This window comes from Maricaulis sp. (genome assembly GCF_017643475.1).
Lineage (GTDB): Bacteria > Pseudomonadota > Alphaproteobacteria > Caulobacterales > Maricaulaceae > Maricaulis.
In genome coordinates this window covers 1-57,671 of the sequence record NZ_JAEPNI010000005.1, presented here as the reverse complement: position 1 = coordinate 57,671, position 57,671 = coordinate 1, and the positions used below count along the sequence as shown (strand labels likewise).

The following is a 57,671-nucleotide window of genomic DNA, read 5'->3' as shown; positions in this document are numbered from 1 at the left end:
AAGGAAAGCACTTCTGATAACGCTATCATTGTCCCAATTGTCATGATAACGTTATCATCCAGACGATGCCGAAATATGGCTCGGGGAAACATAAATGATGTGCGTCTAGGGGAGACCATTGTGAGCAAAATGAACAATCCAGACCGGTGGCGGTCTACTCGCTACGCTTTGCTGGGAACGTCAGCACTCGTGGCGGCGCTGGGTGCTCAGCCTGCATTCGCCCAGGAAGCGGAAGATGCAGACGAGAGCGGTCCGACCGAAGTAATCGTGGTCGAAGGTGTGCGCGGCGCCCTTCTGAACGCGCGAAACATCAAGCGGGAAGCCGACACTTTCGTCGACTCCATTACCGCGACCGATGTCTCGCAGCTGCCGGATCTATCCGTTGCCGAAGCCCTGGCGCGTGTGCCGGGCGTTGTGACCCAGCGTTTCGAGCTTGGCGGCAGCGACGGCGACTTCCCGTCCCCGGAAGGCTCGGGCAACATTGTTCGTGGTCTCCAGTACGTACGTTCGGAGTTCAACGGCCGTGACGCATTCTCCGCGAACGGTGGTCGTGCTCTGGAATGGGCCAGCATCCCGCCGGAACTCATCGGCGGTGTTGACGTTTACAAAAACCAGACAGCCAGCATGATCGAGGGCGGTATCGCCGGTACCGTTAATCTGCGCACGCTCGAGCCGTTCGATCGCGATGGTCGTGTCGCGGTTGTTGTAGCTGACACCATCTACACCGACCAGGCAGAGGAATGGAGCCCGGGCTTCAGCGTCATCCTCGGTGACCGCTGGGAGAATGACGCAGGCGAATTCGGCCTGATGGGCTCTTTCTCGACGTCTGACCTCGAGTCCTCGATTAACGGTTTCCAGTACGGCCCGCTTCTGGCGGTTCCGAATCCGGATGCTCCGGGTACGACCATGGCACTGCCGGGCGGCTGGCAGGCGCGTGATGCGGAAATCGGTCGTGAACGTGACAGCTTCTACGTCGCAGGCCAGTGGCGCTCGAACGATGGCGACATGGAACTGACGCTGAAGGCGACGCGCGTCGAAAACTTTACCCGTACCGACGAGCGTACGATCGAGTTCTTCACCGACGCTGAGTCCTGGGCAGCCTGGTCTATCCTTGAAGGCCCTGACTCGCGCAGCATCGTGCCGTTCACCTCTGCGGGCATTCCGCGTTGTAACGGTGCTGGTGAAGCGGCGAACGGTGGCCTCGGTATCTGTGAAAACCTCATTGGTGTCGACGGAGGGCTGATGGAATCCGGTGTGGTTTCCAACAACCTGCGTGACTGGCTGGGTCAGACCGGCAATCTGCAAACGCCGTTGCAGTCGTTGGCAATCGCTCAGACCAATGAATCGATGACGCAGGACATCAGCGCGAACTTCAAATGGCGCGTGAATGATCGCCTGTACATCGAACTGGACGGTCACTACACGGATGCCGAAGCGTCCATGAATCGCCTCTGGGCGGGTGGTAACCACTTCGCTGATTACCGTTTCGATTTCTCCGACACCGAAAATCCGGAAATCGACCTCTTCCTGTCTGATGACGTTCGTCTTGCCGACTGGGGTGGGACCTTCCGAGGCGACGATCCGGGTGTGCTGGGTGACCTGGCGGATCCGCGTTACGCCTTCCTGCTGTACGCAGCCGACCAGTTCGAGGACAATGCCGGTGATCTCTACGCATTCCGTGCGGACGCCGAGTATGAGTTTGATGGTGACGGCTGGTTTGACTCCGTTGAGTTCGGTGCTCGCTTCTCACAGCGTGAGCAGACAAACCGCAATGCGGGCCTGAACTGGGCTGCGATTGCACCGCCATGGGCAGGTGGTTACCTGCCGTACGCCAACCGCGTCGATGCCGGTGCCTATGACGTTGCCGACTTCTCTGACTTCATGGGTGGTGGTGTCTTCACCGGCATGTCGTCCATTGTCTTCCCGAGCCGCATGCAGATGCAGGACTATGATGCATTTGTGAATTCTCTGGCTGGAGAGACGCTGATCGGTGTCGGCGTGAACGGTGACGGAAATCTTCAGGTTGGCGACTGGGTGCCGCTGCGCCAGAACGGTTCTGTCGACTATGTCGGTCGCGGCTCCGAGGGCACGGTCCGCGAGGAAACGACCAATTTCTACGTCCAGTTCAACTACGGCCAGGAATTCTCCAACGGCCAGTCGGTCACTGGTAATTTCGGTCTGCGCTATGTCAGCACCGAAACCACGGGCGGCGGCATTGCAGCGTTTGCGGAGTTTGCCGAGGACGATCCGGCCAACACCACGCAGGAGCGTGACTTCCTGCCGGAGCTGGCGGCTTATCTCGATCAGGCCAACATCGCCAATTCGATCGACGACAGCTACGAGTACATCCTGCCGTCCTTCAACCTGCGCTGGGACCTGAACGACGAGATGATCATTCGTTTCGCCGCCAGCCAGGCTATCACGCCGGCAGATATCGCGGCGCTGAATTCCAACCAGACGACAGTCGCCGAGCTTGGATACGTGGTTGACGATTCGGTCACTCCGTCGGTAGTTACCGACATCATTCCGGGACAGCTGAATGTGTTCGGCGGAAACCCGAACCTGGAGCCGATCGAGGCAACGAATTTCGATCTCTCTTACGAATGGTATTTCGGCTCCGACGGCCTGTTCTCCGCATCCCTGTTCTACAAGGATCTGAAGAACATCATCGTCTACGGTGAGGAAACGATCGATACGATCACCGTGGATGGTTACACCATTCCGATCGTCTTCAACGGCAATACCAATCTGAATGATGGTACGGTTGAAGGTATCGAGTTCTCCTACCAGCAATTCTTCACCGAATGGCCGGGCCTGTTCGGAAACCTCGGTGTTCAGGCAAACCTGACGCTGCTGGACTCCGAAGCAACCGCTCTGCCGTCTGTTCGTGACACGGAAGGTGATGGTGTTGAGGGCTTCCTGACAGTTTATCGCTGGGGTGTGGACGATCTGCTCGGTCTTTCCGACACGTCCTACAACCTGATTGGTATCTACCAGGATGACCGCTTCGAAGTCCGTCTCGCCTATAACTGGCGTTCGGAGTATGTGAGCTCCTACCGTGACTACGTCACCGGTAACCCGATCTCGCAGGATGATATCGGTTTCCTGGATGCGTCCTTCCGCTGGGATGTGACGGACAATCTCGAATTCCGTGTTCAGGCGGCGAACCTGCTCGACACGCAAGCAACGGCGTCTCAGCAAGTTGATGCTGCCGGGCAGACTTATGCCCGCTCGGTCTTCGACAATGACCGTCGCTTTGAATTCGGCCTTCGTTACGAATTCTAGGCATGTTGAAACCGAACGGTTTCAAGCCCTGAAAATTGGGGGCAGGTTTAACGACCTGCCCCTTTTTTGGATTGTGCCGGCTATTGTTCCGGCAATCAGCGGATACGGCCTGGCTTTCACCCAAGATCAGCAATGCCGCGTCGTGAATTCCCATTCTTGTTACACTGAGTGCGAGCGGATTTGTCTGTCCCCAGGACACTGACGCTCTTAATGACGGCCTGATGGAGACCCGGATGACCCATACGAAGATGAAGCCCGCAGCGTGGACACTGGGCGTTTCGCTCGCCGCAATCTCGTTGGCGGCGTGCCAGCCTGCACCGGAGACGACGACCGAGCCGGCATCTGAAGCGCCGGTGGATGCCGCCGCGGCCATGGCCTCCGCAATCACGGTATCAAATGGAACCAGCTCCCTTGTTGTCGATCCGGCGAACTGGCCCGAGGGACAGTCAGGAATTGCGCGTGACGCGGACGTCGAGGCTTTTGTTGCTGATCTCGTTTCGCGTATGAGCGTTGAGGAAAAGGTCGGCCAGGTCCTGCAGGCCGATATTTCCACCGTTACGCCCGAGCTGGCCGCGCAATATCACCTTGGCTCCGTGCTCAATGGCGGCAACTCCGGTCCCGGTGACGATAATTTCGCGCCTCCGCAAGCGTGGCTGGATCTCGCAGACGCCTATTATGCTGCGACTACGGACACTTCAGACGGTGGTGTCGGCATTCCCATTATCTGGGGCACTGACGCGGTACACGGCCACTCCAACATCGTTGGCGCCACGCTCTTTCCCCACAATATCGGATTGGGCGCTGCCAATAATGCTGACCTGATCCGACGGATTGGCGAAGCAACCGCACTGGAAATCCGGGCCACCGGCCAGGACTGGACCTTTGCGCCCACCCTGGCGGTTGTGCAGAATGACACCTGGGGACGGACCTATGAAGGGTATTCCGAGCGCCCGGAAATCGTCGCCAATCTGAGCGGGCCCATGGTCGAGGGGCTGCAAGGCGCAGCGGACAGCGATGACCTGCTCGGTGCTGATCATATTGTTGCCACCGCCAAGCACTGGGTAGGCGATGGCGGTACCGATCGCGGTATCGACCAGGGAGACAACCGCGCCAGCGAAGCCGACATGCGCGACATTCACGCGGCCGGATATCCGCCGGCCATTGCGGCTGGTGTGCAGACCGTCATGGCGTCCTTCAATTCCTGGCATGGCGTCAAGATGCACGGCAATGGCGCCATGCTGACCGATGTTCTTGTCGATCGCATGGGTTTTGACGGCTTTGTCATCGGTGACTGGGAGGGGCATGGACAGATTGCGGGCTGTGATCCGGAGAACTGTCCCCAGGCCCTGCTCGCCGGTGTGGACATGTATATGGCGTCAGGAAGCTGGCAGGGTTTGTATGAGAGCCTGCTGACCCAGGTGCAGGACGGGACCATTCCGATGCAGCGCCTGGATGAGGCTGTCACGCGCATCCTGCGGGTCAAGGCACGCGCCGGCATGTTCGACGGGCTGGCGCCGTCAGAGCGGACACATGCGGGCAATTTCGAGCTCATTGGTGGCGAGGCGAATCGGGCGCTGGCGCGACAGGCCGTGCGCGAGTCGCTCGTGCTCTTGAAGAACGACTCCGGTCTGCTTCCGCTCGATCCGACCGCCAATATCCTTCTCGCCGGCGACGGCGCCGACAATATTGGCAAGCAGTCCGGTGGCTGGACCATCAACTGGCAAGGTGATGGGCATGACAATGACGACTTCCCGGGCGGACAGTCGGTCTATGACGGTTTTAATGAGGTCGTTTCTGCCGCTGGTGGCACGGTCACGGTCAGTGAAGATGGCAGCTATACCGATCGGCCTGATGTTGCAGTCGTTGTGTTTGGCGAGGACCCCTATGCCGAGTTCCTTGGGGACCAGGACTATGTGAATTTCTCTGACGAACGGGGTCTGGAATTGCTGCGTCAGTTCCAGGTCGAAGGCATTCCGACCGTTGCCGTTTTCATTTCCGGTCGACCGTTATGGATGAACCGCGAACTCAATGCGTCCGATGCCTTTGTCGCGGCCTGGTTGCCGGGGTCGGAAGGTGGCGGCATTGCCGACGTTCTGATTTCCGATGAGACAGGCGAGCCCCGCCATGATTTTTCCGGTCGCCTGTCATATTCGTGGCCGCGTTCAGCCGATCAGACCGTGCTCAATCCCCATGATGAGAATTATGAGCCGTTGTTCGCATATGGTTACGGCCTGAGTTACGCCGAGCCCGGTGAGGCTGTTGGCGTATTGAGCGAGGCGAGCGGTCTGGCCGACCTGGTCGGCGCCGGGTCTGTGGCATTGCTGGCTAACGGTCGTGCGGCTGCCGGTCATGAAGTCGCGCTGGTCAGTGGTGCAGAGCGGGTCGCGGTGGCCTTGCCGGACGCCGCGACTGCAGACGGGGCGCTTAGCGTGACGCTGGACGACCGCGATGTGCAGGATGACAGCCTTCGCGCCACGTGGTCGGCAGTGGCAGGATTACGCGTTGAGAATTCTTCCGCGACACTCGATGCCAACAGCCTGCTGCAGATCTCGTATCAGGTTACCGCGCGCGGTGAGGGCCCCGTACATTTGGGCATGTCCTGCGGAGAAGCTTGCGAGGGCCGCCTCGACATCACCGCCGGTATCCGCTGGGCAGAGAGCAAGGGGTGGCAGAGCGCTGTCCTGCCGCTGTCCTGTTTCGCGGACGCTGGCGTTGACTTGTCATCCGTGGACGCATCCTTTGTCGTGGAAGGTGCGCCGGGGCTGGAGCTGTGGATCGATGACATCCGGATCGCGGGTGAGGCATCGAGTGACATGGCGTGTGAGCTCTAGAAACTTCGCATGTCGAGCAGATGGCCTGTTCCCGCAGCTTGGTCATCTGTGAGATAGCGGCCGCTGCTGCGTCGGTCTCCGTGCTGGTCACGTCTCCATTATTGGGGAAGTGACCGCGCGCGAGCAAAGAACTGGCGCGCTATAGTTACGACCAGGCTGGTGTCGAAAAGCATCGGTAAGGCGATGCGTTTGCTCGACCTCACCCGCGTTTGCTATCTTGCAACGCGTTCGGCACTAAATTATCTCAACATCAACGAAACCCTGGGCCTTCGTGCTGCGCCGGATGGCGTGCGCCCTCAGGGGAAAACACGCTTTAGACGGGGTCTCGATGAGCGCTTATTCTGACTATCTCTCCGAAATTGAGACGCGCAAGGGCGAGGGCCTGGGCGCAAAACCGATTGATGCTGCGGGCCTGACGCTCGAAATCATTGCACACATCAAGGATGCCGACAGTCCTCATCGGGCCCAGGCACTGGACTTCCTGATCTACAATACGCTTCCGGGCACAACGCCGGCCGCAGCCGAGAAAGCGCGTTTTCTCAAGGCAGTCGCCTCCGGTGAGATCGCGATTGACGAGATTTCCCAGGCGTTTGCCTTCGAACAATTATCTCACATGAAAGGCGGACCGTCCGTCGAGGTTCTGCTTGACCTGGCGCTCGGCGATGACGCCGAAATCTCCCAGCAGGCGGCAAGCGTGCTGAAGACGCAGGTCTTCCTCTACGAGGCTGACACGGATCGCCTGGCGGCAGCCCTTGAGGCTGGCAATGCCGTTGCCCGCGACATCCTCGAAAGTTACGCACGCGCCGATTTCTTCACCGCGCTTCCCGAGATCGATGAAGAGATCAAGGTCGTCACATACATCACCGCCGAAGGTGACGTATCAACCGACCTGCTTTCGCCCGGCAATCAGGCGCACTCCCGTTCGGACCGCGAGCTGCACGGCAAGTGCATGATTTCCAAGGAGGCGCAGGCCGAGATCGAGGCGCTGCAGGCCCAGCATCCGGACAAGCAGGTCATGCTTGTCGCGGAAAAGGGCACGATGGGTGTCGGCTCTTCGCGCATGTCCGGCGTCAATAATGTCGCGCTGTGGACGGGTAAACAGGCCAGTCCCTACGTGCCGTTCGTGAACATCGCCCCGATTGTTGGTGGCACGAACGGGATTTCCCCGATCTTCCTTACGACTGTTGGTGTGACCGGCGGTATCGGCATTGATCTGAAAAACTGGGTCAAGAAATCGGGCGGAAACGTCGGCGATCCGGAGCTGGAACAGGTCTATTCCGTCGACAATGGCACGGTGCTGACGATCAACACCAAGGCCAAGAAACTCTATGACGAGACCGGTCAGAAGGAACTGGCTGATATCGCCGATTCACTGACGCCTCAGAAAGTCGAATTCATCCGCGCAGGCGGTTCCTATGCGATCGTTTTCGGCAAGAAACTCCAGAGCTTCGCTGCCAGCGCCCTCGGCATTGAAAAGCCAGCCGTCTTTGCAGCGCCGAAGGAAGTGACCAATCCGGATGAGGGCCTGACAGCCGTCGAGAAAATCTTCAACAAGAACGCTGTCGGCGTTGAGGGTGACAAGGCGCTTCACGCCGGCTCTGACGTGCGCGTTCGCGTCAATATCGTTGGCTCCCAGGACACCACCGGTCTGATGACCTCGCAGGAGCTCGAGGCGATGGCGGCAACGGTGATCTCGCCCTCCGTGGACGGCGCGTACCAGTCTGGCTGTCACACGGCTTCGGTCTGGGACATCAAGGCCCAGCGCAATATCCCGAAACTGATGGAGTTCATGAACCGGTTCGGCCTGATCACGGCGCGTGATCCCAAGGGCGAATATCATGCGATGACGGACGTCATCCACAAGGTGCTCAATGACATCACGGTGGATGACTGGTCGGTCATCATCGGTGGCGATTCCCACACGCGCATGTCCAAGGGCGTCGCCTTTGGTGCGGATTCGGGAACGGTGGCCCTGGCCCTGGCGACCGGTGAGGCGACCATGCCGATCCCGCAATCGGTGAAGGTGACCTTCAAGGGCAGCCTGCAGGACCATGTGGATTTCCGTGACGTGGTTCATGCGACCCAGGCCCAGATGTTGCGCAAGTTCGGTGAGAACGTCTTCCAGGGCCGGGTGATCGAGGTGCATATCGGCACCTTGCTGGCCGACCAGGCCTTCACCTTCACCGACTGGACGGCAGAGATGAAGGCCAAGGCGGCGATCTGTATCTCCGAGGACGAGACGCTGATCGAATCCCTGGAAATCGCCAAGAGCCGCATCCAGATCATGATCGACAAGGGCATGGACAATGCCGCCCAGACCCTGGCGGGCCTGGTCAAGATTGCTGATGACCGTATCGCCGAGATCCGTTCCGGCGAGCGCCCGGCGTTGCAGCCCGATGCCGATGCCAGCTATTTCGCCGAGTTTGTTGTGGATCTGGACGAGATCAACGAACCGATGATCGCTGATCCCGACGTGAACAATAACGATGTCTCCAAGCGTTATACCCACGACACCATTCGCCCGATTTCCTATTACGGCGCCGAAAAGCACGTGGATCTCGGTTTTGTGGGGTCTTGCATGGTGCACAAGGGTGACATGAAGATCGTCGCCCAGATGCTCAAGAACCTCGAAAAGCACCATGGTCGTGTCGAGTTCAATGCGCCGCTGGTGGTGGCCGCGCCGACCTACAACATAATCGACGAGCTGAAGGAAGAGGGCGACTGGGCCATCCTCCAGAAGTATTCCGGCTTCGAATTCGACGATGATGCGCCCAAGAGCGCAGCGCGGACCGAGTACGAGAATATTCTCTACCTTGAACGTCCAGGCTGTAACCTGTGCATGGGTAACCAGGAAAAGGCCGCCAAGGGTGACACCGTCCTGGCCACGTCGACACGCCTCTTCCAGGGGCGCGTGGTCGAGGATGCTGCCGACAAGAAGGGTGAGTCCCTGCTGGCATCCACTCCGGTCGTGGTGCTCTCCGCGATCCTGGGCCGCACTCCGAGCCTGGACGAATACACAGCTGCAGTCGACGGCATTGACCTGACCAAGTTCGCGCCGCCGAACCAGGCGCCGCTCGATCCGCGCTCGGTACACTACTGATCCACAGATAGGGCTGGCCGCTCGCCGGTCCTGCCTGACGTTATGAGCCTGCCGCGCCGGACAGACCCGGCGCGGCAGTTTCATTTCTGTACCTTGCCCGGCATTCCGGCAGCATCGGAGTGCGCATCGAGGCTGGATCTGGCCACGTAAACGGGCGATACGATTTTCCTCCTGAATTCATCCCCACCCAAACACGTGTTGTGAGACCCATGGACAGAGCCGGCATTGTTGAGACGAATTTTCGTCAGCGCGTAGCGGCGGCCGATTGGCCCGAAGGCGAGCCGCCTCGGGGCCCGTTGACGGCCAGTGACGCGATGTCGGTGTTTCGGGCCCAGTGCCTGAGCCGTGCCCTCGATCTGGAAAGCCGCCGCCTGCAGCAGGTCGGCGAGGGTTACTACACCATTGGCTCCTCGGGACATGAAGGCCTGGCCGCCGTCGCGCACGCCCTTCGGCCGACTGATCCGGCCTTCCTTCATTATCGGGATGCAGCGTTCCAGATCGCCCGGAGCGCCCAGGTAGCCGGGCAGACGATTGCCTGGGACATGTTGCTGAGTTTTTCCTGTTCCTCCGAAGACCCGATTTCCGGCGGGCGTCACAAGGTTCTCGGTTCGAAGGCGCTCAGCATTCCGCCGCAGACCTCGACGATCGCCAGCCACCTGCCCAAGGCGATCGGTGCTGCCTATTCGGTGGCTTCCGCCGCGCGACATGACCCGGAACATCGCGAATTCCCTGAAGATGCGATTGTGGCCTGTTCCTTCGGTGATGCCTCGGCCAACCACTCGACGGCGCAGGGAGCCTTCAACACCGCCCAGTGGACCTGTTTCCAGTCCATCCCCCTGCCGCTTCTTTTTGTCTGCGAAGACAATGGCATCGGCATCTCGACCAAGACCCCGACAGGCTGGATCCGCCAGACGTTCGAACACCGGCCGGGACTGAAGTACTTCTTCTGTGATGGTCTCGATATCTTTGACACCTATCGGGTTGCGCTCGAGGCGGCGGAGTATGTGCGTACACGCCGGCGTCCCGCCTTCCTGCATGTTCGCACCGTGCGGCTCTACGGGCATGCCGGAGCGGATGTCGCCACGACCTATCTGTCCAAGGCAGAGGTTGAGGCCGATGAGGCAAATGATCCGCTTCTGCATTCCGCGCGCCTGCTGGCGCAAAGTGGCGCATCGACGCCTTCCCAGACGCTGGATGTCTACGAACAGACGCGGGCGCGTGTTGCCCGTGTCGCCGGTGAGACCGTGACGCGTCCACGCCTGTCTACAGCCGACGACGTCATGGCCAGCATTGTCCCGCCGAAACGGGAGTGCGCGCCGACCAACGGCCCGTCGGCCGAAGCCCGCGCGGAAATGTTCCGCGGCGAACTGAAAGCCCAGAAAGATCCCCAGCCCATGAGCCGGATCATTAACTGGGCGCTCGCCGACCTGATGCTGGAACACCCGGAAATCGTCATGATGGGCGAGGATGTCGGCCGCAAGGGCGGCGTTTATGGCGTCACCCAGAAACTCCAGACCCGCTTCGGTCAGGACCGGGTGATCGATACTTTGCTCGACGAGCAGTCCATTCTCGGTTTCGGTATCGGCATGGCCCACAACGGCTTTGTCCCGATGCCCGAGATCCAGTTCCTCGCCTACCTGCACAATGCCGAGGACCAGTTGCGGGGCGAGGCGGCGACCCTGCCATTCTTCTCGAACGGCCAGTTCACCAATCCCATGGTGGTCCGCATTGCCGGGCTGGGATACCAGAAGGGTTTCGGCGGGCATTTCCACAATGACAATTCCGTCGCCGTCCTGCGCGATATTCCCGGTCTGATCCTGGCGTGCCCGTCGAATGGCGCTGACGCTGCGCGCATGCTCCGCGAATGTGTCCGTCTGGCGCGAGAGGAACAGCGCCTGGTGGTCTTCCTGGAACCGATCGCGCTCTACCCGATGCGTGACCTCCTGGAAGACAAGGATGGCGGCTGGATGACCGAGTATCCGCCCCAGAACGAGCGCATCGCGATGGGTGAAATCGGTCAGTCCGGCTCCGGCAAAAAGCTGGCGATCGTCAGTTATGCCAACGGGTATTACCTGTCCCGCCGGGTTCAGAAACGCCTCGAGGACGAGGGTGTGTCCGCACGGGTCATTGACCTGCGCTGGCTCAATCCTCTGCCGCAAGAGGCTCTGGTCGACGCGGTCAGGGACTGCGAACGTGTCCTCATTGTCGACGAGACCCGGCGCACAGGCGGGATGTCAGAGGCGCTGATGGCGATGCTGGCGGAGGAAGTGGATGTGCCGCTTTCGCGCCTGGCTGCTGAAGACAGTTTCATTGCGACAGGCCCCGCATACGGCGCCACGCTGCCCTCGGAAGAAAGCATCTACGCAGCTGCCAAATCGGCCCTGGGAGGCGAGTGATGAGCAAGACAGCGGTACTGATCTGCCCGGGGCGCGGCACCTACAACAAGTCAGAGCTCGGTGTGCTGGGGCGATCGTTTCCGAACTCGGCGCTCCTGTCGGAATTTGATGCCCGGCGTGCGGGTCTGGGGCAGGAAACGCTGACTGCGCTGGACAGTGCTCAGCGCTATTCGGTTGCCAAGCATACGCGCGGCGACAATGCGTCTGCGCTGATCTATGCGGCGACTTATGGTGACTTCCTGTCCATCGATGCGCGCGAGATCGACATCGTGGCGGTCACTGGCAATTCCATGGGCTGGTATTCGGCCCTGGCATGTGGTGGTGCCCTCTCTGCCCAGGACGGTTTTGACGTCGTCAACACGATGGGGCGCCTGATGCAGGAGAGCCTCATCGGAGGACAGCTTGTCTATCCGCATCTGGCGGAAAACTGGACACCGGACCCCGAACGACGGGCCGCACTGCTGGCGCTGGTTGATGAGATCAATGATCGAGCAGGCCACGTCCTGACCCTGTCGATCGACCTCGGGGGCATGCTTGTGCTGGCGGGTGATGAAGCGGGGCTTTCGGCTTTCGAGGCGGCGGTGCCGGTGCAGGACAATTTTCCGATGCGCCTGTCCAATCACGCGGCTTTCCATTCCCGCCTGCAAGACCCGGTCGCGGCCGAGGGGCGTGCCCTGCTGGCGGCAGAGCGGTTTCGACAGCCAGCAACCCCGCTGATTGACGGGCGGGGTGCAATCTGGTGGCCCGGCGCGTGCGATCTGCAGGCCTTGTGGTCCTATACGCTCGATCACCAGGTCGTTGAGACTTACGACTTCACCCGCGCCATCGAAGTTGCAGCCCGTGAATTTGCGCCGGACTACTTCATCGTTGCCGGACCGGGCACGACGCTCGGTGGCGCCGTGGCGCAGTCCCTAATCCTCGCCGACTGGCGCGGAATGAATGACAAGACCGCGTTCCAGACCTTGCAATCAGCTTCGCCATTTCTCGTTTCTATGGGGCGTGATGATCAGCGCCACCTGGTTGCCCACCCGGGATAGCCCTGTGCCTTCAGGCGCGACGTTTGGGTGATCGCGCGTCTTTTTATTCCCTGAGAGCTGTATTTCGGTTGCAAGCGCCGTATTGTGCTCCCGGGACAGAGGAAAGAGACAGGGATTTTCCATGGCATTCTGGCGTGTTTTTACCGTGATGGGACTGGCGGCAGGTCTGCTGGCTGCGTGTTCTCCGGCCAGTGATGTGGAGACGGCCCCCGGGCCGGAGTTCGAGACCCGGCCTGCAGATGCACCGCGTGCGGCGCCTGAACAGGCCAGCCAGTTTGCCTTCCTGCGATATCGCGTCGATTTCAGCGCTGATGCGCCCGGCATCTGTCTCGGCTTTACCCACCCGCTCGACCCGGCCGCCGATTACCAATCCTATATCGCGCTGGAGAGCGGTGAGAGCCTGGCTGTTTCTGCCGAGGGACAGACTCTCTGTCTGGGCGGGATGAGTTTTGGCGAGAGCATGCAGCTGACCCTGCGGGCCGGGTTCCCGGCCGCGGATGGCCTGGCCCTGCGCCAGGACGAGACCATCGAGATCGATTTTGGCGATCGACCGGCCTATGTCGGCATTGCCGGGGATGGGGTGATCCTGCCGCGGTTGGATGCGGACGGGTTGGCGATCGAGACGGTCAATGTCGAAGCGGTCAGCATTCGCCTGTGGCGGATCACCGATCGCGCCCTGGCCTTCCGGTCCATTTCTTCCGGCTTCAATGCGGCCGAGGGCGAATATAGCTGGCTTGGCGGTGATGAGGATCCGTTCTCTGTGGCCGAGCGGATCTGGGATGGGGAGATGGATACGGCCGGTGCGCTCAACACGCCGGTTACCACGGTTTTCCCGATCGCCGATGCCATCGGAACGCTGCAGCCGGGTGCCTATTTCATCGAGGTCGATGACGCGGCCGAACAGGAAGGCAGTTATCGCAATCCGGCGCGGGCACGTCGCTGGCTGGTGATTACGGACCTGGCGCTGACCGCCTATCGCGGTGAGGGCGGGATCGACTATGTCGTGCGCTCCCTGCAGACCGCGCGGCCGGTGCCGGGCGTCGAGGTCGAGCTGGTCGCCCGCAACAATGAGATCCTGGCAAGCGCGACAACCGACCAGGGCGGTCGCGCCCGGTTTGATGCGCCGTTGACACGTGGCGACGGGGTCATGGCTCCGCGTCTGCTGACCGCTTATGGCCCGGATAATGATTTTGCCGTGCTGGACCTGCAAAGGGCCCCGGTTGACCTGTCCGGTCAGGACGTCGGCGGGCGTCAGCGTCCCGATGGCGCGGACGGCTATCTGTATCTTGACCGCGGCATCTATCGGCCGGGCGAGCATGTTTATGCCAATGCGCTTTTCCGGGATGTCGAGGCGCGGGCGGTGACGGACCGTCCCGGCACGCTGATCCTCTATGGCCCGAACGGTCTGGAGGCCGATCGCCGTCGGTTCGAGACGGCCGAGGCCGCCGGGGCGGTATTCTGGGAGTTCGATCTTCCCGCGCAAGCTGCGCGCGGCCAGTGGCGGATCGACGCCGAGCTGGACGGGCATGGCCGTGTCGCGCAGACGCGTTTCTCGGTCGAGGATTTTGTTCCACAGCGCATCGCGCTGGATCTGGAGGCAGACAGCGAGACGCCGGTGCTGGCCGGCGAGACGCGGGATGTCTCGGCGGATGTGCGCTTTCTCTATGGTGCGCCCGGTGCCGGGCTGACAGTGGAGAGCCGGATCCGGGTAGAGACCGACCCCAATCCCTTCCCGGACTATTCGGGCTTTCGTTTCGGGCGCCATGATCAGGCTTTCCGCGAAATCAGCCGGGACCTGCCGGATACGGTGGCTGACGGCGCAGGGCGGGCAAATATCGTGGTCACGCCTGCCAATTCCGGTCTTGATGCCTCAGTGCCCTTGCGCATTCGCGCGGTGATCAGTGCCATCGAACCCGGAGGCCGCGCGGTAGCGGATGATGTTCGTCTGCCCTATCGCCCGCAACCGGTCTATTTGGGTGTTGAACCCCAGTTCGAGGGACGGGCGCGGCGCCAGCAGGCAATCGGTTTCAACCTTGTCGCCCTGGATGCGCAGGGCCAGCTTGAGGCCGGCAGCGCAAGCTGGCAATTGCTGCGTATCGACTGGGAATATGACTGGTACCGCACCTCTGGTGGCCGCTGGCAATGGCGCCGGTCGCGCAATGTTGTCCTGGTTGAGGAAGGTGTGGCCGGTCTGGCGAATGACGCCCCGACCGAGTTGCAATTGCCGCCAATGGATTGGGGCGATTACCAGCTTGTGCTGACGCATGACACGACGGGCGTGACCTCATCGACGGGTTTCTGGGTTGGCTGGGGTGCGCGGGCATCCTCGGGCAACCAGGCGCCGGACCGGGTGCGCCTGGCCGGACCGGATGAAGCGCTGGCTGTTGGCGGCGAAGCCGTGATCAATATCCTGCCGCCCTATGCCGGTGAAGCCGAGATTGTCATCGCGACGGACCGGGTCCTGGAAACCCGGGCGATTACCGTGCCGGAAGATGGCGCCGAGATTTCGCTGCGTGTCGATGAGGACTGGGGGGCTGGCGCCTACGTCATGGTGTCCGTCCTGACCCCACGCGATCCGGTCGCCGAGCCGAGACCTCGCCGTGCTGTCGGGGTGATGCACCTGCCGGTCGATGTCTCCGATCGCACATTCGAGATTGCACTGAATGCTCCGGATCTGGTCCGGCCGCGCCAGACGCTAGCGCTCGAGGTCGAGGCTGACGGGCCGGTGCGCGATGGCGCCTGGATCACCGTGGCGGCGGTTGATGAAGGCATTCTGGCGCTGACCCGTTTCCAGTCCCCTGATCCGGCGGAATGGTATTTCGGCAAAACCACGCTGGATGTGGATCTTCTGGATGATTATGGCCGTCTGCTCGACCCCAACCAGGGGGCTGCTGCTGCCATTCGCTCCGGGGGTGACCAGATCGGTGGAGCCGGGCTGAGCGTGGTGCCGACGCGCACGGTGGCGCTTTATTCCGGACCGGTTCCGCTGGATCGCAACGGACGCGCGACGGTCGAGCTGGACATTCCCGACTTCAATGGCGAGTTGCGACTGATGGCTGTGGCCTGGTCTGGCAATGGCGTCGGGTCTGCAGCCCAGCCGCTCACGGTACGGGATCAGGTGCCGGCGGAACTCATCCTGCCGCGCTTCCTGGCGCCGGGCGATTCGTCGATGACGACGCTGACGCTGGACAATGTCGAAGGTGCTGCCGGTCAGTACGCGGCCCGTATCGGCGCCGAGCTGCCGGTGAATGCCGATATCGAGACGCGTTACGAGCTGGCCTCCGGCGAGCGCGTCGATCCGCGCCATCCGATCGCTGCGAGCGATACCGGTATTGGCGAGCTTTCGCTCAGCGTCACAGGCCCGGACGGGTTTGCCGTCGAGCGATCCTATCCGCTTGAGGTTCGTTCGGCCTGGTTGCCCTATTCCAGCATTGACCGTGGCCGGTTGAGTCCGGGAGACAGCTGGACGGTGAGCGCGGATGCGCTCGGCAGCTTCATGCCAGGTACGGGCGTGCTCAGTGTGAGCTTCTCTCCGACACCGCTGGACGAGGCAGCGCTGCTGCGCTCGCTCAGCCGCTATCCCTATGGCTGCTCGGAACAGATCACCAGCCGGGCCATGCCGCTGCTCTATGCCGACCAGCTGGCGCAGCTGTCTGGCGCGGACGGGGTGAACGAGGCGCGGGCACGCGTGCAGGAATCCATCGGCACCCTGTTGTCAAGGCAGGCTGCGGACGGGACGTTCGGGCTATGGCGTGTCGGTGACCGCGGTTCAACGCCCTGGCTGGGTGTTTATGCAGTCGACTTCCTCGCGCGTGCTGCGGAGGCGGGATACACGGTTCCGGATGCTGCGCTGGAGCGGGCCTATCAATCGCTTGTCCATATCGGCAATCAGGAGCTCTGGCGGGTCAATGGCTATGACCGCACGATCAGCATGTGGCGTGGCCAGACGGATACGGACCAGCGCCTGACCGACCGCAGTGCGGCCTATGCGCTTTATGTGCTGGCGCGAGACGGCCGGGCGGACCGGTCGCGTCTTCGCTACATGCATGATGAACGCCTGCAACAGATCGCCAGCCCGCTGGCACGGGCCCAGCTGGCCGTGGCGCTGTACCTGATCGGTGACCGGGCGCGCTCGCAGAGCGCGTTCGATGCCGCAGAATCTGCACTGGGATATGCCAATACGGGTGACTGGTACCAGTCCTCCCGCCGGGACCTGGCCGGTGTGCTGGCGTTGGCCGCTGAGGCTGGCGAAACAGAGCGGGTCGAACGTCTGGCGGAACGTGTGGCTGCCGAGCTTCCCGAGCCCAGCCGTCTGACGACCCAGGAGAAGGCCTTCCTGCTGCTCGCCGCGCGGGCAATGGGCGGTGAGGCCATCACCATCAATATTTCGGCGGGCGAGCTGGCGGCCAATCCGGGGCAGTCGGAATTCGAGTTGATGGCGGGTGACCTGCAAGCCCAGTTCGGCTTCGACAATGCTGGTTCCGGACCGGTCTGGGTGACCCAGATCGCGCATGGTGATCCGGTCAGCGCGCCACCCGTCGCGATGCAAGGCGTCGTTGTCCAGAAACGTCTCAGCACGATGGATGGCCAGCCGGTTGCGCTCGACGCCATCACCCAGGGTGACCGCATGATCATCGACATCATCGTGGCTCCCAGCGAAATGCGGACCATCCCGGCGATCGTGGTTGATCTCCTGCCGGCCGGATTCGAGATCGAGGCGGTTGTTGATCCTGGCGATGCGGGCGCAAACGGTGCCTATTCCTGGCTTCGCCAGCTGAATTCACCGCGGATTGCCGAGGCGCGGGATGACCGGTTTGTGGCCGCCATCGATCTGCGGGAGCGCCGCCCGATCCGCCTGGCCTATATCGTTCGAGCCGTTACCCCGGGTACGTACACCTTCCCGGGCGCGGTGATGGAGGACATGTATCGTCCCGATGTGTTCGGCCGGTCCGAATCCCGATCGGTCAGTATTGCACCGCGCGAGGGCTAGGACGGGACCATGCCCGCACTGAGGCGCCGATATCGCTTGCTGCTGGGAGTGCTCGGCCTTGTGCTGGGCCTGTTTGTGCTCGACCGGATCTTCCCGCCGCCGCTGTCACAGGTCGCGGAGGTGTCGCATGTGGTGCGGGACCGCAATGGCATCGTCCTGCGCGCCTTTCCGGTCGAGGAGGGGCGCTGGCGTCTGCCCGCAGACCTCGACACGCTTGATCCGGATTTTGTCGAAGCGCTGCTGGCCTATGAGGATGAGCGTTTCTTCAGCCATGCCGGGGTCGACCTGCTGGCCGTCCTGCGTGCGTCCCGCGACAGCCTGGCGGCAGGGCGGGTTGTCTCCGGGGCCTCGACGCTGAGCATGCAGCTGGCGCGCCTGCTTGAGCCGCGGGAACGCACTCTGGGCGCCAAATTCCTGCAGATGATCCGCGCCGTTCAGATCGAGATGCGCCTGTCCAAGGACGAGATCCTGGAGGCCTATCTGACCCTGGCCCCCTATGGCGGTAATCTTGAAGGTGTGCGTGCGGCCAGCTGGGCGTATTTCGGGCGGGAGCCGGACGTGCTGACGATCGAGCAGATCGCCATGCTGATCGCCCTGCCACAATCACCGGAAGCCCGACGCCCGGACCGTCGACCGGAGCAGGCCGTTATTGCCCGGGGGCGGGTCCTGGACCGGCTGGCCGCGGTCGGACTGGCTTCAAGAGAAGCCGCGCGAGATGCCGCGCTCGATCCCGCGCCACAGCGCCGGGCCTTTCCGGCCCTGGCCTGGCATGCCAGCGAGAGCCTGGTCCGCGAGCGGGGTGGAGTGCAGGGCGGTGTTGATCTTGTCTCCACACTTGATTTCGCCCTCCAGTCCGCCCTGGAAACAGCGATCATCGACGAATTGCCGACGGGTGATGACACCAGCCAGCTGGCGGTGCTTGTGGTCGAGAACGAGACCCGCGCGGTTCGTGCGGCGCTGGGGTCTGCGTCCCGATCGCGTCCAGGTGGCTGGATTGATCTGACAGATCGCGCGCGCTCGCCGGGATCGACGCTGAAGCCCTTTATCTACGGCATGGCCTTTGATGACGGGTTGGCGGCTGCGCACACACGGATCGCTGACCTGCCCACACGTTTTGCCGGTTATCGACCGGACAATTTTGACCGGACTTTCCGCGGTGATGTGACGATTGCCGAAGCGCTCCAGCATTCCCTGAACGTGCCCGCTGTCGCGACGCTGGACGGTGTTGGCGCGCGGCGTTTCAGTGCGGTTTTAGGGTTTGCCGGTGCTGCGCCCGAACGGCGGCGGACAGCTGGGCAGGATGACGGACTGGCGGTGGCGCTTGGCGGGGCTGGGCTGAGTGTGCGGGAACTGGCGGTGCTCTATTCCGCTCTGGCCGATGAGGGCGTTGCCCAGCCCTTGCGCTGGAGCGAGGCGGCGCCTGTGTCCGAGGGCGGGTTTTCCGTGTTGAGCGCAGAGTCCGCGGGCGAGATTGTCGACATCCTGCGCCGGGCTCCGCATCCCGGCGGGCGCATGCCGGCCAGCCTGACACGTTCGGCGCCGGACATCGCCTTCAAGACCGGCACGTCCTACGGTTTCCGTGACGCCTGGGCTGCCGGGATATCGGGACGATACACGATCATTGTCTGGAGTGGGCGGGCGGACGGGGCAGCACGCAACGGGCTGACCGGTCGCGAGGCCGCCTTGCCCGTCCTGTTCCGCATGTTCGACCTGGTTGAACAGTTCGACCCGTCACCGGCATTTGTCCGCACGCGCGAGCCAGAGGCCCTCGAGACACCGCCCACACTGGAACGCTTCACCGCCGATGTCGCGCCACACATCCTCTTTCCACCGGATGGAGCCGAGGTCTGGGCCGACCGCGCAGGACGCGGCTTTGTGCTGGCCGCCCAGTCCAGCCAGTCGGTGAGCTGGTATGCAGACGGCGAAGAAGTCGCTCGCAACGCCGCCGGGGATGCTGTCTGGGTGCCGGGCGGTCCCGGCTTCTACGAGATCGAGGCGGTGGACGACCAGGGCCGCACAACACGCGCCCGCGTACGGATCCGGGGTGGCAGCGGATAGGGTGTGTTTGCTCCTGTGAGCTGACCTGTAACGGTCTCGCGGCTAGCTGATTTCCAGCCTCCCGGCGCGGATGTCATAGATGATTGCGCCGTCGCTGTTGGAGAACTGGTCTGACAGGGTTTTGTCCAGTGATATCCGGGGTTCCAACGAGGCCGGCAGGGCGAGCGGATTCATGAAGACGCGTTCGCAGAAGCGCGCGCCGGGTCGGGCGGTTTTCAGCACGCCGTCCCAGCACGCCGCATAGGCTTGGGGCGTACAGTAGGACCCGAAATCGGACAGCGAAAAGGCCGTAAAGCTTCCGTGCTGATCAGGCTCCAGCGCGGCAAGGTCGGTATCGGCGATCTCAATCCGATCCAGGCGGTCGCGCACACGCGCGAGATTGGCGCGCTGCAGGTGCAGGGGCAGAGCGCTGCTGGATGTGTGCTGGCCCAGAAAGATCAGGGTCGCGAAATCGGACTGGCCGAAGAGGAATTGTTTGCTGGCATTGTGGAAGGCTGCGGTCAGGCGACGGGTGGTTTCTGTGCGGTCGGGAAGGAATTGTCCGCCTGGTTCGCCGATGACATGGGTCCAGAAGAAACGGCTGGACAGCAGGTGAATACTGGATTTCCAGAAGGCATCCTCGAAATGCTCCAGCCAGATCTGATGTTGCTCCTCGACCGTCCGGGCCGCAAAAAGCTGATCGAGCCGTCGGCCCCTGACCAGGCGTAGTATGCGCGCCAGGAAGCGCAGCACCCGTTCCCAGCGCCCGGTATTCCAGACGCCCTTGCGGACAAGACCCGTTCTCGTGCTCCAGAACCGGCGCGCGTCCTCTGACAATACGGTTTCGACCCGGGCATGCAGGGCCAGCCGGTCTGGCGTCTGCTGAAGCCCCAGATAGGCATATAATTCGTCATCGGCCAGGGTCTTGAACGCCGCGATTTTGAGCCTCAGCAGGTGGTTCTGGGCCGGGTTGATGTCGATGGCGAGGATGTCGCCGGGATCTCCCAACAGGAGATCAAGCGGCCGGGTGCCACTGGCCGTGAGGCAGAGCACGCGGTCCTCCGGTGACAGGTCGAGCGCGGCCAGCTCGGTGCGGCCATCTTCATTCGACGAGGTGAAGTTCAGGCTCGTGGCAAATGACATCGCGGTCTCACACGTAGATCGGCGGGATGTGGTCGGGCCGCGCTGGCGCCTCACCGCGCAGGATGGCGTCGATGCCCGCACGCAGGAAGTCCTGTGGAGCGATGAGACCGGGGCGACGCCCAAAGCGTTCAGCATTGTCGGTCACCAGCCCCAGAATGTCCTCGTCCTCGGAGACCACCCGGCGCAGCATGGCCCGGACTATGGAGACTTTCAGCTGGGACAACAGCGATGTGCCGCGAATGGAGAGTCTGGAAAAGATCCGGGTTTCGTTTTCGCTGGCAGGGGACAGGTAAAAGCGCGAGGCGAATTCGATCCGGCCGTTGCGCCGGTATTCGACCTCGGCAATGCCGGGCGCGCGAAACCGGTCGGTGATCTCGTAACACTCCGTTCCGAACAGGCGGGAGACAAGGCCGCTGGGCGTGGCGCTTTCCGGATAGACCACCTCGATCCAGTCCGCCCCGCAGCGTACGCCGGGCTGGACGAGTTGCCGCCGGTTGGCCTGGCGCAGATAGCCGGCGTGCACGACAGAGGTATGGGTCGTATCCAGGATATTCTCCGCCATGTCGGCCAGCGAGGCGCGAATGGTGACGTCATCCGCGCGGGTGGCGGACGCGATGTCCTGTTGCGGAGGGGGCGGTGTGAAACCGTGTCCCGAGCCTTCCATCCGGACGAAGACCAGCCCGTCATGTTCCGCGGTCGCAAAGGCCTGGGCACGGATGCGGGGGGGTGTTTCCGCCAGGGCCGGCATCGCCACGCACTGTCCTTCAGTATCAAAGCGCCATCCATGATAGGGGCAGGCGATCGCGCCCTTGTTCACACACCCTTCCGACAGCGGCGCGCCCCGGTGCGGGCAGATGTCGGCGAGGGCGCCGTAACCGTCCTCGCCTCGCCAGATGACAAGCGGCGTTCCCAGCAGCTGAGCCTTTGCGGGACCGGTGCGCAGGTCGCGTGTCGCAGCGACAGGATACCAGGCGGCGCGGTTCATGCCGGTCCCTGCCATTCGCGAACAACCCGACGAAGCTTGCGGGTCTGCGGGCTGACCAGCGGGGCGGTCTGTGCGGTGATGTCGGCGTTTGCCCCCAGCCGGGCGAATAATGTGTTCAGCGCCTGTGCCGCATCACCTGTCAAATCCGAACAGGCCTCGGGTAGCGCGAGGGCGATCTCGGCCTCGCCGGTCTGGGTGACCCGGAAATCCTCGATGCGCGGACTGGTGCGAATGATCGCATTGCGGATTATATCCGGGGTGACCGGGATGCGGGCTGCTGTGCCCGGCAGGTCGAAAATGTCATCACGCCGCCCGACGATCTCGTCGACCGCCTGCAGGGCTGATCCGCAGGGGCAGGGTGTGTCGGACAGGCGCAGGAGGTCATTCATCTGATAGCGCACCATCATCTGGGAGGTGCGCGAGTAGTCCGTGATCACCGGGGCAAGCAGGCCGGGCAGGTCCGGCTGGCTGTCCCATTCGAACGCCATCACATCCTCGGTGAGGTGTAGGCGGCCATGGGAACAGGCGACTGCGAACAGGCCCTCGGTCGCCATGTAGATTTCGCGCACGGTGCGCTGGAAACGGGTTTCGATCTTCTTGCGATCCGTGGGGTCGAGAACCTCTGCGCCGGAAAAGATCACTTCGGGGTTCAGCGCGATATCCATGTCGGCCAGCAAGGTGAGCACGTGAGGTGTGGCGACCAGCACCGTCGGGTCGAAGCTGGACAGCGCCTCCGCGTGAGCGGCAACCCCCTCATTGAGATCAAAGAAGACCAGCTGGAGCCGCCCGCTTTCATTGGCAGTTTCATAGAGCTGGCTGTTGGTGGGCAGAAGGATGGCGACACGCTGTCGGGTGCGAAGGATATCGATACCGGTCTTGGCCAGCATCACGCCCAGCCAGCGTGCCCGCTCCATCGGATTGACCAGGTAGAGGCCGCGATTGCCGCTCGTGCCTGTGCTGGCGCCGACATGGCAGCCGTGCAGCGTGTCGCCGCGCTCCATGGCCGCCCAGGCATCCTCGGCACTGATCCCGTAGCGGTTATAACGATGAAACCCGGCCATCAGCCTGGCCTTGTCCATGCGCGGGAAGTCGTCCAGCAGCTTTCCCGCCAGATCGCGGAAGGCCTCGGCCCGTGGCGCGACCTCTTTGAGGAAGCGACGGAGTTGTCGGACCCGATGCTGCTCGATCGCTTCGCGGGTTGCAAGGCGTGATGCACGCCAGCGGGTTTGCAGCCAGGTGCGGGCGGTCTCCAGCAGGATTTTAGCCGACGTCCGTGCCATTACACGGTCTCCGGATCGTGGCAGTAAATGACCCGGCCGCCCTGGCGTGCGAAGTCGGCGATGCGCGCAGACGTGGCAAGCGCCGCCTTTGGATCATGCAGGATCCAGCGGGCTGGCGGCGGTGGCAGAGTGCCCTCGACCGCCGCCTGGTGGAGCCATTGCGCATCGGCGGCATAGAGAATGGGCGTGTCCGGCACCGGCCAGCAAAAGCCCATATGGCCGAGCATGTGCCCGGGCAGTGGCACGGCCAGCACGCTTTGATCACCGAAGATGTCGTAGGCGAGGCCAAGACCCAGCGGGGCCGAGACGATCGGCAGGTCCTCGAACCGGATTATCCGGTCTGCGAGATCATCCGGGAGCAGTTCGGCAAAGACCCCGTGGGTCGCGCGATGCAGCCAGCTGGCCTGGGTGAAATGGTCAACGCTGCCGCCATGGGCATAGATTTTCGCGTCTGGATAATCGCGCAGTCCGGACACATGGTCGGCATGCAGGTGGCTGAGCAGAATGGTGTCGACCTTTGGCCAGGCTGCAGGCAGGGCATCGGCGGACAGTTCGGGCTTGAGCAACGCATTGTAAAAACGCAGGGCGAAGGAACGCCGGCCCTCGGTCACACGCGAGGTGTAGCCCGTATCGATCAGGCAAGTACCCGCCTCGGGATGTTCGAAACGCCCGTAACGCACGGTCAGCTCGAGGCTTGTCCAGCGACCGCCGTGAAGCACCAGCCGCTCCGGTGCGCGCACCGTGGCGCTGTCTGGGAAGCTGGGCATCATTGGGCGGTGTCCTCGCAAAAAGTGCGATCCAGGCCCTCTTGAATGCTGATTTTGGGTGTCCATCCCATCACCTCCCGCGCCGCAGAAATGTCGAGCGTCTGGCTGTAGGCGAACAGGCCGACTCCATAGGCGGTGATCCGCGGTTCCGGGTAGCCGGGGCGAAGGCGCGCAATCGTCTCAAGGCCGCGTGCATAGGCCAGGGCGACCCAGCTGGGGACGGGGCGCCAGCGCACCTGGACACCGGCGCGGCGGGCTGCGTCTTCGGTGACGGATTTCAGTGTCAGAGCTTCACCACCCGAGATGTTGAACAGGCGCTGCGTCGGGGCAGGCGCGAGATTGAGCGCTGCACGAACTGCTGAGACAACATCGTCGACATGGGTCAGATCGGTAACCGTCTTGCCCTTGTTCATCAGGGGCAGTGGACGTTCCCGGGCTGCCGCCAGGAGGCGCGGGAGCAGGGCGGTGTCGCCGCGTCCGTAAAGCCCGCGCGGGCGCAGGATGACCGGGTCGAGCGCCTCCTGCGCCAGCACCTCTTGTTCGGCCCGGGCCTTGGTGGCGGCATAGGCATTGACCGGTGATGGCAGGGGCTGTGTTTCGCGGACGTTGAACTGGTCGCGAAAACGAAAATAGACGCTGGGGGTGGAGATGTGGACGAAGCGTTTTGCGCTCGCCTGCCGGGCCAGCTTCAGCGCGGATCGAGTGCCAAGGACATTGGCAAGGTGAAAGTCCGCATAACGGCCCCAGGGGCTGGACAGCGCGGCGCAGTGCACAACCGCGTCCACCGCCGGCAGGTCAGGCGGGGTCGGGTCGGCAAGGTCGAAGGCGAGTGTTCGGGCGCCCTTCTGCTGAAACCGCTCGAGGACATGGGCCTGGCGACCGCTGGCGATGACCGTATGGCCGCTCTCCAGCAGGTCCTCGACCACCCGGCCGCCCAGAAACCCGGTCGCGCCGGTGACCCAGATCGTCTGCATCGTCACGTCGTCACTGCCATGGCGCCCAGCGAGATACCCGCGGATGTGCCGGCCATCAGGATTTTCATGCCCGACTGGATACGTCCTGCCAGACGCGCCTGGTGCAGGGCGATGGGCAGGGAGGCCGCAACCTGGTTGCCCATGGTCCTGGCGACATCAAAGATCTGTTCGGGTCTAATGCCACAGCGTTTGACCATCAGGGAGATGGCGTGCGGGCTGGCCTGGTGGGGCACCACAAGATCGACCTCGCCCAGCGACCAGCCGGTCTTGTCCAGCACCTGTTCGAGGAAACGCGGGAAGGTTTTCGATGAGAGCCTGAACACGCCCTTGCCGTCCATGGAGAAGACGGCATTGTCCTCAAAGGCCGCTGCCTCTGTGACCGGGTTGTAGCGCGTACCTCCGGAGCCGACCTGGCAGTATTCGTAACCGTCGGCATGGGTTTCCATCAGCAACGGGCCGAGGCGCATATCGCCTGTTGAACCGGCCTGGACCACAAGGGCCGCGGCCCCGTCGCCGAACAGTCCGGCTGTGGCGGGGTCCTGTTTCCACGGTATGGCCTGTGAGGGCATTTCCGACACCACAACAAGCACGGTCCTGGCGCGCCCGGTGGCGATCGCCATCGCGGCATGGTCAAGGCCGAGCAGCGTGCCCAGGCACGTCGCGTTGACGTCATAGGCCGGGAAAGCATGGGCTGACAGTCCGAGTTCCCGTTTGATCAGCGGCGCGGTCGCGGGCACGGGCTGTCGGCCGACAGCGCCGCAAAAGATCAGCAGGTCCAGCTCACCCGGTTCAATTCCGGCATCCGTAAGGGCCGCATGCGCCGCAGCCACGCCCATGCTTTCCTGGCTGTCGGCTTCGGTCGCATAATGGCGGGTCTGAACGCCGCATTTTTCCTCGAGCCAGCCGCGCGGCATGCCGAGACGCTGATCCAGCTCGTCCGATCTGACCGGCGCGCCAGGCAGGAATATTCCGGTGCCTGTAATCGCCGCGGATCCATGGCCCGCTGTCCTGTGCTGCATGTCATTGCCTTCTGCCGGGATGCGGGAATCCTAAAACCTGGGTTTTTGCTTGGCTATGAAATTTCGATTCACATGCAGTCGGCGTGTGGGATCAGCCTGATTGGTGGACATCGTTGATGGTTGTGTCCCGGTTCGACCATCCGTCCTAGTATTTGCCCTCACAGATAGTCAGTGACAGCTTTCGTCGTGTTTTCTTAGCGAGTGGCACCCTGCGGCGCTCGAAATCTTGAGTTACAAGGGCGATCAGCTAGACTGTCGGTACGTTTCCCGTCTGTACCACAGCCGTTTTCGACAAGTCGCAAGGAGAGAATATGAGCCGTCTGTTCGTCTGGTCCTTGTGTCTCGTGATCTTGTTGGCGGCGTGCCAACCTGCCAGTGAACCGCAGCGATCATTGCCCCGGTTCGAGCCGGTGGCGGCGGGTGAGGATTTTCCGGTTCAAGTGCCATCGTCCTTCGCCTCGACCCGCGGCTGGCTGGTGGTCGCGGAGGATCGCACAGATCCGCAGTCCCCGGAGATCAGACTGCCTGTTGCCGTCGTACACAATCGCTCTGGACGGGGAGGCGAACCGGTCCTTTATCTCGCCGGTGGACCTGGCGCATCAGGACTTCCGGCGGCGGCCTATCCGGGCGCCTACCCCTGGCTTGAAGACCGGGATTTCATCGTTTTCGGTCAGCGCGGAACTGCCAGTGCACAGCCGGCCTTGATGTGCCCAGAGTATCGGGATGCGGTGAGTTCCGGCAGCGATCTCGCCGATGCCGTGCGCCAGTGCCGCGACCGCCTCACCGCAGCGGGAATAGGCGTGGAGCACTACCACAGCCCGGCCAGCGTTGCCGATCTCGAGGATCTGCGCCAGGTGCTGGAGATCGAGACCTGGAATTTCTATGCGGTGTCGTACGGGACCCGGCTGGCGCTGTCATATGCGCGAGATCACAGCGCGAGCCTGCGGGCCATGGTGCTTGATTCACCCCTGCCGCCCAATGCCATTTATGACGATGAAAGCGCGGGCAATTTCGAGGCGGCGCTGCGCGCAATCGCAACAGATTGTGCCGCGCAACCGGCGTGCGCGGCGGCCTATCCGGACCTGGAAGCGCGCTTTTTCAATCGGATCGAAGCGTCCACACGTGCCCCGTTCCGCATGGAAGGTCTTGCCGAACCTGCGACGGGGGCCGACCTGGCCGCGCTGATTGTCCTGTCTTCGGGACGCGATGTCATCGCAGCTCCGGGCAGGATGGATGCCGTTGCAAATCTCGACCCAGGCATAGCCGGTGTGATGTCCAGACCGAGAGCGGCCAGCAATCTTGCCTGGGGCATGCGCCTGTCGGTCTGGTGCCGTGAGGCCTTGCCCTTCAGTGACCGGAGCCGGCGTTCGCAAGCCGGGCCGGCACTGGGCGGATATGAAAGCGCCGCGATCCGGCCAGAGCTTTGCGCCGCCTGGGATGTGCCGCCGCTGGGCGCCGAGTTCATTGCGCCGGTGGTTTCCGAAGTGCCGACCCTGATCGTCGCGGGAGAGTTCGATCCCCTGACGCCTCCAGCCTGGGGGCTGCGCGCCGCCGAGACCCTCGCGAACAGCCGCGTGGTCAGCGTGAGGGGGGAAGCGCATGGTCCAACCCAGCAATGGGGTGGGGATGGATGTGCCATGTTGATGGTCGGACGCTTTATGGAAACCCCTGAGGCAATGCTGTCGGTCGCGGAATCCGAGCTGTGTGTCTTCGCACGCCCGGCGCCTCAATACGCTGTGCCAGGCGCAGCCGAGTGATTGGGGGCCACAGCGGTCACGCTCGCCAGACGGGTGGCTGACGGTGCGCCCGGGGTCGACATAAAAAGGGCCTGGTGAAGCGGATCACATTGAACGAGGTTTGTGATGCATCTCACGCATGATCCCGATGCGCCGGCAGCGGAGGAAATCGGGTTTGATAACTTTCTGAAAGTCGACATTCGACTCGGGAGCATCGTCGAGGCCGAGCCCTTCCCGGAGGCCCGCAATCCGTCCTTCAAACTGCGCATCGATTTTGGTCCGGGTGTTGGTGTGCGACGCAGCGCTGCGCAGATCACAACTCTCTATACCACGTCGGAGCTGGCGGGGAGCCGGGTGATGGCGGTGGTCAATTTCCCGCCGCGCTAGATTGGACCGGTCAGATCGGAAGTGCTGGTGCTGGGTTTTCCGGATGCCGATGGCGCCATTGTCCTGGCGTGACCCGATCAGGATGCGCCGAATGGCGCCCGCCTGGCTTAGTCGAGTTGCTCCGAGACTATGTCCCCGGCTTCTGCCGAGAAATGGCTGATTTGTAATCTTTGAACGCAAAACACCGGGGTCGATATACGAGCCCGGCCATAACATTACATCTCTGTAATAAATTGATACATTTTTGTCGCAACTGTGACCGGAGAGCTGCCATTAAGGCGATGTCAGTTGACCCTAGGATTCACATGGCTTTCGGTGGCCGAGTTCGTGACTATTCATTCTAAAGGTTTTAGGCGATGAAATCATTTTCTCTTTCCAAAGCCCTGCTTTCGAGCTCGGCGCTGATCGCAATCGGCATCAGCCCGGCACTCGCGCAGGACGGCGGTGTCGATCAGACACCGGCGGCGGCTGAGGATCAGCAACCGGCTGAACGCATTGTCGTTACCGGTACGCGTATCCGTCAGTCGACCATCACTAGCCCGGTTTCCATGGACGTTCTCTCGGTGGACGACGCCCGTTCCGCTGGTGTAGCTGACGTTTCCGGCCTGCTGCAGAGCTCCTCTGCTGCTGCTGGTTCCAACCAGATCACCAATGCTGTTTCCGTCGCATACGTCTCTGATGGCGGTGTTGGCGCGGAAACCGTTGGTCTGCGTGGCCTTGGCGCTGGCCGTACGCTCGACCTCATCAACGGTCGCCGTGCAGGTCCGTCCGGTACGCGTGGTTCTATCAACGCATTCGACCTCGGTTCCATTCCGCTGGTTGGTATCGAGCGTGTTGACGTCCTCAAGGACGGCGCGTCCTCGATCTACGGTTCTGATGCCATCGCGGGCGTTGTGAACTACATCACCGATCGTAGCGACGGCAGCGAGATCGATTTTTACACAGAGGCACCGTTCGAGTCCGGTGGTGAAGTCTTCCGCGCAAGCGTGACGCACGGTGACAGCTTCGAGCGCGGTCGTTTCCGCGTCACGGCTGACTACTATATGCGCAATGAGCTCGCACGTCGCGACCGCGACTATCTCGATTGCCGCGAGAGCTACACCTTTACGGATGCCACAATGGGCACCCGTGCAGACGTTATCGATCCGCGTTTCGGCACCAATCAGTGTTCCGGTACGATCTGGGGTCACGTCTGGGCTTACAACTACAGCGGCCTCGCCAATCCGGACAACGTCGCCTGGAACCCGCGTAACCGTATCTTCCAGTACGACTACACCAACACCATGGCGGGTCTGGTCCCGGGCATTCCGGCATCACTGGACGGCACCGGTATCTCGGCTCCGGCCAACTGGTACCAGGTTGAGTACACCCCGGATCACATCGCTGGCCTGCCGGCGTTTGCGGGTATCGACGTCAGCAACCGCAACCCGGACCGCGTCACCGACCTGTATCCGGAAATGCAGCGCAATGACTCTGTCGCCGGTGAACTCGAGCGTGTCACTGTCATGGGTGACGTCGAGTACGACCTGACGGACAACATCACTGCTTACGGTGAGTTCCTGTTCAACCGTCGTTCCACCTACGTGAACAGCCACGACCAGTACTGGTCCTACCGTTATGGTGCGACCGACTATGCTGGTAACCCGAACCTGTCCGGTGACGGCGGTGAGAACTGGCTGATGCCGGGCCTCAACATCGAATTCAGCCCGACGCCAGTCGTCGAGTGGGGTGATGAAGAGGTAACTGTCGAGTACATGCGTCTTCTCGGTGGCCTGCGTGGCGACCTCGGTGATGTCGGCATGTTCTCCAACGTGTCCTGGGATATGTATGTCCAGCACTCAGACAGTGCCGGTGAGTACACCGAACAGTTCGTTCGTAACGACTCGATCCGTTCGACCAACTACCAGATGGCGTCCTGTGTGGGCCAGAACTCCGGTGGTGCGTCTGCTACGACGAACACCGGTGAAACCGTCACGGTTGCTGGCGTCTCCTGTGTCGACGTTCGCTGGTTCGATCCGGGCTTCCTTGCTGGTAACCTGACCGATGGTGAGCGTGACTTCCTGCTCGGCACCGATACGGGCACCACGGACTTCACCCAGACGACCTTCGATGGTTACATCACGGGTGATGTTTGGGAACTGCCGCAAGGTCCGATGAGTGCTGCTCTCGGCATCTTCTATCAGCGCGACGAGATCATGGACCGTCCGTCTGACACGACCCTGACCGGTAACGAGTTCTTCGGCTCCAGCGCTGGTATCACCACCGGTGAGCAGGAAACCCAGTCCATCTATGGTGAGGTTTCCATCCCGCTCTTTGGCGACATGCCGCTGGTTCAGAGCCTGAACGTCATCGCATCCGGTCGTTACAACGAGATCACGTCGTCTCACCGTGACGGTCGTTCCCTGACGGTTGATGGTTCCAACTACCGCTTCACGCTGGATTGGGCTGTTAACGATGCACTGCGTTTCCGTGGTTCCATCGGTACGTCCTTCCGTGCCCCGGCGCTGTACGAGCAGTTCCTGGCAGCTGAATCGCGTTCGCGTCGTCAGTCTGACCTCGACCCGTGTATCGGTTGGGGCGTCGCACTGGGCAATGGTGACATTTCCCAGACGGTCGCAGACAACTGTGCAGCTGACGGTATTCCGGACACCTATTCGGGTGCGCCGATCTCTGCTCAGGAATTCCGCGGTGGTGGCTTCGGCTTCCTGAAGCCGGAAGAATCCGACAACATGACCGTCGGTTTCATCCTGACGCCGGACTTCGAGTTCGCGAACGTCAGCTTCGCGATGGACTACTTCGAAATCGAGATCAACGATCAGATTTCGACCCTGTCTGGCCCGCAGATCGTCAACGGTTGTTACTCGTCCCAGAACTTCGCTTCCGAGCCGCTCTGTGACCTGTTCTCTCGCGGCAACATCATCGGTGGTGAGTACCGGATCCAGACCGTATCCGCGACCTTCATCAATATCGACACCCAGACCAACCGCGGTATCGATATCACGATGAATGCCAACCGTGACACGCCGTGGGGCTTCCTGGACATGAACCTTCAGCTGTCCAAACAGCTTGAAGACAACATCCAGCTGCTCGGCGCGTCCGCAACGCGTCACCTGAACGGCGCTGTTGGTGAGCCCGAGTGGGTTGCACTGATGAACATGACGCTGTCGCCGACCGAAGACCTGTCCCTGCGCTGGGGCATGAACTATGTCGGTGAAGCCAGCACGCTCCAGTCTGTTTTCGCCAGCGTTCCGCTGTCGGAGCAGCCTGCTGGTGGCGGTGCGTACACGATCACCCAGCTGGGTGAGACGGTAAACACCAAGACCGAAGCTGAAGCCATGTTCTACCACCACGTTTCTGGCGAGCTGCTGCTTGACGGTGGCTGGACGATCCGTGCGGGTATCAACAACGTCTTTGACGAGCATCCGCCGGCACTGACGAACATCAATGACAGCCCAGATCTGGTCTTTGCAGGCAATTCTCCGATTGTCTCGCAGTACGACCTGCTCGGCCGTCGCGCATTCCTCAACATCTCCAAGACGTTCTAATCTCAGAGAAGTTGTAGTATCTGGAGAAGGCGGGCCCTGGTGGCCCGCCTTTTTCACAACATGGACATGAAACATGCCAATCGTACTCGCCGACCCGGACAATCTTGATGAGAAGAATGCCGACTTCGCCCAGGTGCCGCTGAAAAAGCATTTCTTCCTGAACAGCGTCCCGAAGAGCGGCAGTCATCTGATGAAGAACATCGTGCGGATGTTCGTTCCGGTCGAGCAGCAGTACAGCGCAGATTTCATCCAGTACCCCAACCTGAACCAGCATGCCAAAGCCTTGCAGGGCGATCCCACGCTCTCATGGGGGCATTTGCTGTTCGGTGAAGGCCCGGCAATCCTGTTGAAGGATGTCAATCACCTGCTCTTGGTGCGCGATCCCTATAGTTGGGTTCTGGCGCGTGCGCGCTTTTTCCTGTCGGACAATTTCCAGGCCAATATCGACCACCTCAAGGGAGGCCGTGTCGAGATCCATGACTATCTGAACATGATGATCTTCGGAGCCCACAACCGCTTTCCGACGATGCAGGAAATCTACCACAATAACGTCGTGGCGTGGTTGGGAACGAGCGCCCGTATCGTGAAGTACGAAGACGTCGTTCACCATCTCAAGAATATCGACAAGCCGGAGGCCGAGGCATTTTTTGGCGAGTTGCTGGCCTTCGGTGGCATTGATATGCCGTCCGACTGGAAGGAACGCATCGCGGTCGGGTCAGATCGCAAGCAAAGCGGCACCGCGCGTGAAAATCTCAAGCTGCAAGGCCAGGAAGTTCCTTCGGAACTCCCGGAAACGCAAAAGATACTGGTTGATCACACCAATCCCGGCCTGCGCGAGCTTCTCGGCTACAGGTGAGGGTGATCCACCCAGCCGGCCGGCCGCGGTCCTGTCGGCCAGGCCTTCATGCCCAGATTATGATGCAGCCACGCGTGGTGCGGCGCCAGCCGGGACGGCGCTGCGCGCAGCACGTTTGCTACGATTTCAAGCATCTGCGAGCGCGGTCTGTTCGTGCCGAGATTCTCGAATTCCGGTCCACGGAAGTCCATGCCGAACAGGATGGCTTCGTAACTTGAATGGTCCCACAAACTTCCGGTGTCGACGGGCGGGCGCGGATCGATTTCCGGGTCGTCCGTCACGGTTTGACCGTAGGTGAAGCCCGAGAATGCCTGGTCCTGAAAATCGGACATTGAAGGCGGTTTCATCCGCCAGTGTTCCAGCTTTGCTTTCAGGCGGTCAGTGATGTGCTCCGGACGCTGCACCGCTCTCCAGAACTCGGTGTCGGTGCGGCGGGTCAGGCAATAGTGCATGTTGATGAAGTCGAGCACTTCATAATATCTGTTCGAAACCACACGATTGAAGCGGAAGGCCAGCGGTTCCAGATCCTCATCGCGATAGGGGAAATGTTCGGCCAGCAACACGGCTGCCAGCTCCGCGAGGTAAATGCCGGTTGATTCAAGTGGTTCGATGAAGCCGCTCGCGAGACCCGCGGCGATGCAATTTCCCGCCCAGGCTTTCTGGCGTTTGCCCACCTTGAACTTGACGATTCGCGTGTCGGCCTTGTTCTCGTCGACGCCCTGATAGGCGAGGAGCTCGCGGGCTGCATCATCGGCGCTGATGAAGTCGGTCGCGTGTACATAGCCGATTGCGCGACGGGTCTGTGTGGGCGTGTCCCAGATCCAGCCCGCCGACATGGCGGTTGCCGTGGTATAGGGGCGAACGACGCCGGGGAAATGGTCCTCATAACCAAACTGGGCAACGACAGCCTGATTGCAGAAGAGCCATTGGGAAAAGTCCTCGAAGGGCACGCCCATGGTCTTTTCGATGAGCAGGGCCTTGAAGCCTGTACAGTCGACAAACAGATCGCCTTCGAGCTGGTTGTCTGTGTCGAGGTCGAGTGTCTTGATCAGCCCATCCTCGCCGGTATTCACCTTGACCACATTGGCTCGGACATGGGTAACGCCGGCCGCTGTCGCGATCTTGGTCAGATAGTCGGCGAAAAGCTGGGCATCGAAATGGTATGCGTATTTGATTGGAGCCACGAAGGGGCGGCCATCACCGGTTTTCGGGCCGCGGCATGCTTCGGCGATCAGGGTCTGGGCGCTGACCGTTTCCATGAACGGGATGTCGCGCCGCGAGACCATCCAATTGGCACCACTATTGTCGATAGGCCCGAGCGTCGCGCGGTTGAAGGGGTGGTGATATCCGGATCCGTTATTCTCCAGCCAGTTCACGTATTTGATCGACTGTTTGAAGCTGGCATCCGTTTCGCGCATGAATTCCTTTTCGTCGATACCGATCACTTCCAGCACGTGATGGATTGAAGGAACGGTGGCCTCGCCGACCGAGATGCGTGGCACATCTGGAGATTCGACAAGCGTTATGTCGATTTTCTTGTCGCGACCGCGCGCATTGATCGCGCCATTCAGATAGGCCGCCATGATCCAACCGGCGGAGCCGCCACCAACAATCACTACACGTCTCATAAGCGCTTGTTCCCAATCAGAAATGGTTCAGTGGCATGTTACCTGCGCCCGAGGAGGCTGTCATGGGCGTGGTGTGCAGAAAACCCCTTACCGGTTGCCGTGTTCGTCTGGCTCGATTTCACCGGTCTCCAGGATGGGTGAAGCGTCGAGGTCTTCGGCATCCATCATTTCGGCGATCCGCTGGAGAGATGCGATGAGCATCCCGCGCTCCCAGTCCTGCAGTTTGCGAAACTCACGGAGGAAACCAGCCTGTAACAATTCCGGAGCCGCTGCGGCAGCATTCAGTCCCTCGTCGGTGAGACAGGCCAGCACGACGCGCTTGTCAGAGGCGGAGCGATCCCGGCGTACCAGTTCCTGGATGTCCCTGCACGTTATGGCGATGGGGGTGGCGCTGGCGGCATATGCAAACTGGATCGCGTTGATCTCGGTGACCTATGCGCTGACCTATGCCTTTCTGGCGATCTACTGGCATGACACTTCGGAGCATCCGGTTTTTTCCCAGGCTGTGCTGGTGTGGACCAGCTGCGCCTTTGCCTGGATCATGTCTGTGACCTTTTCCATGCGGGCCCGGCGGCGTTTCTATCTGACCGAGCTTTACGAGAAAGCCCGTATCGCGGCCGAGAAGGCGCAGGAATTCTCGACCTTCCTCCTGGCTGCAACAGGTCATGATATCCGTCAGCCTGTCTACGCGCTCGACCTCAATGCCAGCTTGCTCGAGGATTTGCTGGAAGCCGAGAACTGGGAGAAGGCCAAGGAAGTGGCCGGCCGTCAGCGCGAGGTGGTTCGGAATGTCTCCTCGCTGCTCTCTTCGGTTCTTGAACTTTCCTATCTTGACACGGACCGGCGACCGGTCGATCGGGAGCGGGTGGCGATCGGCGACCTTGTCCGCGAGGTCGTGACCCCGCTGGAGGAAGTCGGGCGCAGCAAGGGGATCGAGGTCCGCTGGATTGGCAGCAGCCAGACCATCGAGATCGATCGCGGCATCGTCGAACATATCCTGACCAATCTTGTCTCCAACGCGATCACTCATTCCGGTGGCAAGCGTGTGCTGATCGGGGCCATACGAAACGCCGGCGGCATTGATTTGCTGGTTGTGGATGACGGCAATGGTATTGGCCGTGAAGTCATGATGCTGGACAGCATGTTGATGGTGGAGGAGAGCCGGAAAACCGGCCATCGCCGCGCGGGTCTTGGCCTGGAGATCATCTTCAGACTGGCAGAAAAAGGACGGATGCGTATGCAGATCCATTCCCGTCCCGGCCACGGCACGCTGGCGCGGCTTGGGCAGGGATTGACCTGATGTACACGTGATCACATTTGTCCACGGTCACGAGGGGTCGACCCGGTCGGGAATCGGATTAGCACCGGGATATGGGCAAACTCTATTTTACATACAGCGCAATGAATGCTGGCAAGTCCGCCATTCTTCTCCAGGCCGCTCACAACTATGGTGAGCAGGGCATGAAGGTCATGTTGTGGACCTCGCAGCATGGCGCCGCTGACGACAGCGATGCCGGTGAAATCGAGTCGCGTATCGGCCTCAACGCGCCCGCGCATCTCTATCGTGACGGTACGGACATGTATTCGCAGATCCTTGCGTTCCGGGAGGCGGACGGGCTGGATGCGGTTTTTGTCGACGAGGCGCAATTCCTCTCCCGCGACCAGGTCTGGCAATTGGCCCGGGTTGGAGACGAGTTGGGCCTTCCGGTCCTGTGTTACGGACTGCGTACGGATTTCCAGGGCAAGCTGTTTGAGGGGGCCGCCGAGCTTTTGGCCATCGCTGATGATCTGCGAGAAGCACGCACGATCTGTCACTGTGGTCGCAAGGCGACAATGAATCTGCGTTTCGACGCGTCGGGTGATGCGGTCACTGAAGGTGTCCAGGTCGGCGTGGCCAAGGCGAATTATCTCTCGCTCTGTCGCAAGCACTGGCTAGAGCGTATGCAGGCAGCAGCCAGCGAAGAGGCGCGTGTTGAAGGCGCGCTCGATACTGTTGACGCCTGATCTGCTGGACCCGTTGGCCGGGCCGGATGCGAGCCGAGATGTGAATCCGTGCTTTCACCGCGTGCGCTCGCGTGGCAGAACAATTTCTGAAGTTCCGTTTCCAGGCGAGCCAGTAGTGGGGGCAGCCGCATGAGTGCCAATATGTTAGCGGGTGTCGGAGCGCTTACGCTTCTGGTCATCGCCTTTGTATTCTCGACCAATCGTCGCAAAATTCGCCTGCGCACGGTGCTCAGCGCCTTGCTGTTACAGGCAGCGATTGGCGGCTTTGTGCTCTATCTGCCAGCAGGGCGTGAAATGCTTTCCGGCCTGTCTGCCGGTGTGACCCAGCTGCTCGCATTCTCTGCCGCCGGTATTGAAATGGTTTTCGGACCGCTTGTGTCTGAGTCCGTTGGATTCAGTTTCGCGCTCAACGTCCTGCCGGTCGTGATCTTCTTCTCCGCGCTGATGTCCGTGCTCTATCATATCGGCATCATGCAGTGGATCGTTCGTGTCGTCGGCATGGTTCTCAATGTTCTGCTGGGGACCGGACGGGTTGAATCGCTCAATGCGGCCGCGAATATTTTTGTCGGCCAGACAGAGGCGCCGCTGGTCATCCGCCCGTATCTGGATGGCATCACCAAGCCGCAATTGTTTGCGATCATGACCTCCGGTCTCGCATCTGTGGCCGGTACTGTCCTGGCGGCCTACGCCCAGATTGGCATCAGCATTGAATACCTGCTCGCCGCCAGTTTCATGGCGGCTCCGGGTGGTCTGCTGATGGCCAGCATCATCATGCCGGCGGACGATGAAAAGGATGAGGAACAGGACATCGTCAACGCCCCGCCGGCGCGTGAACCGCACGCCAATGTGGTGATGGCCGCTGCTGTTGGCGCCAAGGACGGCCTGAGCCTGGCTTTGAATATCGGAGCGATGCTGATCGCTTTCGTCTCGCTGATTGCCCTGGTTAACGGGCTGATTGCGATGGTCGGTGGCCTGTTCGGTATTGAGGGTGTGACCATTCAGAGCCTGCTGGGCATGCTGTTTGCCCCTCTGATGATGGTGCTCAGCATTCCGCCTGCCGAGGCCCAGGCCGCAGGCGCCATTGTCGGCGAAAAACTGGTGATCAACGAGTTCGTCGCCTACCTGACCCTGTCCGGCAGCCTGGAAGATTTCTCACCGCGCAGCCAGGCGATCCTGACTATTGCTTTGTGCGGTTTTGCCAATCTGAGTTCTGTCGGCATTCTGCTCGGCGGGCTGGGCAGCCTGATCCCGGAGCGCATGGGCCAGATCGCCAAATTCGGTTTCCGCGCCGTTCTTGCCGGTTCCCTGTCAAATCTGATGAGTGCGGCGATAGCGGGTATGCTGTTCGTGGGGTGACGAGGTGACGCGATCCATCATCATCGATTGTGACCCCGGTGTTGATGATTGCATCGCGCTGCTCGCCGCTCTGGGTGCGCCGGATCGTTTCGATCTGAAGGCTATCACGGTCGTTGCCGGCAATGTTCCGGTGGAAACTTGTGCCCGCAATGCCCGCGGGGTGCTGGCGCTGGCCGGGCGCGAGGACATACCGGTCTATGCCGGCTGTGATCGTCCGATGCGGGTCGACCCCGAATTCGCCGAACATATCCATGGGGCTTCGGGGCTGGGTGATGCTCGCCTGCCCGAAGCGAGCGTACCGGTCAGCACGACCCACGCGGTTGATTATCTGTGCGATACGCTCTCTGCGGCCGAGCCGGGCTCGATTACCCTGGTGATCACGGGGCCGATGACCAATTTCGCGACCGCGTTGAAGCGCGACGCCTCGATCATGCGCGGTGTCCGCGAGCTGGTGATCATGGGCGGCGCCGCGATCGAGGGCGGCAATATCACTGCCCATGCCGAGTTCAATATCTATGCAGACCCCGACGCAGCCAAGATCGTGCTGGAAAGCGGCTGTGCCACGACGCTGATCGGTCTCGACGCCACCTTGCAGATCCGTTGCACACCACCGCGCATGCAACGACTTGAAGCCTCCGGGCATCCGGCCTGTCATGCATCAGCAGCGATGATCTCCCACGTCAACCGGATCTATGGCGAGGTCTATGGCGCGGATGGTGCCGCGCTGCACGATCCCTGCACGATTGGCTACCTGCTCGACCCGGGCCTGTTCTCCAGCAAGTCGGTTTCTGTGACGGTGACCACATCCGACGACGAAAAACGCGGCAATACCGCGCTCGGAGCTGAATGCGCCAATGGTGTTAACTGGGTCACCGGGCTGGATGATGATGCTCTGTTCGACCTTCTTGTCACCTCGATGGAGCGCCTTTGATGAGCCAGGTAATCACGGTTCTGGGGTCAATCAATCTGGATCTGGTCGTGCGCTGCGATCAGTTGCCGAAGGCCGGAGAGACCGTGCTGGGCGATGGTTTCGCGAAATTTCCAGGCGGCAAGGGTGCCAACCAGGCTCTGGCTGCATCGCGCCTTGGGGCAGCTGTGAGCATGATTGGCTGTGTAGGCGCGGATGATGAGGCGGAAGCGGCGCTCGCTCTGTTGCGTGAAAATGGTGTGGATCTTGACCGTTGCCGCGTGAGCGAAGCGGCGCCCACCGGCGTGGCGATGATCGCCGTGGCGCCCGACGGCGACAACCAGATTGTCGTGGCTTCCGGGGCGAACGGTGGTTTGACCATAGCGGACTTGCCGGATCGGATTGAGGGGGCTCTGATTGGTCAGCTGGAAACGCCAGTCGAGGTCCTATCCGAAGCGGCCAGGCGTTGCGAGGGACTGGTCGTGCTCAATCTCGCGCCGGCCGCCGAGGTGCCGAACGAATTGCTTGAACGCGCCGATGTGTTGATCGTCAATGAAGCAGAGGGCGAGCATTACGGTCTGGGTCGACTGTTTGCGGCCGGAGGTCTGACAGCGCTGACGCTGGGAGTTCGGGGCGCTGCCCTGTTCCGCGACGGCCAGGAGATTGCCCGGTGCGCACCGCCCCAGGTCGAGGCGATTGATGCAACCGGTGCCGGAGATACATTCGTCGCGGCATTGAGCCTGGCTCTACTTGAACAGATGACGCCTTCCGACGCGCTGGCCTTTGCCTGTGCCGCCGGAGCCGCCTCCACCCTGAAAGCGGGCGCCCAGCCATCATTGCCGCTGCGCGCAGATGTTGAGGGTCTGATGATTGGCGCCGTCTGATCCGCGTTTACGCCGGTGATGTGCGGTCTTATCCTTTGGTTGCACTAACGAACTCTTATCCACAATCAGGTATTGTTTGAGTGATGCCAGTCATCACCATCGATGTTGTTGTTCGGATGTTCGCCTTTGCAGACGTCGTCTTAAATTGATGAAACCGGAACCGGTCGGGGAGGGCGGGGGGCGGCGCTTCGTGCGCTGATGCCGACGTCTCTGGGGGGACGGATGGCGTTTGCTGCCAGTGTGCTGGCATCGGTGTTGGTGATAGCGTCCATTTTGATTATTTCCCATTTCGTCGACGCGACCGTGGCCCGCCTGACAACCCGGGAACTCACCGAGACGGCTGCGGCCGAGGTGCTCTATCAATTTGTCGATGGAGAGCCGATATTCGCGGGCGCCTGGTTTGTTGTCGAGGCGAATGCGCTCGACGGAAACGACGCCAATGTGGAGCGCGATGGTTGGTTGGCCCATCCGGATACCGGGCATTTCCGGCCTTATGTGTACAATTTCGGCAATGGTGCCCAGTGTCATCACCTGACCTTCGCTGACGCCGAAGGGGCACAGTCGGACTATTATCGTGTGCCGCTGACGTCTGGGCAGCCCTATGTGATGAACCCGGGCCCCCTATTTGATTGAAGGCCAGTGGGTGCTGCTTCTCTCGGCGGCTTTTCCGGTCTCGCGCGATGGGGAAACAATCGGCGTTGTGGGCGTTGATTTTGATCTGTCAGCGCTGTCCGAGCATTTTGCCGGTATCAAGCCGTACGGCGACGGCATGGTGTGCCTGGTCTCGCATGACCTGATGTGGGCCGCGACCAGTGATGAGAGCCAGTTGGGTGAGCCCGTTGCGCCAGCCGCTGATTTCTGGCCGGCGTCCGCTACTGGACCGGGAATTCCCCAGGATGTGACGATTGTGCGGGGGGAGAACGGGCTGCTGCACCTGTTGTCGCCGATCCATCTTCGCCAGTTCGACCAGCCTTGGATGGTCGTCATCTCGGTCCCGGAGGCCACGGTGATGGCGGATGCCATCCAGATCCGGCAGCTGGTGCTTTATACGGGTGTCGGCCTGGTGGTCTGCGTGATCCTTGCGCTTCTGGCGGTGTCCCACCTGCTGGTGCGCCAGCCGATCCATCGCTCCATTGAAGCCATTCAGGCCCTGGAAGCTGGCCAGCTGGCAACGCCCATCCCTGAAACGAAGCGCCGCGACGAAATCGGGGATATCAATCGCGCTCTGCTCAGCTTCCGCGACAGCTTGAATCAGGTTCAGGAACTGGAAGCCGCCGACCGCGCCAAATCCCAGTTCCTGGCCAATATGAGCCATGAAATCCGAACGCCGCTGAATGGCGTGCTGGCCGCTTCACAGATGCTGGACAAGACGGAGTTATCCGAGGACCAGGCAGAATATTTGCGCATTATTCGTTCATCCGGAGCCATGCTGTTCGACCTGATCCGAGATGTGCTGGATCTGTCCAAGATCGAGTCGGGACAGATCCGGCTTGCATCCGATGAATTCCGTCTCACCGACGTGATCCAGCGCTCGGCTGACGCTGTTGGCGCGATGGCGACCGGCAAGGGGCTGGATATGCGAGTGGAGATTTCTCCCGAGCTAGATTGTTCTTTCCGGGGCGATGAAACGCGAGTCTGCCAGATCGTTACGAACCTTGCCGGCAACGCCGTCAAATTCACGGATACCGGTCATGTCGCAATCCATGTGTACCGGGCTGGCAAGAGCGGGCAGGTGTGGACCCGGGTCGAAGACACCGGTCCGGGTATCGCCAAGGCAAACCTTGTTCGCGTTTTCGACCGCTTTAGCCAGATCGACGAATCCGACACGCGGGAGTTTGGTGGTTCTGGACTGGGTCTGGCGATTTCCCGCCAGTTTGCGCGCCTTATGGGCGGCGATATCTCGGCGCGCAGCAAGCCTGGTGTTGGAAGCTGTTTCACTGTGCTTCTTCCGCGGTAGCAGGTGAGTAAGCCGGAGGCGCTCCCCACGCCAGATGCCACACCAGCGGGGGCGGACAAGAGCGGCGGTTTCAATGTGCTCATCGTTGAGGATATTGCCTCCAACCGCTTCCTGCTGGCGCAATTCCTCAAGGCTTCTGGTCATATTGTGATCGAGGCGGAAAACGGCCAGGAGGCACTCAACCGTCTCGATGAAGACGCGGCCATTGATGTTGTTCTGATGGACCTGCAAATGCCGGTCATGTCCGGTGATGATGCCTTGCGCGAAATCCGCGCTACCGAGGAAGCTTATCGCGATGTGCCGGTCATCATGGTCACAGCGGATGCAGACACCGGAACCAGCGAGACTTTGCGCCAGGCCGGTGCCACTGCGTGCCTGACCAAGCCTGTCGACTTTGTCGCCCTCAAGGGTGAAATCGCGGGAGCGATGAAGCCGAGACGCGCTGCCTGAACGCTGATTCTCTCCCGCAAACCAGGTCGAAACAGGCTTCGAAAACGTCGATTGAAAAAAATTATGCGGGGCCCCCGAGTGGGAAATACGGCTCGTTAGTTCGATTCAATCAACCCTACGAGAATACCCGAAATAATTGAAATCAAGTGATTTCTGCGACTTGCACGCGTGTCTGAAAGGGGGGCGGTTGACTGTTTCGCTACCGAAGGAAATTCAAGGCATTTTATGGTGAAAAATTCGTGAATTCCCAAATGTTTTATAAAACTGTCACGTAAACGAGCGATACGGCAGAACCGAAATCCGAATATGCGCGAAATCTCGTGCAATCGTTGTTTCAGGAACAGGGCCGTATTCCATGGCAGCTATTAATCGACTTTCCATCCACGCGCGGGTCGGCATTCTCGCTGGCTTTTCCGCGTTCGCAGTTATCGCGCTTCTCTCGATCTTCTTCATCAGTCGCGCCCAGACCGATGCGGCGATCGAGCGCGGGCTCGAGTTTGCCGAGATCGAGCGCCTGGCGCTCGAGATGGAAATCGGTGCGCTGCAGATGCGCCGCCGGGAAAAGGACTTCCTCCTGCGCCGGGATGTCCAGTACCTCGATCGCTACCTGACCGACGCGGACACGGTTGCGCGGGTCATCAGCGAGATTCAGTCGCATGATCTGGACACCGAAACCGCCGCCGCGGCGGCGCGTCTGGCAACAGCGTTGCCACGTCACCGGACCGCGTTTGAAAGCGTCGTTGCCCAGGCCGTTGAGCTGGGGCTGACGCCCAGCGAGGGCCTGGAAGGTCGGTTACGCTCCGCTGTGCATGCAGTCGAGACCCGCCTCAACGAGTTTGGCGACGCGGAACTGACCGTGCTGATGTTGATGATGCGCCGGCACGAGAAGGACTTCATGCTGCGTGTTGAGTCTCGCTATATCGACCGGTTGGCAACGCGCCAGGTCGAGTTCGCCGAACTGATGGCGACCCGTAGCTACAGCGCAGCTGACCAGGCTGAAATCTCCCAGCTGATGCAGAACTATGGCCGCGATTTCCGAACCTGGGCGCAAACGCGTCTGCAGTTCGATGAAGACGTGTCCACGCTCTCTGCGATTTTCGCCGAGATGAGCACCGACTTTGATGTCATTCTCGAGCACGCTCAAGCCGGTAGCGAAGCCGCTCTGGTCGAGCTGGCGGCATCCCGGTCTCAGATCCTGATTGTCAGCCTGGCGGTCATGGCGGTGGTGGTTCTGCTCACCTTCGGTGTGACCTGGATCGTTGCCCGCTCCATCGCCCATCCGATCCGAGCCATCACTGATGTGATGAGCGGACTGGCGCGCGGCGAAGTGGATGCGGACGTGCCACACAGCAAGGACGGCGGCGAGATTGGCGAAATGGCTCGCACGCTCCGGATTTTCCAGGACGGGTATCACGAGATGGAGACGATGCGTGCGCAGCGTGCAGAGACCGAGGCCCGTGAGGCCGAGACTGCCGCGAAGGCCCGTAATGATCTTGCCGATGAATTCGACAACCGTATAGGTCAGATCGTCAACGAACTCGCTGCTGCGGCCAGCCAGATGATCGCTTCTGCTGGCGAGTTGCACGGATCTGCCCAGGGCGCTGACAAACGTGCCGGGACCGTGGCGTCTGCCGCCGAGCGGACATCGGGCAATACGCAAACTGTTGCCTCTGCAGCAGAGGAGCTGACCAGTTCCATTCGCGAGATCCACCGGCAGGTGAGCGATGCCTCCACCGATACCCAGAGCGCGGTCGAGGAAGCCAATACCACTCGCCAGACGGTATCCGACCTGGCTGAGGCGGTGTCACAAATTTCCGAAGTCGTCTCCCTCATCCAGTCCATTGCAGAGCAGACCAATCTTCTGGCTCTCAATGCGACCATCGAGGCCTCGCGAGCGGGCGATGCAGGCAAGGGCTTTGCCGTTGTTGCCTCCGAGGTGAAGGCGCTGGCTGACCAGACCGGTAATGCAACGCTGGAGATCGCCGATCAGATCGATGCGATCCAGGCCAGTGGCAAACAGGCCATTGCCGCGATCGAGGCGATGGCCGGAACCATCGACAATGTCGCCGCCGGCGCCACCGCCATCTCCAGCGCGGTCGAGCAGCAGGATGCGGCTGCTAATGAAATCGCTCACAGCGTTGCCCAGGCCGCCGAAGGAACGGCCGAGGTGACCGAGAGCATCACCGCCCTGTCAGCAATCGTTCGCGATACCGACCGGGCCTCTGACGAAGTTCTCAATGCCGCACGGAGCGTTTCCGACGGCGCTGAAAAACTCAAATCCGATCTGGCCACATTCATCGACCAGATACGGGCAGCCTGATCCACACACTCTATTCAAACGGGACGAAATAGAATGCGTACTCAAACCCTGAAGCTGCTTGGTGCAGCAGCCCTCGCTCTCACGGTGCCGGCCTCGGCCTTTGCCGACGACTGGAACTTCAACATGTCTCCTGGCCCACGCTGGGATGCTGAGGAATCTGGCAACTACTTCAAATTCCGCGGTCGTGCCTATTTCGATATCGCTAGCATCGACTGGAACAGCCCGCTGAGCACCGAGCCTGGTGACTCCGAAGAATGGCGCACGGCCCGCCTTGGCATCGAAACGAGCTTTAACGGCACGAAGCTTGTCGCCGAGTTCGATTTCTCCGGTGATGATGTTGATGCCAAGGACGTACACCTGACTTTCTCCGTCGGCGAGGGGTCGCTGCGTGTTGGGCAGTTCAAGACCATGAACTCGATGGAGGAACTGACCTCTTCGCGTTATGTCAGTTTCATGGAGCGCGGCATGGCGACGGACCTGTTCGGTCTCGACCGCCGCATCGGCGTTGCCTACTACTGGAACAATGACAGCATCACGGCGAGCGCCGGTATTTTTGGCGCCCCGCTGGATGACAATTTTGCCTTCCGCGAAGCCAATGATTCCAGTGCTGTTGCAGCGCGATTCACCTGGTCCAACCAGGAAGAAGGCGGCCCGCTCTACCACCTCGGCGCATCCATTCGCCGGACGGACCACGGCGATGCCGGCACGCGCCTACGTGTCCGCCCGAACGCGCACCTGTCCAACCGTTTCGCCGCCGCTGACTACCGCACTGGTCGGCCGCTGGGCGAAGCCGACAGCTCGACCTTCCTCGGCTTCGAAGCAGCGATGGTCCGGGGCGCGACGCATCTTCACGGTGAGCTGGCTCGGGTATCGCTCGACGGGCCTGCCGGCGACCCGGCATTTGTCAGCGGCTTTGTCTCCATCGGTCATTTCATCACGGGTGAAACGCGACGTTACAAGCAGTCCTCCGGCACGTTTAACCGGACCAGCCCGGATGCTCCTGTGACAGCCGGAGGCTATGGTGCGTTCGAGATCGCTGCACGTTTTGACTACGCGGATATGGGGGATGCCGGTCTCGGTACCCTGCAGACCACGACGCTGGGCGTGAACTGGTACGTTCACAGCAATTTCCGTGTCATGTTCAACCTTGTTGATGGTGAGCATGATGGTCCGGGTTATGTGGAAGAGGGCGATGCAGCCCAGTTCCGTTTCCAGATCGACTTCTGATTTTCACAAAGACCAGAATCGTCAGCAACGCCGCTCCGAACCGGGGCGGCGTTGTGCGTTGAGGTGGTGAAAACAGGTTTCCGCAATTCGAATTTATCTTCCTGTTATAGTTAACGAAAATTGGTGGAGACAAACTTGTCATCCGATTGTCGTCAAACTGTCACACAGACTCGGTATCCGAGCTGTGAGTTTTTTCGGATTTATTCGAAATGGGGATTTGGCCGGTCCGAGTGAAAGCCGATCACAGATCCGCTTCCGGGGTGTTCTGATGTTCTCATCAGCCACATCGCGGAGCGGGTGAGCCGGTTCGGGCTGGTGCTGACAGAGCGTTTAGGAAACACGCCTCTTTTAGGAGCTTCGTAATGAAGAGCACGCTGAAATCTATCACCTGCGCCATGACGGCTGCGCTGGCTGTTGCCGGTGCTGCCGATGCGCAGAGCCGCGACCAGATCCGCATCGTCGGTTCGTCCACGGTCTTTCCGTTCTCTACCGCAGTAGCTGAGTCCTTCGGCGCCAAGACGGGCAATGCGACCCCGGTTGTCGAATCCACCGGTTCCGGTGGTGGACTGCGCCTGTTCTGCTCCGGCGTCGGTGTCGAGTATCCGGATATCACCAATGCGTCCCGCCGAATGAAGGCATCCGAATTCGAGAACTGCCAGAACAATGGCGTGCGCGACATCACCGAGGTCCGCATTGGTTTCGACGGCATCGTCCTGGGCGCCGCCGACAATGGTGAAGGCCCGATGGAACTGACCCTGACGCAGCTGTGGCTGGCGCTGGCGGCTGAAGTTCCCGCCGACGACACCTGCTCTTCCTTCCAGGAAAACCCGTACCAGTACTGGTCCGAGATCGACGCCTCCCTGCCGCAGCAGCGCATTGAGGTGTTTGGCCCGCCGCCGACCTCCGGCACGCGAGACGCTTTCGTCGAGCTGGCCATGCAGGGTGGCGCTGCCGGTATTGCGTGCATGGAAGCGCTGGACGATGCAGACAGCGACCGTTTCGAGCAGATCGCCAGCCGTATCCGCGAAGACGGTGTCTGGGTTGATGCCGGCGAGAACGACAATGCGATCGTTCAGACCTTGGTCAACACCCCGACCGCGTTCGGCGTCTTCGGTTTCTCTTTCCTGGACCAGAACTCCGACCGCCTCGCTGGTGCGATCATTGACGGTGTCGGACCGGAATTCGAAGCCATCGCAGACGGCTCCTACCCGGTATCCCGTTCGCTGTTCTTCTATGTGAAGAATCGCCATGCGGATCTGGTCCCGGGTCTGGCCGGTTATGTTCGTGAATTCACCTCCGAGGATGCCTGGGGCGAGTTTGGTTACCTGACCGATCGTGGCCTGATCCCGCTGGGTGATGATGAACGTGCTGAAATGGCTGCCAGCGCTCGCGCTCTGACCGCTATGACGGAAGTGCCTGAATAGGCACCAAATTCAGCTCCCTGTGAGGCCACGCCGTAGCAGGGAACAGCTTGAGTCAGGCATGTCGCCATCAACAATTAGTTGACGGAGACATGCCTGCGCTCGTATGCGGCGTGCGGGTATTGTGGCGAGGCGCTTTTCTGGCGCTGGAATGGGCACTGATGTCGATCGATACGATTATCGCTTTTAGCCTCTTGGTGGTCGTCGCCGGAGGCTTCTACGCAGGACGCACTCGAGCGATCCGCCTGGTGGGTGATGCACGACGCGAGTTGCACTCCCTGCCAAACTATTACGGATATTATGTCGCCCTGTGGACAGGCCTTCCCGCGCTGTTGGTGCTGATGGCCTATGCGCTGATCGGTGGCCAGGTCGCGGATCGCATGGTCGTGTCCGAACTGACCCGGGAAGCAGCGCCGCTGACCTCGACCTATCTCGAGACCCTGACCAATGATGCTGACTACCAAGCGCTGACAGCCGCCGCGGCCCAGCAGCGTGGCCGTGTGGTCGAGCTGAACGAAGAGATTTCCCGTCTGCGCAGCACACGCGGCGAGGATCGTGACCCGGCCATGATCGAGGCGCGACGCGCGGAACAGCTCGAAGTCCTCAATCTGGCAACGGATACGGATGCCCAGGCTGTCCGACGCCAGGAAGAAATCTCCCAGGGCATTCTCGATAGTATCGCCGAAGATGCGGGCGGCTATCGCATCAGGGCCGGCTTCCAGCTTGAACTGGGTGGCAATGCAGCCAAACAACTCTTCATGGCCGATGCGCGACGCATTGCAGACGGGCGTATTGCCAGCCGCACCTCGCCGGCCCTGGATGCAGCCGCGGCGTCGCTCGTTGAAACCGAGGCCCTTATCCGTCGTTCGGTGGCGGGGTTGGTCATTCTCATGGCCATTGCAGGTTTCGGTCTTTCCCGTTTCCAGATCGCGCCCAGCTTCCGCGCTCGCAACAATGTAGAGCGCCTGGTCCTGGTCGTCCTCTTCCTGTCGTCGCTGATTGCCATCCTGACAACGGTTGGCATCGTGGCCTCCCTGTTGTTCGAAAGCCTGCGCTTTTTCCGTGAAGTTCCGCTACAGGAATTCCTGTTCGGCCTGCAGTGGAGCCCGCAGATCGCCATTCGTGCGGATCAGGTCGGTCAGTCCGGCGCGTTCGGTGCGGTGCCGCTGTTTGCCGGTACGGCCATGATCACTCTGATCGCGATGGTCGTTGCTGTGCCGATCGGCCTTTTCTCTGCAATTTATCTGTCGGAATATGCCGGCACGCGTTTCCGCCAGATCGCCAAGCCGTTGCTGGAGATCCTCGCCGGCATCCCGACCGTGGTCTACGGCTTCTTCGCCCTGCTGACGGTTGGTCCGTTCATCCGCGGCATTTTCGGTGCGCTGGGATTTGAAGACGTGGTGACCCAGAGCGCCCTGTCGGCCGGTCTGGTCATGGGTGTGATGATCATTCCCTTCATCTCCTCGCTGTCCGACGACGTCATCAACTCGGTTCCCCAGACGCTGCGCGATGGCTCCTATGCAATGGGCGCGACCAAGTCTGAAACGATCCGCCAGGTTGTTCTGCCGGCGGCCCTTCCCGGGATTGTCGGTGCTGTCCTGCTGGCGATCAGCCGGGCGATCGGCGAGACCATGATCGTGGTCATGGCGGCGGGCCAGGGTGCAAACCTCACGGCGAACCCGCTCGAAGCAGTCACGACCATCACCGTGCAGATCGTCATGTTGCTGACCGGCGACCAGGAATTCGACAGCGTCAAGACGCTCTCGGCCTTTGCCCTGGGACTGGTGCTCTTCATCCTCACACTGATCATGAACATCATCGCCCTGCGTGTTGTTCGTCGTTACCGGGAAAAATATGACTGAGTCCGTGTCAAAACCCGCCATCAAGGCAGCGGTCGAAGCCCGCCTGGCGAAGCGTTACCGGTCTGAGGCGCGTTTCCGCAGCCTGGGTCTCGCCGCGATTTTCTCCGCGGTCGCGATCCTGGTGATCCTGCTCGGTTCCATCGGCATGCAGAGCCTGCCGGCCTATACCGCCAACGAGATTTTCCTGGAGGTCGATCTGGATCGTGATCTGGTCGACCCGCAGGGTGATGGCAGTGAAGTGTCTCTGCGCGAGGGTTCCTATGCCCGCGTGTTGCAAAACGCGATGCGCGAGCAATTCCCGGAAGTCCGGGCGCGCCGTGATCTGCGTCAGCTGTTCCAGCTCTACACTGCACTAAACGCGCCGCGCCTGATGGATGAAGTCATCGAGGATCCGTCACTGGTCGGCACGCGCTATCGTTTCCGCATGCCGCTGTCGGACGACATGGATCTTTACCTCAAGGGCGAGCTGTTGGATCAATCCGAGACCCGGATGAATACCGCGCTGCGCGCCGAGGAGGAGGGACGCTCGATCGCGTTGGTCAGCGATAATGCCGGTTTTGCAACTCTGCTTGAAAACCAGCGTGCAGCCCTGCGCAATGAGGCAGTTGCCCTGGGGGCCAGTGCCGACGAGCTGGACCTGCGGGTCCAGGCGGCTGGCGACGAGGATGTCAGTGCGCTTGTCGACCGTATTGCCAATCTGCGTGAGCGCCAGCAGGGGCTGCTGGACTGGGCCGATGCCGAGGATGGCGTTTTCCGTCTCGACGACACTCTGCCGAGTGTCATCGTGGAGATGGCAGGCGGTGCTTACAAGCTGGACGGTGTTTCTGTTGACGGGACCCGGGCGACCGGTCGTGCGGTCGTGCAGCCGGAAAGCCAGAGCGCGGACAGCTGGAACCTGCTGGTCGTGGATGTGCCGGAAAGCCGCCGGCGTTCCTCGGACAACCAGCTGGTCTGGTCCCGTGTCCTGCGTGACCGCGGTGTCATCGAGGAACACACGAACCGCTATCTGTTCGGCAATGCCGACTCGCGCGAGCCTGAGCTCGCCGGTGTGCGTGGTGCGCTGCACGGTTCGATCCTCACCATTCTGATCGCTCTGATCCTGTCGGTGCCGGTGGGTGTGTTTGCCGCGATCTATCTGGAAGAATTTGCGCCGAAGAATCCGGTCACGGATCTGATCGAGGTCAATATCAACAATCTGGCCGCCGTGCCGTCGATCGTGTTCGGCATGCTGGGCCTGGCTGTCTTCATCAATGTCTTCGGCCTGCCGCGATCCTCGCCGGTTCTGGGTGGTCTGGTCCTGTCGCTGATGACGCTGCCGACCATCATCATCGCGACACGCGCCGCCATGAAGGCTGTGCCGCCCTCGATCCGCGATGCTGCGCTGGGTATCGGTGCGTCGCAGACGCAGACCGTCTTCCACCACGTCCTGCCGCTGGCCGCTCCGGGTATTCTGACGGGCTCCATTATCGGCCTGTCACGCGCGCTGGGTGAAACCGCGCCGCTGCTGATGATCGGCATGGTGGCCTTTATCGCCGAGACGCCGAGCCTGGACATTGAGGGCATGACGCAGCCGGCGACGGTTCTGCCAGTACAGGTTTTCCTTTGGTATGATGGCGCCGAACGCGCCTTCGAGCCGCGCGCAGCTGCCGCGATCATGGTGCTGCTGGGCTTGATGATCAGTTTCAATGCGCTCGCCATCTATCTGCGACACAAGTTTGAACGTAGATGGTAGGCATGGATGGACACTGTCAGACAGGGTCCAGGGTTGTGAGGACAAAGTGAGCGAGACGAATTCAAAAGTCGAAGTACGCGATGTCGACGTTTTCTACGGCGACAAGCAGGCGCTGAACAGCGTATCCATCGACATCCCCAAGAACAGCGTCACCGCGTTCATCGGGCCGTCGGGTTGCGGCAAGTCGACCTTCCTGCGTTGTCTGAACCGCATGAATGACACGATTGAGGGCGCCCGGGTCGAGGGCTCCATCAAGATCGATGGCGAGGAGATCAACGACAAACACCTGGATCCGGTGATCCTGCGTGCGCGTGTCGGCATGGTGTTCCAGAAGCCGAATCCCTTCCCGAAATCCATCTATGACAATGTCGCCTATGGTCCGCGTATTCACGGCCTGGCGCAGTCCTCCGACGAGCTGGACGATATTGTCGAGCAGAGCCTGCGCAAGGCGGGCCTGTGGGAAGAGGTCTCCGACCGCCTGTCACATCCGGGCACAAGCCTGTCCGGCGGCCAGCAGCAGCGCCTGGTGATTGCCCGTGCCATCGCCGTCAATCCGGAAGTCATCCTGATGGACGAGCCGTGTTCGGCACTCGACCCGATCGCGACGGCCCGTATCGAGGGGCTGATCGACGAGCTGCGCGAGAATTACTGCATCGTCATCGTGACCCACTCCATGCAGCAGGCGGCGCGTGTCTCCCAGCAGACGGCCTTCTTCCACCTGGGAGACCTGGTCGAGCATGGCCCGACCGAGACGATCTTCACCAATCCGCGTGAGCAGAAAACGCAGGATTACATCATGGGCCGTTTCGGCTGATCAGCCCGCCCAGGCAAGGCCGTTCTGATCATGTCGATGCGTGCGAAGCGGCCTTTGCCATCTCCCGTGATGATCCCGGATGCCGTGACGCGGCGCCCTGTTTGAACGGGTTCCCGTCAGGGTGCGCTGGTGTCAGTCTGCGTCAGGTCGCGTGATATTGGCCTGCAGGGCAAGCCGCATCAGGCGCAGGCTGGAGCGTACGTCCAGCTTGTTCATCAGGTTCTCGCGGTGTTTGCGGGCCGTGCCCACGGAAATGCCAAGCATATTGGCCATTTCACCCAGTTCATGCCCTTCGCCGATCAGGGCCAGCAATTCGAGTTCCCGCCGCGTCAGCTCGGCGATGCGCTCTGCGCTGCCGGCATTGTCGGCGGCAGGGGAGGGCAGCGGCGCCTTGAGTGCCTCGACCAGGTCCTCTACAGGGTCGCCCTTGTGGTAGAAATGACCGGCAAAACCCGCCAACTCCTCGCGTTCCGAAACGGTCAGCGGAGAACCGGTCATCAGCACGCAGATGAGATCCGGATTGCTGTCCCGCAAGGCCGAGATGAGCTGCAGGCCCGTCATGTCCGGCAGGCCGAAATCCACCAGGGCGAGATCGGCGGTTTCAGGCGTGCCGTTTGTCAACGCGGCACTGGCGCTGGTGAATGTGTTCACCGTGTCAGCAATGCCCTCAACGCTCAGCAGGGATTGCAGGCCGTCGCTGACGAGCGGGTGGTCGTCGATGATGAGAACGCGGGGGAAGGACATTTAATCTTGGCGGCCGCTCTGGTCGCGTGGCTGGACAGTCTTCTGCTTTCGTATCACATAGCCTTGGCGGGGCAAGCGAGTGAGTGTGAAGGGCGTCGTTGATGCGGGATGCAGACTTTCCTGACAGGTTTTGGTTCAGCGGGCGTTTCAAGGACGACACGCTGGAGCAGGAATACTGGCTGAATGTCCGTCCAGTCGCCTTCCGCCTGGCGGCGTTGGCCGCGTTTCTTGCGGGGATTACCTGGCTGACTTCGGTCACCCACGAACTCCAGATCCAGGACATGCAACAGGGGGTGCGTCTGCTGATTGCCTGGCGGGTCAGCTTTTTCATGTATTGCCTGATTGTGGTTGGTGCCTTGCTGAGCGAGGCCACGCGAGCCCCGAAATCCTGGGTACGTTGGTTGCTGGTTGGGTGGTACGCTTTTTATGTGTCGCTCGTCGCCGTGGTAAACCTGTTCTACCTGAACTACGAGACGACGCCGGAAGGGCTTTCAGCGCGCTTTCTCGCCATCTCCTTCTGGATGGCGATGAGTTACGCGTTGATCGGGATGTTGAACTATCACCTGTTCCAGGCCAGCGCGGCGTTCTCGGTAATCTGTATCGCCTGGTACCTTGCGCTGTTGCTGTTCTTCCAGCCAGGTGAGGCCCGGGTATATGTGATCACCCTGACCACGATGATCCCGGCTGCAATTGCGATGTATGTCTCGATGCGCCTGTCGGGCCGGGTCTCGCGGCGCAATTTCTATCTCAACAAGGTCTATCTGGACGCGAAGGACGAGGCAGAGAAGGCCAATTCCGTTCTCTCACTCCTGCTGACGTCCACCGGGCATGATGTTCGCCAGCCCCTGTTCGCTCTCGACCTTAACGCGACGGTGCTCAGCCGGGCGCTCGACCGCGGCGACCTCGCCGCGGCGCAGGAGACAGCAGACAAGCAGAAATCCCTCACCCGGAATATCTCGCAATTCCTGACCTCGGTGCTCGAACTGTCCCGGACCGAACGAAACCTGTCGGACTGGAACCGGTCCAGCCCCGTTGCGGTATCCGACCTGTTTGAAACCACCACCGCTCTGGCGCGGGAGACCATTTCGGTCAATCAGGTGCAATGGCGCGAGGTGAGCAGCGCGCTCCATGTTGAGGCCAGCAAGAGCATGGTCGAGCGCATCCTGCTGAATCTGATCATCAATGCGGTGGCCCATGCCGAGGCCGAGCGCATCCTGCTGGGCGTCAGGCGCTGTGGTAAGGATGTCATGCTGTGTGTGGTCGACAATGGGCGCGGTCTGTCCAGCGAGCCGATCGTGCTCGACAGCGAGACCTATTTTGAACACCGCATTCACAGCGCGGACCGTGCTTCGGGCTACGGATTGGACCTGATTTTCCGGCTGGCCCAGAATTGCGACTACCGCCTGGTGATGCGATCCGAGCCGGGGCGTGGCGTGCATGCCTGTCTGCGGCTGCCGCGAACGGACACGCGTGAGTAGCGCGAAAGAAACAACCAGGCGAATTTCGAAAAAATACGTCGATCTGCGTATTTAGTTCGGTCTCTTCGCGTGATCATTTTCCGTCAGAACTCGCGCCAGCTGGAAATCGGCAACGACGCGAGCGCTATCTCTATTGCTCTGACTGCCGCCTCTCCGGCTCGAGCGATGGTGAGTTCTCGGCTTACGATGCCCGCAAGAGTCGAGAATACCGTTCTGACGAACTAGGGGGTAAGTCAGAATGGACTGGCGGAGCGATCCACTCACCCGGATCGCTCCGCTATTTATTTTGGGTCAGCGTTTTGCCGCGCGGCGTCGGGAGCGTTGCCAGCGCTTGATATGGGGCTCGAAGAAAAGCCAGATCCCCGTCAGCCACAGAACCAGCAGGATGATACCCACGGGCAGGAAGATGAAAGTCTTCACCCAGTCGGCAAAAAACGAGCCGTCATGGATCTGTTCGAACAGATCGGAGCGGCGATACTCCAGAGACAGCACATCCAGTGTCACCAGGTCGATCTGTGCTTCCCAGCGGTTTGGCGCAATGAACTTGGCGATGCCGCGGTCCGAGCGGATATCGATTCGCTCGAACTCTTCCCAGGCTGAAATCTCGAGCTCGGGAACGGCCACGGCGGCTTCATAGAGCTGTGCCAGCGTCGTGTCAGGAACACCTTCAGCGACTTCGGCGCTGCGCTGGGTCGGCGGTTGGATCCAGTCGAAATCCTTTTTCAGCATCAGGAACAGGCCGGCGATGATCATCACGCCCAGCGGGAGCATGATGACAGGAGAGGCCCAGTGATGGATGTCGCGGAGAAGCTTGCCGATTTTCATGACTCGCATCCTTGCGATGGATCCAATCGGGTCAAGGCTTTGAACTGCCTAGATGTTCAGATTTCTGTGATACTATAACCCCAGCCTTTCATTTTCCCTTCGGGTTGCTAAGGTCCCCCCGATTCAATCAATTGGGGAGTGAACCATGCGAGGTATTCTATGTGCCGTCCTCATGTGCACCCTGCCACAGGCAGCGTGTGCGCAGCAGGAGGACGATACCGATGCAGGGGTCGTGAATTCGGGCACGTTCAGTGGCTTTGAGTTCCGCAGCATCGGCCCGGCCTTCATGTCCGGCCGTATCGGCGATATCGAGATCATGGAGGATGACCCGTCGACCTGGATTGTCGGCGTCGGTTCCGGTGGTGTCTGGCGCACGGACAATGCGGGAACGACCTGGACGTCGCTGTTTGATGGTCAGGGTGTCTATTCCATTGGTACGGTGACGGTCGATCCGTCCAATCCGCACACGATCTGGGTCGGTACCGGCGAAAACCATGGCGGCCGCCATGTCGGTTACGGCAATGGTATCTACCGCTCCCGCGATGGTGGCAGCAGCTGGGAACATCTCGGCCTGGAATCCTCCGAGCACATTTCCGAGATCATCGTTCACCCGGAAGATCCGAACACCATCTGGGTCGCGTCCCAGGGGCCGCTGTGGTCGTCGGGCGGTGAGCGTGGTCTCTACAAGTCCACCGATGGTGGCGAAAGCTGGAACCTGGTCCTGTCCGCAGGTCAGTGGACCGGTGTCACCGACATCGTCATGGATCCGCGCAATCCTGACCGCCTGGTCGCCGCAACCTGGCAGCGTCACCGTACGGTCGCCGCGTATATGGGGGCTGGCCCGGAAAGCGGCTTGCATGTCTCCGATGATGGTGGTGAAACCTGGCGCGAAGTGACTGCGGGTTTGCCAGCCGGGAACATGGGCAAGATCGGCCTCGCCATCTCCCCGCAAAATCCGGACGTACTCTACGCCGCGATCGAGGAAAACCGCCGCGAGGGCGGTGTCTATCGCTCCAGCAATCGCGGTGAAAGCTGGACGCTGATGTCCGACACGGTCTCCGGGGGTACGGGACCGCACTACTACATGGAGCTCTACGCTCACCCGCACCATTTCGACCGTATCATCCTGGTTTCCAACACGACGCAGATTTCCAGCGATGGTGGCGCGAGTTTCCGTGACATCAACAATGAGAACAAACACGTCGACGATCATGCGATCGCCTTCCATCCCACCGACCCGGATTTCATGTTGGTCGGTTCCGATGGTGGTCTGTACGAGACGCTGGACGGTGATGCAACCTGGCGCTTTATCTCCAACCTGCCGATTACGCAGTTCTATGACATTGCGCTGGATGATGCCGAGCCGTTCTACAACGTCTATGGCGGTACCCAGGACAACAACACCCAGGTAGGCCCGTCGCGCACGGACAGCCGTCACGGCATCCGCAATTCCGACTGGGAAGTGACGCTGTTCGGTGATGGCCACGAGCCGGATGTGGAGCCGGGTAATCCCGACATCGCCTATTCCAGCTGGCAGCAGGGCAATCTAGTCCGTTTCGACCGGTCCACCGGCGAACTGATCTATATCCGCGCCCAGCCTCAGCCGGGCGAACCGGCCGAGCGGTTCAACTGGGATGCGCCGATTGTCGTCTCCTCGCACGAGCCGACGCGGCTTTATCACGCGTCCCAGCGTGTCTGGCGGTCCGATGACCGGGGCGACACCTGGACAGCTCTGTCAGGCGATCTGACGCGCGATGAGGATCGCATGCAACTGCCGATCATGGGTCGTCAGTGGTCCTGGGATGCGGGCTGGGACCTCTATGCGATGTCCGTATACAACACGATCAGTGCGCTGGCGGAATCGCCGGTCGACGAGAATGTGCTCTACGCCGGTACTGATGATGGTCTGATCCAGGTCTCCACGGATGGTGGTGCGAGCTGGACCGAGACACGTGCGGGCAGCCTGCGCGGTGTTCCGGATCGGGCCTTCATCAATGATTTCGAGCCGTCCCGTTTCGAGGCCGGTACGGTCTACATGGCGATGGACAATCACAAGGAAGGTGATTTCGCGCCATACCTGATGCGCTCGGACAATTACGGTCGCAGCTGGCGCATGATCACCAATGGCCTGCCGGAAGACCAGCAGGTCTGGCGGATCGTGCAGGATCACGAGAACCCGAACCTGTTGTTCATCGGTACCGATTTTGGCGTCTATTTCACCATCGACGGTGGCGATAACTGGACCCAGATGACGGCCGGCATGCCGCCGATCCCGGCGCGTGACCTGCTGATCCACGAGCGTGAAGATGACCTTGTTGTCGGTACGTTCGGGCGGTCCATCTACGTGCTGGATGACATTTCCGCCTTGCGTGAGGTGACCGAGGAAATGCTGGAGACCGAGACGCGTCTCTTCCCGGTCCGCCGGGCCTGGTGGTACCAGCAGCAGCATGAGCTGGGCTTCGACACCCGGGGTTATCAGGGCGATGGCTATTTCCAGGCCGAGAACCCGGCCTTTGGCGCCACGATCACCTATTACATGCACGAAGGCCTGCAGACGGCCGAGGAAATCCGCCAGGAAGCCGAGGCTCCGGCCAATGATGCGGGCGAGGATACACCTTTCCCGGGCTTTGATGTGGTCGAGGCGGAACGCCGTGAGGCGCCGCCGCGCATGTGGCTGGTGATCCGGGACAGCAATGACAATGTCGTTCGCCGTCTGCCGGGACCGGTTACGGCCGGCTTCCACCGTGTGGCTTGGGATCTGACCTATCCGAGCAGGTCCGCTGTCACCCAGCCAGACACGCCGGACAGTTCCACATCCGGATACCTGGTCGCGCCGGGCACCTATTCCGTCGAACTGGTGCGTCAGCACAATGGTGAGACGGTCAGCATCGGTGACCGCCAGAGCATTGAGGTGGTTCGTCTGACTGAGGGTGCCCTGCCGGGCTCCCCGGATGACGAGGTCGTGGCCTTCTGGGAGCGTCTCGCCGAGATGCAGCACCAGTTGTCCGCAGCCAATGCGACGATCGGCCAGACCCAGACCCGCCTGGCGGTTCTGCAGTCTGCCCTGCATCGCTCGCGCACAGCTCCGGGTGCACTGGATGATCAACTCGAGGGCCTGCGCCAGGAGCTGTTCGCTATCCAGGAAGCCATGGGCGGTAACCAGTCGAGAAATGGTCGTTACGGCGCCGAACCGTCCACGGTCGGCTCTCGCCTGTCCTTTGCCCAACTGGGCACGTCCAACGCGACTTATGGCCCGTCTCCGGCTCACTCTTCCCAGCTGGGCATGGCCGAGGAGGAGTTCGAGGGCTTGCGGGCTCGTCTGAGTGCACTGACCGAGGAAGCCATTCCGGCCTTCGAGACGGCGCTTGGCGAAGCCGGTGCCCCCTGGACACCCAACCGTACCCTGCCGCCGTGGTAGGCTGGTGCAAGGTTTGAATGATTGATCCGGGGCCGCATCGCAGCCCCGGATTTTTTGTGCTGCGGCGCGGCCACAGAAATTCGCGTCAGGGGTTAGCCGTCTTGCCGCTGCCAGGATTCCTCCTACCGTGAAAGCACTGTGAAGTGAGGTCGCCATGAAAAAGCAGCACCAAGTGCTCGTCCTCCGGTCGGTCCAGCACCATCTCGCGGACTGGTTCGACGAATAGCTCCCAACCCTCCGGGGTGGTCGAGCGGTCACGTTCACATTCAACTAAAT

At 61.2% G+C, this 57,671-nt stretch carries 37 protein-coding genes and 1 pseudogene; 27 read left to right on the top strand and 11 right to left on the bottom strand.

Going from position 1 to position 57,671, the window contains the following annotated elements:
• Positions 1 to 129 precede the first annotated feature (129 nt).
• The 7 genes from JJ889_RS15230 (at position 130) to pbpC (ending at position 19,697) form a co-directional block, all read left to right on the top strand.
• Entirely contained in the window at positions 130 to 3,285 is a 3,156-nt protein-coding gene (locus JJ889_RS15230) for a TonB-dependent receptor (protein ID WP_291896722.1), read from the top strand.
• Between the two features lie 233 nt (positions 3,286 to 3,518).
• The gene (locus JJ889_RS15225) at positions 3,519 to 6,116 is read left to right on the top strand and encodes a glycoside hydrolase family 3 protein (protein ID WP_291896583.1); all 2,598 of its coding nucleotides are present in this window, start codon (positions 3,519 to 3,521) and stop codon (positions 6,114 to 6,116) included.
• A gap of 328 nt (positions 6,117 to 6,444) precedes the next feature.
• A complete protein-coding gene (locus JJ889_RS15220; protein WP_291896581.1) occupies positions 6,445 to 9,216 on the top strand; it encodes a bifunctional aconitate hydratase 2/2-methylisocitrate dehydratase in 2,772 nt (923 codons plus the stop codon).
• 209 nt (positions 9,217 to 9,425) lie between these two features.
• The gene (locus JJ889_RS15215) at positions 9,426 to 11,612 is read left to right on the top strand and encodes a thiamine pyrophosphate-dependent enzyme (protein ID WP_366940136.1); all 2,187 of its coding nucleotides are present in this window, start codon (positions 9,426 to 9,428) and stop codon (positions 11,610 to 11,612) included.
• Positions 11,612 to 12,649 carry an ACP S-malonyltransferase gene (locus JJ889_RS15210; protein ID WP_291896577.1) on the top strand — a complete coding sequence of 346 codons (1,038 nt, stop codon included), beginning with the start codon at positions 11,612 to 11,614 and terminating at the stop codon, positions 12,647 to 12,649. Before JJ889_RS15215 ends, JJ889_RS15210 begins: the two co-directional genes overlap by 1 nt.
• Positions 12,650 to 12,770: 121 nt before the next feature.
• Positions 12,771 to 17,639, top strand: coding sequence for an alpha-2-macroglobulin (locus tag JJ889_RS15205; protein ID WP_291896574.1), 4,869 nt, complete (start codon positions 12,771 to 12,773; stop codon positions 17,637 to 17,639).
• A gap of 9 nt (positions 17,640 to 17,648) precedes the next feature.
• Positions 17,649 to 19,697 (top strand): penicillin-binding protein 1C, encoded by a 2,049-nt coding sequence (gene pbpC, locus JJ889_RS15200; RefSeq protein ID WP_291896572.1) that lies wholly within the window; start codon positions 17,649 to 17,651, stop codon positions 19,695 to 19,697.
• Between the two features lie 42 nt (positions 19,698 to 19,739).
• On the opposite strand, the gene JJ889_RS15195 is transcribed toward pbpC, so the two are convergent.
• The 6 genes from JJ889_RS15195 to JJ889_RS15170 are packed head-to-tail and all read right to left on the bottom strand — an operon-like array spanning position 19,740 to position 25,844.
• Entirely contained in the window at positions 19,740 to 20,819 is a 1,080-nt protein-coding gene (locus JJ889_RS15195; RefSeq protein ID WP_291896571.1) for a DUF3419 family protein, read from the bottom strand.
• 7 nt (positions 20,820 to 20,826) lie between these two features.
• Entirely contained in the window at positions 20,827 to 21,804 is a 978-nt protein-coding gene (locus JJ889_RS15190; RefSeq protein WP_291896569.1) for an aromatic ring-hydroxylating dioxygenase subunit alpha, read from the bottom strand.
• Positions 21,801 to 23,084, bottom strand: a complete 1,284-nt coding sequence (locus tag JJ889_RS15185; RefSeq protein ID WP_291896567.1) for a F390 synthetase-related protein — start codon at positions 23,082 to 23,084, stop codon at positions 21,801 to 21,803. Before JJ889_RS15185 ends, JJ889_RS15190 begins: the two co-directional genes overlap by 4 nt.
• Positions 23,084 to 23,854 (bottom strand): MBL fold metallo-hydrolase, encoded by a 771-nt coding sequence (locus JJ889_RS15180; protein WP_291896565.1) that lies wholly within the window; start codon positions 23,852 to 23,854, stop codon positions 23,084 to 23,086. Before JJ889_RS15180 ends, JJ889_RS15185 begins: the two co-directional genes overlap by 1 nt.
• Positions 23,851 to 24,825, bottom strand: a complete 975-nt coding sequence (locus JJ889_RS15175) for an NAD(P)-dependent oxidoreductase (protein ID WP_291896719.1) — start codon at positions 24,823 to 24,825, stop codon at positions 23,851 to 23,853. Before JJ889_RS15175 ends, JJ889_RS15180 begins: the two co-directional genes overlap by 4 nt.
• Positions 24,826 to 24,827: 2 nt before the next feature.
• Positions 24,828 to 25,844, bottom strand: coding sequence for a 3-oxoacyl-ACP synthase III family protein (locus tag JJ889_RS15170; protein ID WP_291896564.1), 1,017 nt, complete (start codon positions 25,842 to 25,844; stop codon positions 24,828 to 24,830).
• A 311-nt stretch (positions 25,845 to 26,155) separates the two neighbouring features.
• Here JJ889_RS15170 and JJ889_RS15165 point away from each other — a divergent pair, with 311 nt between their 5' ends.
• The 4 genes and pseudogenes from JJ889_RS15165 (at position 26,156) to JJ889_RS15150 (ending at position 32,368) form a co-directional block, all read left to right on the top strand.
• Positions 26,156 to 27,601, top strand: a complete 1,446-nt coding sequence (locus JJ889_RS15165) for an alpha/beta hydrolase (RefSeq protein WP_291896562.1) — start codon at positions 26,156 to 26,158, stop codon at positions 27,599 to 27,601.
• 105 nt (positions 27,602 to 27,706) lie between these two features.
• A pseudogene (locus JJ889_RS15160) lies at positions 27,707 to 28,039 on the top strand (tRNA-binding protein).
• A gap of 284 nt (positions 28,040 to 28,323) precedes the next feature.
• Positions 28,324 to 31,512: a TonB-dependent receptor gene (locus JJ889_RS15155; protein WP_291896558.1), complete on the top strand. Its 3,189-nt coding sequence runs from the start codon at positions 28,324 to 28,326 to the stop codon at positions 31,510 to 31,512.
• 73 nt (positions 31,513 to 31,585) lie between these two features.
• Positions 31,586 to 32,368 carry a hypothetical protein gene (locus JJ889_RS15150; protein ID WP_291896556.1) on the top strand — a complete coding sequence of 261 codons (783 nt, stop codon included), beginning with the start codon at positions 31,586 to 31,588 and terminating at the stop codon, positions 32,366 to 32,368.
• On the opposite strand, the gene JJ889_RS15145 is transcribed toward JJ889_RS15150, so the two are convergent.
• Complete coding sequence (locus JJ889_RS15145) at positions 32,359 to 33,996, bottom strand: tryptophan halogenase family protein (RefSeq protein WP_291896554.1); 1,638 nt, start codon at positions 33,994 to 33,996, stop codon at positions 32,359 to 32,361. The genes JJ889_RS15150 and JJ889_RS15145 overlap by 10 nt on opposite strands.
• A gap of 87 nt (positions 33,997 to 34,083) precedes the next feature.
• Positions 34,084 to 34,308 (bottom strand): hypothetical protein, encoded by a 225-nt coding sequence (locus tag JJ889_RS15140; RefSeq protein WP_291896552.1) that lies wholly within the window; start codon positions 34,306 to 34,308, stop codon positions 34,084 to 34,086.
• A 46-nt stretch (positions 34,309 to 34,354) separates the two neighbouring features.
• Here JJ889_RS15140 and JJ889_RS15135 point away from each other — a divergent pair, with 46 nt between their 5' ends.
• The 14 genes from JJ889_RS15135 to pstB all read left to right on the top strand — a co-directional run bounded on the left by JJ889_RS15135 (position 34,355) and on the right by pstB (position 50,930).
• Complete coding sequence (locus tag JJ889_RS15135; protein ID WP_291896550.1) at positions 34,355 to 35,296, top strand: HAMP domain-containing sensor histidine kinase; 942 nt, start codon at positions 34,355 to 34,357, stop codon at positions 35,294 to 35,296.
• Between the two features lie 71 nt (positions 35,297 to 35,367).
• On the top strand, positions 35,368 to 36,000 hold the full coding sequence (locus JJ889_RS15130) for a thymidine kinase (protein WP_291896548.1): 633 nt from the start codon (positions 35,368 to 35,370) through the stop codon (positions 35,998 to 36,000).
• A 129-nt stretch (positions 36,001 to 36,129) separates the two neighbouring features.
• Positions 36,130 to 37,356 (top strand): NupC/NupG family nucleoside CNT transporter, encoded by a 1,227-nt coding sequence (locus JJ889_RS15125; protein WP_291896546.1) that lies wholly within the window; start codon positions 36,130 to 36,132, stop codon positions 37,354 to 37,356.
• Positions 37,357 to 37,360: 4 nt separating this feature from the next.
• Complete coding sequence (locus JJ889_RS15120) at positions 37,361 to 38,287, top strand: nucleoside hydrolase (protein WP_291896544.1); 927 nt, start codon at positions 37,361 to 37,363, stop codon at positions 38,285 to 38,287.
• The gene (locus JJ889_RS15115; protein ID WP_291896542.1) at positions 38,287 to 39,147 is read left to right on the top strand and encodes a ribokinase; all 861 of its coding nucleotides are present in this window, start codon (positions 38,287 to 38,289) and stop codon (positions 39,145 to 39,147) included. Before JJ889_RS15120 ends, JJ889_RS15115 begins: the two co-directional genes overlap by 1 nt.
• Before the next feature lie 222 nt (positions 39,148 to 39,369).
• Entirely contained in the window at positions 39,370 to 39,780 is a 411-nt protein-coding gene (locus tag JJ889_RS15110; protein ID WP_291896541.1) for a hypothetical protein, read from the top strand.
• 10 nt (positions 39,781 to 39,790) lie between these two features.
• On the top strand, positions 39,791 to 41,104 hold the full coding sequence (locus tag JJ889_RS15105) for an ATP-binding protein (protein ID WP_291896539.1): 1,314 nt from the start codon (positions 39,791 to 39,793) through the stop codon (positions 41,102 to 41,104).
• A gap of 3 nt (positions 41,105 to 41,107) precedes the next feature.
• Positions 41,108 to 41,554: a response regulator gene (locus tag JJ889_RS15100; protein ID WP_291896538.1), complete on the top strand. Its 447-nt coding sequence runs from the start codon at positions 41,108 to 41,110 to the stop codon at positions 41,552 to 41,554.
• Between the two features lie 355 nt (positions 41,555 to 41,909).
• Positions 41,910 to 43,874 carry a methyl-accepting chemotaxis protein gene (locus JJ889_RS15095; RefSeq protein ID WP_291896536.1) on the top strand — a complete coding sequence of 655 codons (1,965 nt, stop codon included), beginning with the start codon at positions 41,910 to 41,912 and terminating at the stop codon, positions 43,872 to 43,874.
• A gap of 33 nt (positions 43,875 to 43,907) precedes the next feature.
• Positions 43,908 to 45,101 carry a porin gene (locus JJ889_RS15090; protein WP_291896534.1) on the top strand — a complete coding sequence of 398 codons (1,194 nt, stop codon included), beginning with the start codon at positions 43,908 to 43,910 and terminating at the stop codon, positions 45,099 to 45,101.
• A gap of 362 nt (positions 45,102 to 45,463) precedes the next feature.
• Complete coding sequence (locus JJ889_RS15085; RefSeq protein WP_291896532.1) at positions 45,464 to 46,525, top strand: substrate-binding domain-containing protein; 1,062 nt, start codon at positions 45,464 to 45,466, stop codon at positions 46,523 to 46,525.
• 158 nt (positions 46,526 to 46,683) lie between these two features.
• Positions 46,684 to 48,384 carry a phosphate ABC transporter permease subunit PstC gene (pstC, locus tag JJ889_RS15080; protein ID WP_366940137.1) on the top strand — a complete coding sequence of 567 codons (1,701 nt, stop codon included), beginning with the start codon at positions 46,684 to 46,686 and terminating at the stop codon, positions 48,382 to 48,384.
• Entirely contained in the window at positions 48,377 to 50,116 is a 1,740-nt protein-coding gene (gene pstA / locus JJ889_RS15075) for a phosphate ABC transporter permease PstA (RefSeq protein WP_291896529.1), read from the top strand. The genes pstC and pstA overlap by 8 nt, the downstream gene beginning before the upstream one ends.
• A gap of 46 nt (positions 50,117 to 50,162) precedes the next feature.
• Positions 50,163 to 50,930, top strand: a complete 768-nt coding sequence (gene pstB, locus JJ889_RS15070) for a phosphate ABC transporter ATP-binding protein PstB (RefSeq protein WP_291896527.1) — start codon at positions 50,163 to 50,165, stop codon at positions 50,928 to 50,930.
• Between the two features lie 132 nt (positions 50,931 to 51,062).
• Here pstB and JJ889_RS15065 read toward each other — a convergent pair whose 3' ends face one another.
• Positions 51,063 to 51,674: a response regulator transcription factor gene (locus JJ889_RS15065; RefSeq protein ID WP_291896525.1), complete on the bottom strand. Its 612-nt coding sequence runs from the start codon at positions 51,672 to 51,674 to the stop codon at positions 51,063 to 51,065.
• 101 nt (positions 51,675 to 51,775) lie between these two features.
• Between JJ889_RS15065 and JJ889_RS15060 the strand changes: the two genes are divergently transcribed.
• Entirely contained in the window at positions 51,776 to 53,152 is a 1,377-nt protein-coding gene (locus JJ889_RS15060; RefSeq protein WP_291896524.1) for a HAMP domain-containing sensor histidine kinase, read from the top strand.
• Positions 53,153 to 53,443: 291 nt separating this feature from the next.
• On the opposite strand, the gene JJ889_RS15055 is transcribed toward JJ889_RS15060, so the two are convergent.
• On the bottom strand, positions 53,444 to 53,977 hold the full coding sequence (locus JJ889_RS15055; protein ID WP_291896522.1) for a PepSY-associated TM helix domain-containing protein: 534 nt from the start codon (positions 53,975 to 53,977) through the stop codon (positions 53,444 to 53,446).
• Between the two features lie 145 nt (positions 53,978 to 54,122).
• Between JJ889_RS15055 and JJ889_RS15050 the strand changes: the two genes are divergently transcribed.
• The gene (locus JJ889_RS15050) at positions 54,123 to 57,395 is read left to right on the top strand and encodes a glycosyl hydrolase (RefSeq protein ID WP_291896520.1); all 3,273 of its coding nucleotides are present in this window, start codon (positions 54,123 to 54,125) and stop codon (positions 57,393 to 57,395) included.
• 85 nt (positions 57,396 to 57,480) lie between these two features.
• On the opposite strand, the gene JJ889_RS15045 is transcribed toward JJ889_RS15050, so the two are convergent.
• Positions 57,481 to 57,671: hypothetical protein (locus JJ889_RS15045; RefSeq protein WP_291896518.1), on the bottom strand; the 191-nt coding region annotated here is incomplete at its 5' end.

What these genes read in the sequence shown, in the direction of transcription:
- pstC (WP_366940137.1), top strand. Translation starts at nt 46,684, where the DNA reads ATGTCGATCGATACGATTATCGCTTTTAGCCTCTTGGTGGTCGTCGCC.
- JJ889_RS15205 (WP_291896574.1), top strand. Translation starts at nt 12,771, where the DNA reads ATGGCATTCTGGCGTGTTTTTACCGTGATGGGACTGGCGGCAGGTCTG.
- JJ889_RS15150 (WP_291896556.1), top strand. Translation starts at nt 31,586, where the DNA reads ATGCCAATCGTACTCGCCGACCCGGACAATCTTGATGAGAAGAATGCC.
- JJ889_RS15215 (WP_366940136.1), top strand. Translation starts at nt 9,426, where the DNA reads ATGGACAGAGCCGGCATTGTTGAGACGAATTTTCGTCAGCGCGTAGCG.
- JJ889_RS15060 (WP_291896524.1), top strand. Translation starts at nt 51,776, where the DNA reads ATGCGGGATGCAGACTTTCCTGACAGGTTTTGGTTCAGCGGGCGTTTC.
- JJ889_RS15165 (WP_291896562.1), top strand. Translation starts at nt 26,156, where the DNA reads ATGAGCCGTCTGTTCGTCTGGTCCTTGTGTCTCGTGATCTTGTTGGCG.
- JJ889_RS15050 (WP_291896520.1), top strand. Translation starts at nt 54,123, where the DNA reads ATGCGAGGTATTCTATGTGCCGTCCTCATGTGCACCCTGCCACAGGCA.
- pstA (WP_291896529.1), top strand. Translation starts at nt 48,377, where the DNA reads ATGACTGAGTCCGTGTCAAAACCCGCCATCAAGGCAGCGGTCGAAGCC.
- JJ889_RS15170 (WP_291896564.1), bottom strand. Translation starts at nt 25,844, where the DNA reads ATGCAGCACAGGACAGCGGGCCATGGATCCGCGGCGATTACAGGCACC.
- JJ889_RS15230 (WP_291896722.1), top strand. Translation starts at nt 130, where the DNA reads ATGAACAATCCAGACCGGTGGCGGTCTACTCGCTACGCTTTGCTGGGA.
- JJ889_RS15125 (WP_291896546.1), top strand. Translation starts at nt 36,130, where the DNA reads ATGAGTGCCAATATGTTAGCGGGTGTCGGAGCGCTTACGCTTCTGGTC.
- JJ889_RS15110 (WP_291896541.1), top strand. Translation starts at nt 39,370, where the DNA reads ATGGCGTTTGCTGCCAGTGTGCTGGCATCGGTGTTGGTGATAGCGTCC.
- JJ889_RS15210 (WP_291896577.1), top strand. Translation starts at nt 11,612, where the DNA reads ATGAGCAAGACAGCGGTACTGATCTGCCCGGGGCGCGGCACCTACAAC.
- JJ889_RS15190 (WP_291896569.1), bottom strand. Translation starts at nt 21,804, where the DNA reads ATGAACCGCGCCGCCTGGTATCCTGTCGCTGCGACACGCGACCTGCGC.
- JJ889_RS15195 (WP_291896571.1), bottom strand. Translation starts at nt 20,819, where the DNA reads ATGTCATTTGCCACGAGCCTGAACTTCACCTCGTCGAATGAAGATGGC.
- JJ889_RS15095 (WP_291896536.1), top strand. Translation starts at nt 41,910, where the DNA reads ATGGCAGCTATTAATCGACTTTCCATCCACGCGCGGGTCGGCATTCTC.
- JJ889_RS15065 (WP_291896525.1), bottom strand. Translation starts at nt 51,674, where the DNA reads ATGTCCTTCCCCCGCGTTCTCATCATCGACGACCACCCGCTCGTCAGC.
- JJ889_RS15180 (WP_291896565.1), bottom strand. Translation starts at nt 23,854, where the DNA reads ATGATGCCCAGCTTCCCAGACAGCGCCACGGTGCGCGCACCGGAGCGG.
- JJ889_RS15085 (WP_291896532.1), top strand. Translation starts at nt 45,464, where the DNA reads ATGAAGAGCACGCTGAAATCTATCACCTGCGCCATGACGGCTGCGCTG.
- JJ889_RS15155 (WP_291896558.1), top strand. Translation starts at nt 28,324, where the DNA reads ATGAAATCATTTTCTCTTTCCAAAGCCCTGCTTTCGAGCTCGGCGCTG.
- JJ889_RS15055 (WP_291896522.1), bottom strand. Translation starts at nt 53,977, where the DNA reads ATGAAAATCGGCAAGCTTCTCCGCGACATCCATCACTGGGCCTCTCCT.
- pbpC (WP_291896572.1), top strand. Translation starts at nt 17,649, where the DNA reads ATGCCCGCACTGAGGCGCCGATATCGCTTGCTGCTGGGAGTGCTCGGC.
- JJ889_RS15130 (WP_291896548.1), top strand. Translation starts at nt 35,368, where the DNA reads ATGGGCAAACTCTATTTTACATACAGCGCAATGAATGCTGGCAAGTCC.
- JJ889_RS15185 (WP_291896567.1), bottom strand. Translation starts at nt 23,084, where the DNA reads ATGGCACGGACGTCGGCTAAAATCCTGCTGGAGACCGCCCGCACCTGG.
- JJ889_RS15225 (WP_291896583.1), top strand. Translation starts at nt 3,519, where the DNA reads ATGACCCATACGAAGATGAAGCCCGCAGCGTGGACACTGGGCGTTTCG.
- JJ889_RS15220 (WP_291896581.1), top strand. Translation starts at nt 6,445, where the DNA reads ATGAGCGCTTATTCTGACTATCTCTCCGAAATTGAGACGCGCAAGGGC.
- JJ889_RS15090 (WP_291896534.1), top strand. Translation starts at nt 43,908, where the DNA reads ATGCGTACTCAAACCCTGAAGCTGCTTGGTGCAGCAGCCCTCGCTCTC.
- JJ889_RS15135 (WP_291896550.1), top strand. Translation starts at nt 34,355, where the DNA reads ATGTCCCTGCACGTTATGGCGATGGGGGTGGCGCTGGCGGCATATGCA.
- JJ889_RS15145 (WP_291896554.1), bottom strand. Translation starts at nt 33,996, where the DNA reads ATGAGACGTGTAGTGATTGTTGGTGGCGGCTCCGCCGGTTGGATCATG.
- JJ889_RS15115 (WP_291896542.1), top strand. Translation starts at nt 38,287, where the DNA reads ATGAGCCAGGTAATCACGGTTCTGGGGTCAATCAATCTGGATCTGGTC.
- JJ889_RS15175 (WP_291896719.1), bottom strand. Translation starts at nt 24,825, where the DNA reads ATGCAGACGATCTGGGTCACCGGCGCGACCGGGTTTCTGGGCGGCCGG.